Source organism: Algicola sagamiensis DSM 14643, assembly GCF_000374485.1.
In the GTDB taxonomy this organism is placed as follows: Bacteria; Pseudomonadota; Gammaproteobacteria; order Enterobacterales; family Alteromonadaceae; genus Algicola; species Algicola sagamiensis.
In genome coordinates this window covers 115,343-173,013 of sequence record NZ_KB894497.1, presented here as the reverse complement: position 1 = coordinate 173,013, position 57,671 = coordinate 115,343, and the positions used below count along the sequence as shown (strand labels likewise).

The 57,671-nt window shown below is 41.8% G+C and carries 46 protein-coding genes (2 of these 46 running past the window's edge); 24 read left to right on the top strand and 22 right to left on the bottom strand.

Annotation, left to right across the window (positions count from 1 at the left end):
* The 7 genes from rppH to C505_RS0112065 form a co-directional block, all read left to right on the top strand.
* Positions 1-424 carry the 3' portion of an RNA pyrophosphohydrolase gene (gene rppH / locus C505_RS0112095; protein ID WP_018692875.1) on the top strand. 83 nt of this gene lie to the left of the window's left edge, so 424 of the gene's 507 nt are visible here — the last part of the coding sequence; the start codon falls outside the window, past its left edge; its stop codon occupies positions 422-424.
* A gap of 9 nt (positions 425-433) precedes the next feature.
* The gene (gene ptsP, locus C505_RS0112090; protein WP_018692874.1) at positions 434-2,716 is read left to right on the top strand and encodes a phosphoenolpyruvate--protein phosphotransferase; all 2,283 of its coding nucleotides are present in this window, start codon (positions 434-436) and stop codon (positions 2,714-2,716) included.
* A gap of 129 nt (positions 2,717-2,845) precedes the next feature.
* On the top strand, positions 2,846-3,643 hold the full coding sequence (locus C505_RS0112085; RefSeq protein ID WP_018692872.1) for a sulfite exporter TauE/SafE family protein: 798 nt from the start codon (positions 2,846-2,848) through the stop codon (positions 3,641-3,643).
* 9 nt (positions 3,644-3,652) lie between these two features.
* Positions 3,653-4,459 (top strand): prolipoprotein diacylglyceryl transferase, encoded by an 807-nt coding sequence (gene lgt / locus C505_RS0112080; protein ID WP_018692871.1) that lies wholly within the window; start codon positions 3,653-3,655, stop codon positions 4,457-4,459.
* Positions 4,460-4,476: 17 nt separating this feature from the next.
* Complete coding sequence (locus C505_RS0112075; RefSeq protein ID WP_018692870.1) at positions 4,477-5,316, top strand: thymidylate synthase; 840 nt, start codon at positions 4,477-4,479, stop codon at positions 5,314-5,316.
* A gap of 117 nt (positions 5,317-5,433) precedes the next feature.
* Positions 5,434-5,721 (top strand): hypothetical protein, encoded by a 288-nt coding sequence (locus C505_RS0112070; RefSeq protein ID WP_018692869.1) that lies wholly within the window; start codon positions 5,434-5,436, stop codon positions 5,719-5,721.
* Between the two features lie 96 nt (positions 5,722-5,817).
* Positions 5,818-6,591, top strand: coding sequence for a Zn-ribbon-containing protein (locus tag C505_RS0112065; protein WP_018692868.1), 774 nt, complete (start codon positions 5,818-5,820; stop codon positions 6,589-6,591).
* Here the strand turns inward: C505_RS0112065 and syd are convergent.
* The 5 genes from syd to C505_RS0112040 all read right to left on the bottom strand — a co-directional run bounded on the left by syd (position 6,585) and on the right by C505_RS0112040 (position 12,300).
* Positions 6,585-7,139 (bottom strand): SecY-interacting protein, encoded by a 555-nt coding sequence (gene syd, locus C505_RS0112060; RefSeq protein WP_018692867.1) that lies wholly within the window; start codon positions 7,137-7,139, stop codon positions 6,585-6,587. The two genes, C505_RS0112065 and syd, sit on opposite strands and share 7 nt — an antisense overlap.
* Positions 7,140-7,287: 148 nt before the next feature.
* Positions 7,288-8,049: a hypothetical protein gene (locus C505_RS0112055; protein ID WP_018692866.1), complete on the bottom strand. Its 762-nt coding sequence runs from the start codon at positions 8,047-8,049 to the stop codon at positions 7,288-7,290.
* A gap of 443 nt (positions 8,050-8,492) precedes the next feature.
* Positions 8,493-10,136, bottom strand: coding sequence for an amidohydrolase (locus C505_RS0112050; RefSeq protein ID WP_018692865.1), 1,644 nt, complete (start codon positions 10,134-10,136; stop codon positions 8,493-8,495).
* 198 nt (positions 10,137-10,334) lie between these two features.
* Positions 10,335-11,636, bottom strand: coding sequence for a sensor histidine kinase (locus tag C505_RS0112045; protein WP_018692864.1), 1,302 nt, complete (start codon positions 11,634-11,636; stop codon positions 10,335-10,337).
* Positions 11,620-12,300, bottom strand: a complete 681-nt coding sequence (locus C505_RS0112040) for a response regulator transcription factor (protein ID WP_018692863.1) — start codon at positions 12,298-12,300, stop codon at positions 11,620-11,622. The genes C505_RS0112045 and C505_RS0112040 overlap by 17 nt, the downstream gene beginning before the upstream one ends.
* 244 nt (positions 12,301-12,544) lie before the next feature.
* Between C505_RS0112040 and queF the strand changes: the two genes are divergently transcribed.
* Positions 12,545-13,387 carry an NADPH-dependent 7-cyano-7-deazaguanine reductase QueF gene (gene queF / locus C505_RS0112035; protein ID WP_018692862.1) on the top strand — a complete coding sequence of 281 codons (843 nt, stop codon included), beginning with the start codon at positions 12,545-12,547 and terminating at the stop codon, positions 13,385-13,387.
* A gap of 96 nt (positions 13,388-13,483) precedes the next feature.
* On the opposite strand, the gene C505_RS0112030 is transcribed toward queF, so the two are convergent.
* Together C505_RS0112030 and C505_RS0112025 are read right to left on the bottom strand one after the other, a co-directional pair.
* Entirely contained in the window at positions 13,484-16,351 is a 2,868-nt protein-coding gene (locus C505_RS0112030; protein ID WP_018692861.1) for an insulinase family protein, read from the bottom strand.
* Positions 16,352-16,593: 242 nt separating this feature from the next.
* The gene (locus C505_RS0112025; RefSeq protein ID WP_018692860.1) at positions 16,594-18,480 is read right to left on the bottom strand and encodes an MFS transporter; all 1,887 of its coding nucleotides are present in this window, start codon (positions 18,478-18,480) and stop codon (positions 16,594-16,596) included.
* A gap of 247 nt (positions 18,481-18,727) precedes the next feature.
* On the opposite strand from C505_RS0112025, the gene C505_RS0112020 reads away from it, so the two are divergent.
* Entirely contained in the window at positions 18,728-20,026 is a 1,299-nt protein-coding gene (locus tag C505_RS0112020; RefSeq protein WP_018692859.1) for a carbohydrate porin, read from the top strand.
* 66 nt (positions 20,027-20,092) lie between these two features.
* Here C505_RS0112020 and C505_RS22225 read toward each other — a convergent pair whose 3' ends face one another.
* A complete protein-coding gene (locus C505_RS22225; RefSeq protein WP_169337037.1) occupies positions 20,093-20,746 on the bottom strand; it encodes a DUF4360 domain-containing protein in 654 nt (217 codons plus the stop codon).
* A 513-nt stretch (positions 20,747-21,259) separates the two neighbouring features.
* Here C505_RS22225 and C505_RS0112010 point away from each other — a divergent pair.
* The 3 genes from C505_RS0112010 (at position 21,260) to C505_RS0112000 (ending at position 22,709) form a co-directional block, all read left to right on the top strand.
* Positions 21,260-21,490, top strand: coding sequence for a DUF350 domain-containing protein (locus C505_RS0112010; protein ID WP_018692857.1), 231 nt, complete (start codon positions 21,260-21,262; stop codon positions 21,488-21,490).
* A 12-nt stretch (positions 21,491-21,502) separates the two neighbouring features.
* The gene (locus C505_RS22220; protein ID WP_157369001.1) at positions 21,503-22,285 is read left to right on the top strand and encodes a hypothetical protein; all 783 of its coding nucleotides are present in this window, start codon (positions 21,503-21,505) and stop codon (positions 22,283-22,285) included.
* Between the two features lie 103 nt (positions 22,286-22,388).
* Complete coding sequence (locus C505_RS0112000; RefSeq protein ID WP_018692855.1) at positions 22,389-22,709, top strand: hypothetical protein; 321 nt, start codon at positions 22,389-22,391, stop codon at positions 22,707-22,709.
* A gap of 39 nt (positions 22,710-22,748) precedes the next feature.
* On the opposite strand, the gene C505_RS22215 is transcribed toward C505_RS0112000, so the two are convergent.
* The 3 genes from C505_RS22215 to C505_RS0111985 all read right to left on the bottom strand — a co-directional run bounded on the left by C505_RS22215 (position 22,749) and on the right by C505_RS0111985 (position 25,772).
* Entirely contained in the window at positions 22,749-24,044 is a 1,296-nt protein-coding gene (locus tag C505_RS22215) for an endonuclease/exonuclease/phosphatase family protein (RefSeq protein ID WP_245556361.1), read from the bottom strand.
* Between the two features lie 90 nt (positions 24,045-24,134).
* The gene (locus tag C505_RS0111990; RefSeq protein ID WP_018692853.1) at positions 24,135-24,749 is read right to left on the bottom strand and encodes a LysE family translocator; all 615 of its coding nucleotides are present in this window, start codon (positions 24,747-24,749) and stop codon (positions 24,135-24,137) included.
* Positions 24,750-24,833: 84 nt separating this feature from the next.
* The gene (locus tag C505_RS0111985) at positions 24,834-25,772 is read right to left on the bottom strand and encodes a LysR family transcriptional regulator (RefSeq protein WP_018692852.1); all 939 of its coding nucleotides are present in this window, start codon (positions 25,770-25,772) and stop codon (positions 24,834-24,836) included.
* A 363-nt stretch (positions 25,773-26,135) separates the two neighbouring features.
* Here C505_RS0111985 and C505_RS23670 point away from each other — a divergent pair, with 363 nt between their 5' ends.
* The gene (locus C505_RS23670; RefSeq protein WP_018692851.1) at positions 26,136-28,292 is read left to right on the top strand and encodes an ATP-binding protein; all 2,157 of its coding nucleotides are present in this window, start codon (positions 26,136-26,138) and stop codon (positions 28,290-28,292) included.
* 42 nt (positions 28,293-28,334) lie between these two features.
* Here the strand turns inward: C505_RS23670 and C505_RS0111975 are convergent, their stop codons facing one another.
* The 3 genes from C505_RS0111975 to C505_RS0111965 form a co-directional block, all read right to left on the bottom strand.
* Positions 28,335-28,538: a hypothetical protein gene (locus tag C505_RS0111975; protein ID WP_018692850.1), complete on the bottom strand. Its 204-nt coding sequence runs from the start codon at positions 28,536-28,538 to the stop codon at positions 28,335-28,337.
* Positions 28,539-28,856: 318 nt separating this feature from the next.
* On the bottom strand, positions 28,857-31,178 hold the full coding sequence (locus C505_RS0111970; RefSeq protein WP_018692849.1) for an ATP-binding protein: 2,322 nt from the start codon (positions 31,176-31,178) through the stop codon (positions 28,857-28,859).
* Positions 31,179-31,219: 41 nt separating this feature from the next.
* Positions 31,220-32,980, bottom strand: coding sequence for a type 1 glutamine amidotransferase family protein (locus tag C505_RS0111965; protein WP_157369000.1), 1,761 nt, complete (start codon positions 32,978-32,980; stop codon positions 31,220-31,222).
* A gap of 522 nt (positions 32,981-33,502) precedes the next feature.
* On the opposite strand from C505_RS0111965, the gene folE2 reads away from it, so the two are divergent.
* The 4 genes from folE2 to aceK all read left to right on the top strand — a co-directional run bounded on the left by folE2 (position 33,503) and on the right by aceK (position 42,427).
* Entirely contained in the window at positions 33,503-34,432 is a 930-nt protein-coding gene (gene folE2 / locus C505_RS0111960) for a GTP cyclohydrolase FolE2 (protein WP_018692847.1), read from the top strand.
* A 344-nt stretch (positions 34,433-34,776) separates the two neighbouring features.
* Positions 34,777-39,237, top strand: a complete 4,461-nt coding sequence (gene gltB / locus C505_RS0111950) for a glutamate synthase large subunit (protein ID WP_018692845.1) — start codon at positions 34,777-34,779, stop codon at positions 39,235-39,237.
* A gap of 9 nt (positions 39,238-39,246) precedes the next feature.
* Positions 39,247-40,659 carry an FAD-dependent oxidoreductase gene (locus tag C505_RS24665; protein ID WP_018692844.1) on the top strand — a complete coding sequence of 471 codons (1,413 nt, stop codon included), beginning with the start codon at positions 39,247-39,249 and terminating at the stop codon, positions 40,657-40,659.
* A 4-nt stretch (positions 40,660-40,663) separates the two neighbouring features.
* A complete protein-coding gene (aceK, locus tag C505_RS0111940; RefSeq protein ID WP_018692843.1) occupies positions 40,664-42,427 on the top strand; it encodes a bifunctional isocitrate dehydrogenase kinase/phosphatase in 1,764 nt (587 codons plus the stop codon).
* On the opposite strand, the gene dtd is transcribed toward aceK, so the two are convergent.
* From dtd to C505_RS0111925, 3 genes are read right to left on the bottom strand one after another with little or no spacing between them, the layout of a single operon-like run.
* Positions 42,390-42,827, bottom strand: coding sequence for a D-aminoacyl-tRNA deacylase (dtd, locus tag C505_RS0111935; RefSeq protein ID WP_018692842.1), 438 nt, complete (start codon positions 42,825-42,827; stop codon positions 42,390-42,392). The two genes, aceK and dtd, sit on opposite strands and share 38 nt — an antisense overlap.
* Positions 42,824-43,786 carry a prolyl aminopeptidase gene (pip, locus tag C505_RS0111930; RefSeq protein ID WP_018692841.1) on the bottom strand — a complete coding sequence of 321 codons (963 nt, stop codon included), beginning with the start codon at positions 43,784-43,786 and terminating at the stop codon, positions 42,824-42,826. The genes dtd and pip overlap by 4 nt, the downstream gene beginning before the upstream one ends.
* Before the next feature lie 5 nt (positions 43,787-43,791).
* A complete protein-coding gene (locus C505_RS0111925; RefSeq protein ID WP_245556360.1) occupies positions 43,792-44,664 on the bottom strand; it encodes a virulence factor BrkB family protein in 873 nt (290 codons plus the stop codon).
* A gap of 91 nt (positions 44,665-44,755) precedes the next feature.
* Between C505_RS0111925 and C505_RS0111920 the strand changes: the two genes are divergently transcribed.
* On the top strand, positions 44,756-45,400 hold the full coding sequence (locus C505_RS0111920; protein WP_026317920.1) for a DUF2959 domain-containing protein: 645 nt from the start codon (positions 44,756-44,758) through the stop codon (positions 45,398-45,400).
* Between the two features lie 98 nt (positions 45,401-45,498).
* On the opposite strand, the gene C505_RS0111915 is transcribed toward C505_RS0111920, so the two are convergent.
* Entirely contained in the window at positions 45,499-45,765 is a 267-nt protein-coding gene (locus C505_RS0111915) for a GIY-YIG nuclease family protein (protein ID WP_018692838.1), read from the bottom strand.
* A 167-nt stretch (positions 45,766-45,932) separates the two neighbouring features.
* On the opposite strand from C505_RS0111915, the gene C505_RS0111910 reads away from it, so the two are divergent.
* The gene (locus C505_RS0111910; protein ID WP_018692837.1) at positions 45,933-46,982 is read left to right on the top strand and encodes a hypothetical protein; all 1,050 of its coding nucleotides are present in this window, start codon (positions 45,933-45,935) and stop codon (positions 46,980-46,982) included.
* Between the two features lie 22 nt (positions 46,983-47,004).
* Here the strand turns inward: C505_RS0111910 and C505_RS0111905 are convergent, their stop codons facing one another.
* From C505_RS0111905 to metE, 3 genes are all read right to left on the bottom strand, one after another.
* Complete coding sequence (locus tag C505_RS0111905) at positions 47,005-48,108, bottom strand: hypothetical protein (RefSeq protein ID WP_018692836.1); 1,104 nt, start codon at positions 48,106-48,108, stop codon at positions 47,005-47,007.
* Entirely contained in the window at positions 48,109-48,972 is an 864-nt protein-coding gene (locus C505_RS23665) for a hypothetical protein (RefSeq protein ID WP_018692835.1), read from the bottom strand.
* A 117-nt stretch (positions 48,973-49,089) separates the two neighbouring features.
* Positions 49,090-51,309: a 5-methyltetrahydropteroyltriglutamate--homocysteine S-methyltransferase gene (gene metE / locus C505_RS0111895; RefSeq protein ID WP_018692834.1), complete on the bottom strand. Its 2,220-nt coding sequence runs from the start codon at positions 51,307-51,309 to the stop codon at positions 49,090-49,092.
* 103 nt (positions 51,310-51,412) lie between these two features.
* Between metE and C505_RS24840 the strand changes: the two genes are divergently transcribed.
* The 4 genes from C505_RS24840 to C505_RS0111875 all read left to right on the top strand — a co-directional run bounded on the left by C505_RS24840 (position 51,413) and on the right by C505_RS0111875 (position 53,633).
* Complete coding sequence (locus C505_RS24840) at positions 51,413-51,688, top strand: LysR family transcriptional regulator (RefSeq protein WP_018692833.1); 276 nt, start codon at positions 51,413-51,415, stop codon at positions 51,686-51,688.
* Positions 51,689-52,230: 542 nt separating this feature from the next.
* A complete protein-coding gene (locus tag C505_RS0111885; protein ID WP_018692832.1) occupies positions 52,231-52,674 on the top strand; it encodes a hypothetical protein in 444 nt (147 codons plus the stop codon).
* Between the two features lie 12 nt (positions 52,675-52,686).
* On the top strand, positions 52,687-53,220 hold the full coding sequence (locus C505_RS0111880; protein WP_018692831.1) for a hypothetical protein: 534 nt from the start codon (positions 52,687-52,689) through the stop codon (positions 53,218-53,220).
* On the top strand, positions 53,217-53,633 hold the full coding sequence (locus tag C505_RS0111875; protein ID WP_018692830.1) for a hypothetical protein: 417 nt from the start codon (positions 53,217-53,219) through the stop codon (positions 53,631-53,633). The genes C505_RS0111880 and C505_RS0111875 overlap by 4 nt, the downstream gene beginning before the upstream one ends.
* A gap of 77 nt (positions 53,634-53,710) precedes the next feature.
* Here the strand turns inward: C505_RS0111875 and C505_RS22200 are convergent, their stop codons facing one another.
* A complete protein-coding gene (locus C505_RS22200; protein WP_018692829.1) occupies positions 53,711-56,104 on the bottom strand; it encodes a glycosyl hydrolase family 18 protein in 2,394 nt (797 codons plus the stop codon).
* Between the two features lie 564 nt (positions 56,105-56,668).
* On the opposite strand from C505_RS22200, the gene C505_RS0111865 reads away from it, so the two are divergent.
* Positions 56,669-57,671: the 5' portion of a porin gene (locus C505_RS0111865; RefSeq protein ID WP_018692828.1), read on the top strand. Its footprint extends 95 nt past the window's final position; only the first 1,003 of its 1,098 coding nucleotides appear in the window; the start codon lies at positions 56,669-56,671; the stop codon falls past the right edge of the window.

Genomic DNA, 57,671 nt, shown 5'->3' with positions numbered 1-57,671 from the left:
TGGACAACACTCATGGCAGTTTCCTCAAGGCGGGATCCATGAAGGTGAAACACCTGAAGAGGCCATGTATCGAGAATTGGACGAAGAAGTAGGTTTAAGTCGTCAAGATGTTGAAATCATTGGTATTACTAAGCAATGGTTGAAGTATCGTTTACCAAACCGGCTCATTCGCAGGGACAGCCACCCTGTCTGTATTGGCCAAAAACAAAAGTGGTTTTTGTTAAAGGTAAAATGCAAAGATGAGCAAATAGATTTGCTTCGTTCATCGCATCCTGAATTTGATGATTGGCGCTGGGTCAGCTACTGGTACCCAGTACGTCAAGTCGTTTCATTTAAAAAGGATGTATACCGTAAAGTCATGAAAGAGTTTGCCCCGATCGCTTTGCCGTTTCAACGCAGAGAGAATCGAAAGAGGAGACGATAGGCTGACAAAATGCTAACCACATTCAATCGGATCGTACAAGATGTATCACGCGAGCCGGACCTAGCTGAAGCTTTATCTCGCTTGGTCAAGCAAGTGAAAACATCTTTGAGTACCGAGTGCTGCTCCATCTATCTAGCAAATGAAGAAGAGCAACATTTTATACTCATGGCGACTGACGGCCTCTCTCAGGATGCAGTTCGAAAGACCTGCATCCCTTTTTCTGAAGGACTTGTTGGTTTAGTTGGCCAACGTGAAGAACCGATTAATATCGCGAACTCTGCAACACACCCTCGTTTCAAATATATGCCTCAAGTACGCGAAGAGCGGTTCAAAGCATTTCTTGGTGTCCCGATACTTCATGAACGTCATGTGATTGGTATTCTGACTATTCGAAGTACAAACGACGAGTTATTCCCTGAAAATGAGGAAGCATTTCTCGTCACTCTTTGTGCACAATTAGGCGCAGTCTTATCAAGAGCAAAACTCGCCAGTTACCTTTCATCAAAAAGCACACGGGGGTTTCAATCTCAACGTTTAAAACGCTTAAAGGGGATCCCAGCCGCCCCAGGTGTTGCGATAGGTAAAGGTGCTTACTTAGGTCCAGTTGCTTCATTTGATAAGGTTTTTCCCAAAAAGACATATCAAAGTGAGCGGGAAATCACTATTTTACAGCAAGCGCTGCACTCCGTTGAGGAGGACTTTCGAAAAACCTGCGAGCAAATGTCGAGTCATTTACCCAAAGAAGCGCTCGCTATTTTCGACTTTTATCTTCAGATGCTGGAGAGTCCGAATTTAACGGAAGAAATGACCAGCAAAATCAAAAAAGGTTGGAATGCAGAAAGCGCACTCAAACTCACAATCGAAAGCTACATCGCCCAATTCGATGCGATGGAAGATGACTATATCCGAGAACGAGCATCGGATATTCGGGAGCTCGGTCAACGGATTCTACAAAAGCTATTTTTCAACGATATACAAAAACCCAAACTTCTCAACGAAGCAACCATTTTGATTGCTCAAGAAGTCACGCCTTTTATGCTCACTCAAGTCCCCAAAGAGCACTTAAAGGCGATTGTCTCATTTAATGGTTCAATTAACTCTCATACCGCGATTATTGCCAGAGCATTGGGTGTACCCGCCATCGTTGCTCTAGAAAAAGTTTCTGAAGAACAGCTGACCCAAGTTAACCTGATTGTTGATGGCTATGATGGTCACCTCATCATCAGCCCACAAGAAACTGTTTTAGCTGACTATAAACAACTGGAAAGCGAAGAAAATGAGTTAAATCAGGAGGCAATCAAAGAAGTATTACAAGAATGTAGAACAAAAGATGGTGCACTATATACCATTCATTTAAATGCAGGCTTGAGTATTGAAAGCGAGCTGCTCGATCAGAATATGGTCGATGGTATTGGCCTTTATCGAACAGAAATCCCATTTATCCTGAGCGAGTCATTCCCTTCCGAAACGAAACAAGTTGCCATATATGAGAAGGTCTTAAGTGACTTCCAGAATAAGCCCGTGATTATGAGAATGCTGGATGTCGGTGGCGATAAACCCCTCCCCTACTTTAAAACCGAAGAAAGTAATCCTTTTTTAGGGTGGCGAGGGATCAGAATGACACTGGATCACCCAGAAATATTCCTGCTACAGGTTCGTGCCATGATCAAGGCTTCTCTTGGAAAAAGCAATTTACATATTTTAATCCCCATGGTCTCCGATCTTAAAGAAGTCGATGAGTCTAAACGACTCATGCAACAAGCCTACTTCGAAGTATGTGATGAGCTTGGAAACCAGAATAAACCACCCCGTCCAAAATTTGGCGTCATGTTAGAAGTTCCTTCTATGATTTGGTTTATTCCTGAACTGGCAAGCCGTGTCGATTTTATCTCTGTAGGGAGTAATGACCTAACCCAATATATTTTGGCTGTAGATCGTAACAACGCACGTGTCGCGTCACTGTATAATTCTCTTCATCCAGCAGTCATCAGAGCATTTCAGCAAATTATTCAGCTCACTCAGGCTCATCAAATTCCTATTCAGGTCTGTGGTGAACTGGCTGGAGAACCTTCGGGCACTCTGCTTTTAGCAGGTATGGGATATCAGCATTTCAGTATGAATGCCTGTCATATTGCCCGTGTGAAATGGGCACTTAGAAGAGTGAATCAATCTGATCTCAATACGATGGCTGAAGACTGCCTTCAACAAGAAAGCACAAAGCAAATCAGAAGCCTAGTGAATTCATTTATGTATCAACAAGGACTCGATGCTTTGATCCGTGCTGGCCGCTAAAGACCCTTCATCACTCACACAAGATCACAATCTCTACAAAAATAAGTGCTCCACCAATTTTCCTCTTAATTTCTATTCCACAGGCTGTTAGAATTGCCCATCTGTTTTCCAATATCATCAGGAAATATTTTGCTCATTACCTTCTTCATCTGTCTTAGCGTTGGTGCAATCGCTGGCGTATTAAGTGGGATGTTGGGGATTGGTGGCGGCGTTGTGATGGTTCCGACTCTGTATTGGCTACTTTCCCAATATACTGAAATTCCAACGACACAGTTGATGATTGTCTCTGTTGCGACATCGCTCTCCGCGATCGTCTTTGGCTCAATTTCCTCTGCAACAGCACACCATCGGCGTGGCAATATTCCATGGAATATGGTTCCGATGATGATTGCTGGATTTGGGCTTGGTGCATTAACGGCAAGTTTACTGGCATCTTTCATTCCTGAACATATTATCCGCTGGGCATTCGCTGCATTCGTGACGTTGTTATCCATTCGGATGCTCCTCTCCGCTCATAGCTCAAAAAAGAATGAGCGACAGCTCCCAGGTCGTTTGGGCCTCAGCTTTATTTCCATGGGCGTTGGGAGTTTTTCAAGCTTGCTTGGCATTGGTGGAGGCGCAATTCTCACACCATTACTGAATTTCTTTGGGTTAGAATTACGCAAAGCAATTGGAACCAGTGCGGTTTGTGGTGCATTTGTCGCCAGTTTTGCTTCAACTGGCTATATCATCTCAGGTTGGGGCAAGTTTTCTTTTGAAGCGGGATTTGTCGGGTATGTCTTTCTCCCTGCATTCATTGCATTTGCACTCGCGACAGCAACATTTGCTCCTTTTGGAGCAGCACTTTCAACAAAATTACCTGTAAATACATTGAAAAAGGTATTTGCAGTATTATTGATCCTGGCAGCAGGGCGAATGGTTCTATAAGGAACATTTATGAAAGAATTCTTAACGTTTCCGGAAATTGATCCGATTATTTTTAGTATTGGCCCTTTGAGTGTGCGCTGGTATGGGTTGATGTACGTCATTGGCTTTATTGCAGCGCTTTGGTTAGCAAACCGAGCAGCGGATCGCTCCAATGGTGAGTGGACTCGGGACCAAGTCTCTGACCTCCTGTTTTTTGGCTTTTTAGGAGTCGTACTTGGTGGCCGTATCGGCTACGTCTTTTTCTACCAGTTCAATTTATTTTTAGAAGACCCGATTTATTTGTTCAAGATTTGGACTGGCGGCATGTCTTTCCATGGTGGCTTATTAGGTGTCATCACCGCTATTATTTACTTTGCTGTAAAGAACAAAAAGTCGATTTTATCTGTAGGTGACTTTGGTGCACCGCTTGTCCCGATTGGCTTAGGTGTTGGACGGATTGGTAACTTCATCAATGGTGAGCTATGGGGCAGAACAACAGATGTACCATGGGCAATGGTTTTCCCAACGGGTGGCGCACTTCCTCGTCATCCATCTCAGCTCTATGAAGCAGCACTAGAAGGCTTGGTCTTATTCATCATCGTTTATACATTTAGTCGTCACCCTCGCCCCGCAGGTAGTGTCGGCGGCCTTTTCCTGCTCGGATACGGTACATTCCGATTTATCGTTGAATACTTCCGTGAGCCTGACGCACACTTAGGTCTTTTTGGTGACTTTATTTCTATGGGACAAATCTTGTCGACACCGATGATTATTTGCGGTGCAGGGCTGATGATTTGGGCCTATACCAGTCAATCCAGGCATGCAAAAACAGCATAAACCTCTTTGAGAACATCATGAAAACGTACTTAGATTTATTACAGGATGTCGTCGAGAACGGCACAGATAAGGGAGACAGAACGGGAACTGGTACACGTTCTGTCTTTGGTCGTCAGATCCGCTTTGATTTAGCAAAAGGTTTTCCCCTGATGACCACCAAGAAGTTGCATTTAAAGAGCATTGTTCATGAATTACTGTGGTTTATTCAGGGAGATACCAATATTCAGTATCTCAAAGACAATGGCGTTTCTATCTGGAATGAATGGGCGACCGAAGAAGGAGAATTAGGGCCAGTTTATGGGAAACAGTGGCGTTCTTGGCCAGCACCAAATGGGGATACCATTGATCAACTCAAAGAACTGATTCAGCAGATCAAAGAAAAGCCAAACTCCAGGCGCTTAATCCTCACAGCATGGAACCCGGCAGATTTACCTGACGAGAACATGTCCCCACAGGAAAATGTTCAACAAGATAGAATGGCGCTGGCACCTTGTCATTGCTTGTTCCAGTTCTATGTCGCAGAGGGAAAGCTTTCGTGTCAGTTATATCAACGTTCTGCCGATCTCTTCCTTGGTGTACCTTTCAACATTGCTTCTTATAGCTTACTCACCCATATGATTGCAGAGCAGTGTGACTTGGAAGTTGGAGAGTTTGTCCACTCATTTGGCGATTTACACCTTTACCAAAATCACCTCACTGACGACATTGTCTTTGAACAACTCAGACGTCAGCCAAAAGAGCTACCAAAGCTTATGATCAAACGAAAGCCTGAATCACTGTTTGATTATGTATTCGAGGATTTTGAATTTGTTGGCTATGATCCAGATCCTGTGATCAGAGCCCCCATTGCAGTTTAGGCCTTCTTATTGCTACTTGTCGACGAAAAGGCAAGTAGCAAAAAATTGTTGATAACATTTACCTTACCTAAACATATTTCGTATAATTCAGTAAAAGAATCAAAATAACTGAAGTCGATGCACCCAGAAATCATCAAAATCTGTAAACAGTTGCAGGCAGAAGGTAAACGGCCTACGGTTGCGCTTGTCAAAGCAAAGCTCTCACTCAAAGTTCCAATGAAAGAAATCATTCGCACAATCCAACAAGCGAAATTAGACCCATCGAAAGTGCTACAACATGATGAACCGAGCCAAGATTGCCCGCAACTGTCATTGGAAGAGACAATTTATACGCTCATTGAGCGCATTGAACATCTCGAAGATGAAGTTGCTCACTTGAAACAGCAACTCAAAACAAAAAACTAGGATCCGAAGACCTTTCACAACTATATGCTGCAACTGCTGAAAACAAGCCGTCAGTAGCAACCTTGATGAAAAATAAACAGGACTTTAAATTCTCAAATGTTTTCAGCCAATCTCATTTTTGAATGCTATGAAGACTCAACACTTGATCGCGTCATGTCAGCCATTCAGAACTATATCGAATCCCTTCGCAATAGTGGACAAGTCATTGGCAGGGAGATCCCAGTCAATCAGGAAGGCGCTATTTTTACGGCGCATGTCATGTGCCCAGAAGAAGACGCACTTTCTCCTCTCTACGACAGTCTAATTGTTCAATTTGCAAAGAAGCAATTGAACGAGAGTGGTGTCTTACAGCCAAAAGTCCAGCTCATCGGTCGAGATCTGTTGTCTGATCAAAGCGATCGTTGCCAAACATTTTCGGGGTTTATTCTCTTTACGAACTATATCAGTACATGCTCCCCAATCCGTTGTTACGATCACTTCGAGCCAGTTCCGCTATACAAATTACCCGCTATTGCCAACGGAGACCAAAAGCAAATCATCAAATGGCAAGAAGACTATGTGGCCTGCGATCAGCTTCAGATGAATGGTGCCCTCAATATACAACATGCTGCCATTCATGAACTGAGTAGTATTCAAAGCGACTTATTCCGCAGAGGAACTGATTTATGTAAGCGACTGCAGTATTTGACAAAAGTCCCTGTCTATTACTATTTATATCGGATCGGCGGCGAATCAAAGAAAGGCGAAGAAGAACGGTATTGCCCAAAATGTCAGGGAGAATGGAAACAACCCGAACCGCTGCATGGCATCTTTGATTTTATTTGTGAAACATGCCGAATTGTATCCAATCTATCTTGGGATCATCAGTAAGCCGCAACGGGTGTGATGTGCGAAAAAAAAGAAAGTAAATCTGGGGCCAGCACTTCTTGTGGCTCCTTCCCTACGCGTTCTAGCACGACTTCACCTGTTTCATTAAGAATGGAGATCATCCAGTCGTCTTCATCCGTTGTGGCAATAAACAGAGTTTCTCTTTGTTTGAGGCGGCGCTTCATCAGGACATGTGCAATGAGATTTTCTTGCAATCGTTTAAAGTCTGCTTCATTCCACGGTAACAGCAGTTGTAAGTCTCCTCTTGGGTGCTTCGCTGTTAAGGGTTCTGCATAAAAACTTGTATAAAACCATTTCAATTGTTCATTGAGTTGCATTTCCAAAGCTTCTTCAACATTTTCAAAATGATGTTCATGAGGTTGTGGCACTGGCCTCCAGAAAATTTCATCGTCATCTGATTTTCCCTGGTCACACGGTGATGGCCATTCATCATCTGAACATGTCACTGGCAAACGATTGTACTCTTTCTCGTGCTGTGTAACAAAGCGCTCAAGCCACGCTTCCCACGCCTGCATGAATGTATTTTTCATGGGGAATATTCTCATTATTCAATCATGCGCTGCATTATCTATGAAAATACCCACCCGACTCAAATAAAAAAGGGAGAGCAATGCTCTCCCAGGTGATATCGGTGTGTGATATGAACTTTATTATTAGAATTCAATCAGCAAATGCAGCTTAGAAATTGATTTGAACTTTAACTTTACGTGTTTGATGAGCTTCGATCTTTCCACCTTTACCGTATTCTTTCGAAAGTTCTCCTGTGTTAGTTCTTTTCAACACTGCTTCAAGATAGCAAGGCTTTGAACGGTCAATATCGCTCGCTTTTAGTTGCTCTGCTTTTGCTAAATCAAATGTATATGAGCCTGTATCTTTACTCAGGTCATAAACATAAGAAAACTTTGTTTGACCATCTTTTGGTGTGCATTGATATGTAGCGTCCAATTTAAAGCGCGTAGATTTTTGAGTTGGCTTATCCCAAAGTACTTGAACCATTTCATTGCTTTTGAAAACAGCACCTTGTTTTGGTGCAGAAATCGCGTACTTCTCTGGCATTTTTACTGTTGAGATGAACGGTTTTTTCCCGAGAGGATAAAAGCGAACATCAAATTCAGTCCCCGTTTCATCAATACCAATTGCGGTTTCATAATCGCTACCAAGAAAATCTTTATCGTATTTAAGCTCTTTTGAAAGACCACCAGCTCTTACTTCTATTTTCTCGCCTTTCTGTAATTTCAGGCTATTTCCTGTTGGACCACTGACCTTTAAGTCAGCTTTTACAGTGCTGCTATTTTTATCTCCATTTGAGTTCACTTGGATATCAGCCCAATAAGCAGAATCCTTTACATCAGCAGTGCTTGTTTCTTCATCACTACATCCGACAATCGCGAGTGCAACAGGGGCCATCAAAAATAATGCTTTTGTTTGTTTGGTAAACATACTTAAACTCCAGTACTACGTATGAGTAAATCTAACTTCGAAATAACTGCGGGGAATTGTAATGAGATAACACTGAACAGAAGATGAACAAAGGTTAGGTTTGCTAACTTTTTTGCAAAATTATTTTTCCTTGTTAAAAACATTTGTATCATTCACTTCGATTTAACTGGCGAGCATAATATTGAATGAAAAACAAACAGGGCATAAATAGTGTTAGTTTTACTAACTTTATAACTAAGCCTACCAATCTAAACCATTGAAATACAATACAATCCCTGTAAATAAGGAAAGTAATTTGCGACTAAATGCCAAGAGCTGGCAACAAGCAGGTTCATGAAAAGGCCCCTCTCTTACGTCGCGGCTGTAAAAGCGGGCCGATTGGCCAATCCTAGGTATGCTGGATATAAAAACAACAGCTTATTTATACGCTATCTCCTGTCTCACTATGGTTTCTCAGAAGGATTACACTCTTGAATATAAACATTCTCTCCTTGTAATATCGTCCTTATTACCCTAGCTTGACTGATAATTTGAGGCGTTTGATTCATAATTTCACGATCCAGAACAACGAAGTCCGCTGATTTCCCAACTTCTATTGATCCAGTCACCGACTCCAACCCTAATGCTCTGGCTGCATTAAAGGTATATGCATCAACCGCAGCACGAACATTTGGTAATCCTTTACCCTTTAAATTGACAGCATTCGCGATACCAACCAACGGATTCAAAGGATTGACATTCCAATCACTGCTCAAGGTCACATTTGCACCTGTATCATACACCTCTTTCAAAGGGATCAACTGCTCAGCACGCTTTTCTCCAATGTATGGAATGGCCCAATGATGATCTGCATTGCCCAGATACTCGAAGCCCACCTGAAAATCAGCATCAATATCCAACTCCCTGAAGCGCGGCAAGTCTTCTCTATTTACCATTTCTAAATGCGTCATATTGTAACGCTGTTTAGAACCAGACTTTCTTGCTACATCTATTGCATCCAAACTATCCCGAACGCCTCCGTCACCGATTGCGTGAATATGAGCACCATACCCAATCTTATCCAGTGATTTCAGCCATTTTGCCATTTGCTTTGATGGAATATAGTTCACCCCATAAGGCGATTCAGGAAAATAAGTTAATGTATAAGGCGCTAGTGTCTTTGCGGTACCATTATTGATGATCCCATCACTGTACATTTTGACCTGATCGACAATCAGTAAAGCGTCTTTATCACCGCTTTGAATACGTTTTAAGTAGCTCAGCTGTTCGGCCTGATTGATATGCGGATAGATCCAAGGACGTAAGGAAACGCGTGCAGTCAACTTTCCATTCGCTTGGGCAGCTTTCCATACATCGTACCAACCTCGTTTCCAGTACATTCGACCATCGCCAACGGTCGTGATCCCGTTTTGTGCGGTTTCATAAAGGCCATTGATGAGTCCATTATAACTTTGAGAAAACTTCTGATTTAGGCTGTTCCACGCCAGCTCCATCACCATATCACCCGCGTTATCGACTAGAATACCCAGCAGCTTGCCTGTCTCAGGGTCTTTCATAATTTTTCCACCTTGTGGGTCAGCGGTATCTTCTGTAATGTTTGCCAGCGCTAAAGCAACAGAATTGACCCACATCGAATGGGATGTTTGCTCCATGATAATGATAGGACGGTCATGAAAAATACTATCAATGACTTCAAGTGGCGTATTTTCTTCTTCACTCAAGATAAAGTCGATCGTATGTCCCCAACCAATCACCCATTCATCAGGCAATGAATTTTTCAAGCACTCTTGCAGGTATGGAACCTGTTCAGATGGTGTCACAACTGGCGACAACTCGCAGTTACCTCCAGCTTCTGAATCTGCCTCAAAAATATGATTATGATTATCAATAAATCCTGGCAGTACTTGTTGCCCCTTCATATCAACCACTTCAGTTTGGCCACTGACCCAGTCTTTCATGTCATCATAACGGCCTACGGCCACAATTTTTCCATCTTTTACAGCAATAGACTCTGCGAATGGTTGTTTGGGATTGGCTGTGTACACCTTGGCATTGGAGAATACGAAATCTGCTGAATGTCGATTCATATTACAGCCACTCAGTACGACGCATATCAATGCGATAGTACTTATCAGTTTGATATAAAGAAATTTCTTGATGTTGTTAGACGTGTATCTCATCATCGTTTTGCACTCTACTACTTGGTTGGGATTTTGGGGCGGTCTACAGTCGCCCTTGAAAGTCGCAAGTAATTTAGCAAAACCCAGGTAACACGAAGGTAACAGTCAACTCAGTTCAAGAATAATCGATACAGAAAATAACTGTTCAGTGCGATGAATATCCATTGTCCATCCCTGATGAGCACATAAGTTTTCCACGAGATATAATCCGACGCCATAACCATAATTACTCTCTTCATGACCTGGCATGACCGAACTAGGTGAGATCAAACCTTTTTCAGAAACATATACAAGCAGAGGGTTGTTGACCGTTATCTGTTGAAATTCAGCCGCTACTTGAATACGCCCTTGTTCCGTATATTGGAAAGCATTTCGAATCAGATTCGTGACAACCATTTCAAGCAACTTTCTTTCGGTTCGGAATACCAGTTCCTCCGGAATATCGACCAAAACATCAACAGATTTTCTTTGCAAAAGATATGCATTTACTGCAATGACATCCTGAACGAACGAATGAAGATATACCTCCTCTTTGGGTAGAGCTTTTTCTTTTCCTTTCCACAACCACAATAGACACTCTGTTGTTGATTGCATGTTATTGTTGGCACGTCTTATCCGATCAAGCTTTTTGCGGTCTCCTTCATCCAACTTGTCCGACTTTTTATCAAACAACTCCAACGCCGCTTTCACAATTGCCAAAGGTGTGCCTAATTCGTGGCTCAAGGTTCTTAAGAAGTTTTTCTCTCGCTGATTATGGTGCTCAATCGTGACAACAGACGTATTCAAACGCTCTGCAACTGCATGCAACTCTGTAAACTTGAGTTGCGCAGGTGTTAGTAATCCACGCTCTTTCTCATCGGGTGTGATGGATGTCGCCCATGTTTCGAGTAGTCGAACAGGCGTAATAATTGACCAAGCGATGTTTTTCACGAGTAAAGCAACAATCACGAATGTGCCAAGTGCCAAAAGAAATAACAATTCTGAAATGTCTATCCCACCACTATAGTCGTCTTCACTCCCCTGATAGGTATGTGAAACATAGAACAAACGGCCAGTGTCCGGGTTTTCATAGGGCAATAAATACACCGCCATATCCAGTGTTTCATACGATAATAACTCACCATCTTGATGTTGAGCTGTTGGAAATCGAGAGAGCAAAAAATCAGGCAAATCTGATATGTCATGAAAATAGTGGATATACGGATTTGGTTCAGGGGGCAATTTACCGGTTAACTGTATCGACTCAAGTACTTTGTCACCCTCCAAACTTAAAAAATAGTGAGTGGTATCGTAGATCCCCCAATGATAAACCTGGTTTATCTTCAATGAATATATGATGATGAGAACAACAATGATAATTGCGATTTGAATACCAATATACCGGCCGATACTAACTGTTGTTTTCATCATTTTTTCTCAGTGTAATGCCTGTCCCACGAATGGTGTGTAATAGTGGCTGTTGATGATCCCCATCAACAATCTGTCGTAAACGGTAGATTTGTGTTTTCAAGGCATCTTTTGAAGGCGGTTCATCACCCCAGATTAGTGCTTCCAGCTGTTCTCTGGATACAACTTTTGGGCTTTCCCGCATCAGATATTCAAGTATTTTCCACTCGATGGGACTGAGTGATAGTTGACGATTCTTTCGAGCCGCTTGGTGCGTGGTTGTATTTAAAGTGAGATCTGCCACTTGTAGCAAGCTCGCTGGATTAGAATGACGCCGCGAAAGCGCCCGAACCCGTGCAACCAATTCCTGCAGTTCAAATGGCTTGACCATATAGTCATCAGCACCTTGCTCAAATCCTGACAATTTATCATCGAGCGTGTCTCGAGAGGTCAACATCAGGCAAGGTGTTGAAACACCTGAATTCCTGATCCTGGCACATAAAGTCAAACCATCCATACGAGGCATCATAATATCCATGACAATCACATCGTATTGATTTTGATTAACCAGCTCCAGCCCCATCACACCATTAAATGCCAAATCACATTCTATGGATTCAGACTCCAAATATTCAAAAACGAGTTCAGCCAAATCAATATCATCTTCTACCAGCAGAACAAGCATTTCGTTATATCCATCAGCGCTATCTAAGTGATTTATGTGGTAATTCCTAATAATAGAATGGATCTGGTGGCTGAACAGTAACAAAAGTTTGTTAATACCTAACTAAAGGATTAGAAAAATCATTAATGACTGTACGAGTTATGATGAAATATCACAGCAAATCGACAAGACACTGGACGAATGATTGTCTTTGGAGCCAAATCCATTAAAATACCGATGCTTTTGGCAAAAACAGGGAAAAATTATGACTAAATATGCTGACTCACCAGCACTGGCTTCTGTCCCACTGGGGAAAACCACTGAGTATAAATCTGAATATGATCCATCTTTGTTACACGGTGTGCCACGTTCACTGAATCGCGATGATCTTGAGCTTGGCAATACTCTGCCATTTCATGGTGAAGATATTTGGACGGGCTACGAACTCAGCTGGCTCAATGCGAATGGCAAGCCGATAGTCGCGCTAGCAAAGTTTTCAATTCCATTCGATAGCGAGTGTCTCATTGAGTCCAAGAGCTTCAAGTTATATCTCAATAGCTTTAATCAGACAAAATTCGACTCCCATGAACAAGTCCAACAAACAATTGCAGCTGATTTAAGCAACATCGCCAAAGCACCAGTGCAGGTTGAAATATTTGGACCGAATGATCTTGATCCTTTTACCTTTACACCACTACCAGGTGAAAGTATTGACGAGCTTGATATCTCCATCGAAGATTACGAATTTCAACCCAATTATTTGGAAAATGCAGCTGCAGAAATAACTGTCGAAGAAACGCTCCATAGCCATTTGTTGAAATCGAACTGCCTGATCACAAGCCAACCAGACTGGGGCAGTGTCATCATTGTGTACAAAGGCCCTCAAATCAATCGAGAGGCATTACTTCGTTATTTGATTTCTTTCCGTCAGCACAATGAGTTCCATGAACAGTGCGTCGAGCGAATTTTCACAGACATTATGAAATTCTGTCACCCCACTGAGCTCAGTGTTTTTGCTCGCTATACGCGTCGTGGTGGGCTGGATATCAACCCGTACAGAACCAATACTGACAAATCAGCGCCAAATATCAGAACGAACCGTCAGTAATCAGAGCCTGCTGACCTATAGAAAATCCCCGCTGTTACGGGGCTAAAAAAGCAATCCAGCGCCACTTTAGAACTGGATTGCTTTTAAACGAAGTGTCTACTGTAATTTCATTTTCTGATGGAACAATGCTAAGTCTTCAATCACCTGTTGGCCATCAATTTCAGCAAAAGGTGCATCTTTAAACTTTTGCCCTTTTAACTGAAGATTTAAGCGCGGTGTTTCCGGGTTGAGCATCATTTGATGGTAGAAAGTACGAATATCCTGCAATGTTACTTTCTCTGTTTCGTTAATCATCTGCTCAAGTGTATCGAATGTCCATTTTTCTTGTATCCAATCAGAATAAAGCTCTCCAGCTTCTTCTGATAGGTTCTTCGGTTTTTCTCGTAAAGCAACCAGTGTACTTGCTTTGATTTTTTCGAACTCTGCAACCGTAAGCTTATCCAGCATTTGTGCATACTCTCGCTTAAATTGGTCAAATCGCGCTAACATGTCTTTTGGCGCTTTCACTGGCGTTTGGATAAATAACCCCAGTGCAGCGTGATCTTTCATTTTGGTTGCAAATGCGCCTACGGAGTAACCAAGTTGCTCTTCCGTTCTTAGCGTATCAAATGCCTTTAAACGAAGGTGCCGTGAAAGGACATTCGAGATAGCTCGCTGTTTCATGCCAGGCTCTGATGAAATATACAAGTCCAACATACCTAGATCTGCCACAGGCAGTTCTTTTTGAAAGACAAAACGATCGCCTTTCTGTGGCTTCAAATACTGGGTTTTCGTGTAAGCCGTATTCTTGCGGTGTGGAAATGCCGATTGGATCTGTTTCGCTACACGCGTCACATCAGACTGATCATAATTCCCAAACATCATGACACGAATTGTATTCTCTTGAAGCAATTGCTCCATAAACGCCGATAATTCATGTTGCTGCAAGTTTTCTGCAACGTTGATCAATGTTGTATTACGCCATGCTGAACGACTCATTACTTTACGCATCGTCGGCCCAAGTTGCTGCACCGGAAATCCGACTTCAGAACTTTTAATACTTCGAACATACGTATCAACAGCTTGCTTGAATGCCTCCGGTGAGAGACTTGGCTTTAACGCTTTCAACGCTTCAGATAAAAGCAGTGACTGCTTATCCGTAAATCCGGAGAGACTTAAAAACAAGCCATTCCCTGATGATAAGCTCATGTTCATTCCGGCAATGCCAGCTTCCATAATGAGTGCAGCCTGCTGCTTATCATAAAGATCTTGCCAAAGCTGCAGCATGACTGACTTTTTCGCATCATTTGCACCCAGTGCTGTATTCAAATAAATCCAAGTTTTCCCTTTTGGTTGATTTGGAAAAAGCTGACTCGGTTGTTGCCAAATCTGAATACCATCTTTGTCGTATTGCTTCATTGGCTTAGACTGTGCAGCCATTTTCGTTGTTTTTAGATCGAAATTCTCTGGAAGTAACCTATTCACATTCGGCAATTTTAAGACATATTTAGCCGCTTGATTTTGCCACTTTTCAATCATCGCTTTATCCATGTCTCGCACTTGATATTGACCATCATAAAAGTGCATGGATTGGTCCGTTTCTTCTTCTTTAGATATATGCCACAGTCTTAAATGTTCAGGTGTCAGCTGATCAAGGACCTTTTGTACCGCCTTTGCATCAAAGTGATCATATCGAAACCCGGCATCAATCGCATGATTGATTGGGTAATCCTGCATTGCCCCAGATAATTGACTCACATAGGAAAACTCATCTTGCTTCTCTAAAAAGCGGAATTTATTTTGTAGAGAAACTTGGATCTCTTTGAAATATTTCTCATCGATCCCTTTTGCTCGGATCAAATCGAGATAATTGAAGATCATACCGGAGATTTCATCGCGCTTTTTCATCCCCTTGTCCGTGAGCGCAATATCAATATCAAATGTTCCGTAATTCCCGTAAGCTTCTGGAGAAGTTGATGCCACTAGATTGTTGATCCAGCCCTTTTCACGCAGCACCGCCGCAGGTGTGCCCGGCATTTCTGAACCAATAAGATAGGAAAGAAAATGATTCGGTTTACTTCTAAACTGTGCTTGATTGTTTTCAATCACAAAGGATAAACGAAGACGCTTTTCATCTTTATGCGGGTGGTAACTGATCTGCTTCTGCCCAACTTCATCAAAGTTCAACTTCGCTGTGACAGTTGGCTTCTCAATATTTTTATTTTGAATCGTACTGAAATGCTTTTTCGCCATCATACGCATTTCTGAAAGTGGGCGATTACTCACCATTGCTAACTTCATCAGGTTTGCAGAATAATACTGATTAAAGAAGTTAACAGTCGCGGTGTGCAACTTGCTGTTTGGTGTGTCTTTCAAGGTTTCCAGGTTACCAATCAGAAAACGGTTCGCAGGATGATCACCCATCATCGAGCGTTCAAGTTTATAAGTGGTGAAAAAATCCATTTCTCGGCGCATCGACCACTCAGCATTCACTGCATTTCTTTCTTTATCTGTGTACTCTGGCGTCAATAGTGGGTTTTTAAAGAAGTCGGAGAAACGATCTAATGCTTCGTTATAAGCATCTGGATTGACCTTAAACATATAGTTGGTGATATCCAACCAGGTATAAGCATTGTGCATCCCACCATTTTGCGTCATAAATTCGCTATATTCATTGGAGTCAGGAAAACGCTTCGTCCCAAGGAACAACATATGTTCCAGATAATGAGCCATGCCTTGGTGCTCTTTCGGATCATGGAGCAAACCTACACCAACACTCAAAGATGCTGCGGACTTTTCTGCTGATGGATCAGAGACTAAGATCACTTCGATTCCATTTTCTAATACAACCGTATCATAGGCACGCTGATCACTCGGGCTGACAATGAGTTGATCGGTTTGATGTGTTGTTTGTGTCGATTGACAGCCACCGAGTAACGCAAGTGCGATTGCACTGAATACAAAGCCTTGATGGATTTTTTTCATAGAGGGTTATTCCTGTTCCTTTTTAAATCAACATGGAAAGTTAATTCTTTAACGCCATCCTAATTTCCACGATACGGATGTCATCTTTAAATTTGTTACAAACTATTTCAAAAATAAAAGCCCGACATTGCCGGGCTTCGTTGACTGGAATATTTACGTAGTAGGATGCATTTAAATGCATGTAGCTTCAATTGCGACATTCATATCATGCAGAAAGTCAGACTTGTGGCCATTGAAAAAGTTCAACGATAATCACCTCTCATTTCACGAATTTTTGTTTCTAATGTTTTTGCACGAACTTCATGCCCATCTATCACTGGCTCACCGATGATATTGATTTTCGACCAAAAGCGTTTTCCTGGCTTAAAAGCACCTTTCCCTTCATGGCTGAAAAAAGAACCCCATAAGTTTTGTAGTACGATTGGTACAACAGGAACCGGGGTTTCCTCTAGGATCCGATTAATCCCAGGCTTAAAGGAGTTAATTTCACCATTTCTTGTTAATTTTCCTTCAGGGAAAATCAAAACAAGTTCACCATTTTCTAATGCCTTTTTAATTGTGACAAAAGATTGCTCATAACACTCACGATCATACCGTGGACTTGTAATTGGAATTGCCCCAGCCAAGCGGAAAAACCATGTGAGGACCCAAATATCATAGATTGGTTTATCCATAATGAATCGAATAGGGCGACGGCAAGCGCCTGCCAAAATGAGCGCATCAACATAACTGACATGGTTACATACAAGTACCGCTGCACCTTCATCCGGAATATGCTCAAGCCCTTTTGCTCTGACGCGATAAAAAGTATGCGTGATCACCCAGATGATAAAACGGATCGTAAAAACAGGAATACGCGTAAATACATAAATAGAAACAGCAATATTCATGATAGCCAGCACAGCAAAGTATTCTGGAATTGCCAAATGAAAGACGGATAGAAAAACAATCCCGAGGACAGCACTACCGACCATGAATAAGGCATTGAAAATGTTATTCGCTGCAATGACCTTCGCCCGGTTTTCCTGCGAAGCATTTTGTTGAAGTAATGCATAGAGTGGTACGATAAATATCCCACCAAAGACACCAATCAGAGCCAAGTTAATGAGTACCCCCCAACCATAAATCGTCGTCAGGAACCCACCAAGTGACATGAGTTCTGTCGTCTCACTTTCAATTGGAGATACACCATACAACAGTAAGCCGAAGATCGTCAGGCCGATTGAGCCAAGTGGAACAATCCCAAGCTCAACCTTTCTGCCAGATAAGCGTTCACATAACAATGAACCGACGCCAACACCGATTGAAAATGCCATCAACATTGCCGTTACGACAGAGTCATCACCATTCAGGTTCGTTTTGGCAAAATTCGGGAATTGAGTCAGATAACTCGCGCCTAAAAACCAGAACCAGCTAATTGCCATAATCGCCAAATATAATTCACGTTGGCCATAAGCAAGGCCGATGACCTTTTTCGTTTGCCGCCAAGGTTGGTAACGAAGCGGTTTGGTTACTTCATTTTTTGAGGGTATCGAAGGGATAAAAAGCGAGCAGAAAAAGCCCAACATAGAAACGCTGATGACAGTGACCCCAACAAGACGAATGACATCTTCAAATCCCATCAGCACACCAGCGATAAGAGTTCCAAGTAAAATCGAAACAAAAGTCCCCATTTCTACAAGACCATTTGCACCCACAAGCGCGTCATTTTTCACAAGTTCAGGTAATATCGCATACTTGACAGGTCCAAAAAATGCAGACTGTGTTCCCATCAAAAAGAGTAGTAAAAATAATAATGTGTATGATTCAAGTGCCAGTGCTCCAGCAGCAGAAAGCATGATGCCAATCTCAACGGCTTTAATGATTTGGATCAACCGAGTTTTGTTCAATCGATCCGCAATTTCCCCAGCAAGTGCGGAAAATAAAAAGAAAGGAAAAATAAACAACCCTGCGGCGAGGTTCATGAGTGTATTGGTCGATAATGGCAAAGAAGCAGCCGCACTAAATGCAACCAATAGCATCAGTGCATTTTTATAAATATTGTCGTTCAGTGCACCAAATGCCTGAGTAAAGAAAAATGGTAAAAATCGCCGCGTTTTAAAGAGTTGAAACTGTCCATTTTGGGACATAACGCCTCCAAATATAATTCCAATGATGGGCTGACAGCCTATCAAGGCCGCTTCTTTTTTCATAGTCTAGAACAGGATTACAGACAAAAAACAGGAGAATTAAACCAGAAGAAATTATGAATTTTTATTTTTAAATCAACAATAAATTTATTTCCAAAGACAAGCTGATAGAATTCATCCTCCGTTTCATCGATCCAGTGAAAAATCAATAAAAACTTTGGATCTATTTCATTCAGGATGTATAACCATGCAAAGACGTATGCTCTTTATTGCGATTTCTTCCCTCTTATCCTCTCATGCGATTGCCGATGTTCAAACAAATACAGAATTCCATGGCTATTTAAGAACGGGTCTGGGTGCGAGTGAAAGCGGTCAAACCCAAGCTAATTTTCAACTGCCCGGCGCACGCGCGAAATACCGTTTGGGGAATGAATCAGATTCCTATATCGAACTGGCTGTTGAGCACCAAAATCAGCTCAATACTGCCTCTGGCAACAAAAACTACCGTGCAGTTTTTATGGTCAATGGACATAAACCACACGGTGAAGGCGATCTCAGTATCAAAGATGTGACACAAGCATATGTCGAAATGGATGATATCATCGCTGACGGGATGCATGTTTGGGTAGGACGCCGCTATTATGATCGCCGTGATATTCATATGAATGATTATTACTGGTTGAGTTCAGGGCAAGGGGCAAAAGCAGGTGCTGGACTTGGGACAGACAATTGGGATCTCGCCCTATTCCGATTTGAAGATAAGCTCAACATAGAGAATGGGTCATCACAATCTTCTGAAGTGCTTCTCAACTCATCATCTCTCGACTTTCGTTATCGTCAGCAACTGAATCAACAACATCAACTCACCTACTGGCTAGGATATACAAAACGTCATCAAACTCCAGATGATCAAATCACCACGCCTATCAACGGCTCTCCAGTTCCCGTTCTCATTGATGGCTTTTCGAGCGAAGACGGGTTTGCATTAGGAACTTGGTTAGACTCAAAAGTATTCGGTGGAAATAATACCGTCGCTTTCCTTTATCGAAATGGTGCTACCGTCGATCAAGGTAATGGAAAACCTGTCAACGAAATGCAAGGATACGATCTCAGCGAAGCTTCTATGTGGGAGATCAACAATAACTTTGTCTACAATGATGATCGTTGGTCAGCACAATGGGCACTCATTGCCCGTCAAGATGACAAAGGTAAAGCAGGAAAAGCTGGCTCAAAAATCAGCTGGTATAGCACAGGTATTCGCCCTGTTTATTACTTCAATGAGCATGTCAGTTTCGCAACAGAACTTGGCTATGACCATGTCAAAGATGAAATTGAAGATCGTTCAGGTGGATTAACAAAGCTCACCTTTGCAGTCCAAGTTGCCAAAGGAAAAGGTTACTATACACGCCCTGTTCTTCGTGCATTTGTCACAACAGCTTCATGGAGTGATGAATTCAAAGGGATGATAGGTACAAATGTTGATGCGCCTTATGGTGATGATACGTCTGGTACAACCCTTGGTATTCAAGTCGAGTCCTGGTGGTAACTTTCAGGCACGATCAAAAAGAGCCAGCATGCTGGCTCTTTTTTGCTCACGAAAGTCAGGGCTTTCTTATTCTGTACACTCAGCCCATTGCAGCTGGTATACCATACCAGAGCTGATATCGATCGTATCCACCTGGATGAATGTATCTCCATCGCCGCTACGAGGCTTATTTGCGCGGATACTTGTATTAGCACGAAGAATTGCATCTGTGCCACACGGCGACCAAACAATCGCGCCAACGTTAAATGAATCATCTTCTACAAAGTCTTGTACCACTGGCTCATTTGCAGAACCCCACTCACGATGATAGTTTCTGCCAACTGTTTGACCAGCAAAGAAGTAGCTCGCATCTAAAGACGCATATCCGCCTGGAGGTACATCAACGAATCCACGGTAGTCCATTTCAATCAATGCAACAGAAAGGCCGTGTGGCACTTTCACGGAAAGACCGATGTTACATGTTTTACGGTCACGACCACGGCTGCTTGCAGATGAGTCCGCTAAGTACTCGTCAAAGAAAACACTGATTGTCTGGTGATCAGCAGCCATCACTGCACTCACTGAATCCGCTGGGCAACCAGTGCCACCATGCGCCATACCATAGATGTAAATATCGCGGTCAGATACGTCTGGGTTTGAGTTAAAATCAATTACGCCAGCAGAAGAGCCGAAAGTCATCAAGCCGCCGATAACAGCAAGAGCTAATTTAGTCGTTTTCAAAATTCTATCTCCAATGAATTTGAGGTACATATGGCAATATGCCTATGTTTTTATTCTTTTTAATCGAGCACCTTTGTTGTGCTCGGTCCATATAATTTCAGGAAAATGTCTAGATTACCTCGGAATTTTTTCCCTTTTTTGGTTACATTTTTATGTCGTTCAATGATTTCGCGGGATATAGGCCTAAATTTTTTATTCACAAGCGAGTGTTTAACAAAAAATCAACATAAATAATCCAATAAAACTATTCTTAAGTAGTATTTAAAATCAAAAATAATTCTTTTTAATGAATCAAAAAGCAAAACCAAAGAGTGACTAATAAAGAAACTAACTAAAAAAGAACAGAATAAAAGTAAGTACTTCTACTCATAAATGAATCGATTTTGATTTAAACCAATTATTTATACCTAATAAAGGTACCTAGTATTGCATTTGATTTTATATAAATTTCATTCTAAAAAATTCATTAAATAATAAGTTTTTATAACAATGACAAGCGAGGGAGCTCTTATTATGGAAGCTGAATTTTTCATAGCATCAATTTTGAACTTACTTATTAACCTGATCTACACCATTGTTTCCCTTTTTGTTGGTGTCTATGCGCTGTTGTGGGTTGATAAACGCCTTCTTAAAAGTGTGGATATCGAAGGAGAAATGAAAAAAGGTAATCTGGCAGTCTCCATTTTTGCATCCACAATACTCATTTTTGTCGCACTTATCGTTGCTTTTGGGTTTCGTTCCTAAATGATGCGTATTATGTGCTTCATATTCTTTTTATTGTTGATACCAACATTGTCTTTCGGAGATGAACAAGAATCTCTGCAGGAAAAAGCAAATGCGGCGAAAGAAAAACTGGAGCGAGAAGGCACGTGGCTCTTAGAGCCACACGCAACATTAACGTTACTGGAAGAAAATCGCGTATTGGATAACAAAGCAATCAAAGCGCTCACTCAACGAAATCATCAACAGCGTGGATTTTTAGCTTATTTAGACAAAAAGAAACAAGCCTATACCATCAGTGCACAAAGTATCACAGGAAAACGCTATCTTACCCACGTGTATCTTGAGGGATATGCACCATTTAAAACAAAAAACCCACTCATTCCACTTTATATGATTTCAAGCCGTAAAACATATCAGAAAGATAGAAAACAATATTTCGGACGAAACGATGTCTGGCAATCCAGTCGTCAGGCGTATCTCAATCCAACAGGCGATTGTGAAGATCATGCAGTTCTTCTTGCTGATTGGTTGATTGAAATGAAATATGATGCCAGAGTGGTGATTGGTGATGTGCGAGGCAATGGTCATGCTTGGGTTATTTGGCTACACAAAGGAAAAACCTATTTACTTGAAGCAACCAAAAAGTTTAAGAAATCGGCACCAAAACGATACCCTCTTGCTTCTCTTCTTCCAGGTTATCACCCTCAATATATGTTTAATCGCTCCGATTTTTGGACGAATACAGGGTCGAAGTTCACCGCAAACTACACATCACAGCGTTGGGTCAAAAAAAGCCGCTATAAGAAAAAGTGGTAATGACATAAAAGTTCTTGCTAGTTGATAATTTACTCGCTAGTTTAAGACAGCCAAAGTCTCTAAATTAGAAACTTTTAAATCATAAATCATGAAAGGTAACCTCATGAAAAAACTGCTTACGCTATCTCTTTTACTTGGAACTTCCTACTCACTCTCTGCTGCTGAGCTTGAACAACTCCACGGCGTACAATTTACAGAAAACAATATGACGATTTTTGTCACCAGTACGGGTTGTACAGAAAAAGAAGACTTTGTGACTGCATTAGATAAAAGTACAACCCCCGCAGGTCTCATGATCCTTCGGACGAAACCAGATATATGTCGAGGCGCTTCCAGAGTTTACCCGATTAAGTATTCTTACAATGAAATTGGTGGAAAAAATGTGAAGGTACTGAACCACTTTGTACCTGCACCTAATTTATAATTGGATGCTCTTAGGCCTTTCTAGAAGAAAGGCCATGATTTATCTGCGAAAACGAACAAGCACGGACAGAAGTAAGGCCCACAAACCGTCCAATGAACCACTGTTATCCTTTGGTGACTCCATATCCACATCAACCCACACTAACTTATGATCAGAAGAAGAACCACGCTCCTGCGTTAGTCGTGATAATTTATGTGTTGACTCTGGCCAGAATACGCCTGAATGCTTCATCGCAAATCCAGTTTTAGAAGGAAGCACATAATCGACCCTTAAACCCCAACTCGCGGTATGACTTTTCGCATTTGGATTATCTTTCTTATTTTCAACACCACCGCGTGACATGGGGGGATTTTTTGATTGAACTAACGTGTGTTCACTGAGCTGGTTAATCGCACCTGAAATTGAATCCCCTTCATTCGGTGAGGCGTTTTGGTCACCTAAAATCATAAAAGGCGTATTCGGTGCAAGCCCTCCCTTATTTCCGACATCATCATAGATGTAACCCGCTTTTTGTGGAGAAATATAATCTGCCCAAAAGCGTATTTCATCGTGATTTCGAGTGCCATTCTTGTCTTCTTCACCATCAAAAACAGGTGGCGTTGGATGTGATGCAAGAATATGGAGTGTCTTTCCGGCGACATCAATTGGGACATCCCAATGTGATTTTGAGGATAAACGAAAAATATTCAAAAATTCTTCGTTATACCAAAGTTTATCCGTTTGCGGATCAATCGGTAACTTTGCATTTGGCATATCTTTCCAAAGGAAATTTCGGAAAGTTCTTACCTTGTCATGTAATATGGGATACTTGGACAACAACACCATCCCATATTGTCCTTCATATAGACCGAAACCATGATTCTTCTCAAAATTTCCTGGCCCTGAATACTGTGTTGCAACACCTGTATTCACAGGAGCAACATAAAAGTAAGGATAATGAATCGACTCTACATCCTGATGTTGAGCAATATTCAGATATCGATGAATAAAGGCCTGGACACCCTTTTGCTGGTCAGCAATATAGTCAAATTCATTCATCAAGATAATATCCGGTCGAACCCGTTGAATGATCTCAGCAATATTTTTTATTTGTGGGTGATTTCCTTGCTCTAATGCTTGCACCAACAACTCAGTGCTGACTGGAGCGTCTTCCGCTGGCTTATAGTTATTTCCCTCCATACTCACATTAAATGTTGCGACACGAAGAGAGCCAACTTTAGTCAACTGTTGATCAATGCTTGGGAGCGTTTTAGCATGGGAAAAAAACGAGCAAGGCAACAAGGTAAACATCGCAAGGTAAGACTTCATAGATTGAAATGGCTTGTGTATTCTCATTCGTAAACCTTCGTTTTATTTTAATTTGGGCTGAGGATAACAAAAAACCATTGATTTTCTTAGTCTTCAGGTAACGTTAAACACTATATATTAAGTCGTCACGATGACTCTAAGTGCCAAAAGAATTAAGACGCCACCAGATAATCGGTCTATCAGAACTGCTCTGGAACGAATGTATTCCAAAACACGGCCACGAGAAAGCACGAAAGAAATAAAAGAAAACCACAAACCATCGACAATCAGAGGAGTACTGACTAGCACGAACTTATCAGTCATTTGATGGCTGATTGCAACAAATTGGCTAAATAATGCAGTAAAAAACAATGCGGTTTTTGGATTTAAAATCGAAATCAAAAACCCCTCACGCGCCGCTTGAGACAACGATGTTTTTTCAGCTTTTTCGATTTTTGTGGCAATCCCACCTTTCGCCCTGAACGCATTCAAGCCCAGATAAGCTAAAAAAGCCGCACCCGCATAACTAATTACTTTAAATAAGACAGGACTTTCCTGAAAAATAACAGCAAGACCTAATAGTGACAGGCACGCATAAACCCCGATACCAATCGCATGCGACCATGCAGCAACGAGCCCATGAATACGCCCACCTGCCAGCGCGTGTTTTGCAATGATGGCAAGGCTAGGGCCAGGTGTCATCGCACCCAATAAAACTAAAGCAAACAATGAAAACCAAATCGTCAGTGTCATTTCAAACTCCTCTTTGGCGCTAAACTACCAAAAAGTATGACATGATTTGAAATCATCATTTTTCATATTTGTTATGATTTCAAATCATGAATCTATTTGTTCTATTGTTTTCATTGAATAATCTGAATCTTGTATCACAGAATAGATCTCATCGCGCATCCACTGATGTGCAACATCATTATCATATTTAGGGTGCCAAATAAGCCAATACTGATTTATGGGTAAGTCGAAGGGCAATTCTTGATAGGTGATTGTCCAATGTCTTGCGAGGCTCTTTGCAACATGAGTTGGCACGACCATCAAGTCCTCGCTTAAGACAAGACGATTCATAGCAGCAGAGAAGAATGGTACTTTCAAAGAAAAGCGTCGATTAAGGCTCATTTTTTTTAAAACTTTGTCTGTTGCTGAGTCTTTATCAGCACCACCCGTCACTTTAATATGGGGGTAAGCAAGAAAGTCATCAATCGTGATTTTTTCTGCGTTTGATAATGGATGTGACGCTTCCATCAAACACACTGATGTGTCCTCGCCTAATTTCAAACTCGAGACGCCTTCCGGTTTTTTGACCAGCATGGATGTCGCCAAGTCAATTTTCATTTCATGGAGCCTTTCTATGTACTCGGGCTGCCAAAGGTAATAATTAATCCCAAGCTTAGGTGCCAATGGATGAAGGTGCGCTGCAATTTCTGGTAACACGTACTGAGCCACATAGTCACTTGACGCTAAAATGAGTTCGTACTCCCAATCTTTTGGCTGAAATGATTTTTCATCAATAATCAATCTCTCAAAGTCATTCAGTAATACTTCAACCTTTTGTTTGAGAAATAGTGCTCTAGGCGTTGCAACAAGTTGATTACCTTCTCGAACGAGCAATGGGTCATCACATAATTCACGCAACTGCGCTAACTGTCGGCTCACGGCCGACTGGGTAATGTGTAATCTCGCAGCGGCCTTACTCACATGACACTCTTCCAATAAAATATGTAATGTCCGAAGTAGATTTAGATTCATATGATTGTGCATACGTTCACCAATCGGTTGTTTTGAACTGAAGCGCTTGATGATACTATATTCATGCAGAAAGCAGAAAATTCATATATAAAACAGACAGATTCATATAGAAAATAGACTGAAGCACGGTGATTAGCACTTCTATTTCATGTCAAAACTCCGCTCGATACGGGTCGCTACTTGATTTTTGATAACTACAAAATTTTTGATAACCACAAATTAAATTGATTGATAACCGGATGATTATCATTCAATTTTCTGTCTTTTTTAGCTGTAAATTTTCGAGACCCGCTATAATGGATATATCTACCAAACGGTTCTATCTCATGCTGTAGCGAAAAAGCACCGTATAAGAATTGAGCTTGAACATCCAATATGTCGATTAAAACACGAATCCTGATTTCAGTTCTTCTTTTAGAGCTACTTGGGTATGGTGTCATCGTTCTGATCCAAAGTCATCGCTCAGAAGAAGCGGTACAGGAACTCCGTGAGCTACAGGTTGAACAGGTCGTGCGGGCAAACCTTACCCTGCTTGAATCAATGGCAATGCAAATGGAACGGAATGTTCAAGATCTCAGTCTTGCAGGTGGCTTACTTTATAAGCTGGTTAAAGATGGGTATAGCAAAGAAAAAATATCGGAAAAATCAAAAACAATTCTCGTCGAAAACTTTGAATCTTTTCCAGAAAGTATTGGTGGCGGACTCTGGTACGAACCCTATACGCTGTTTAAAGAAGAAATCTTTTATGGGCCTTATGCATATTGGCATGATGGGGATGTGAAGTTTAGTTGGGACTTAAATACACCCACCTATAACTATCACCAGCAATCCTGGTATCAACTTGCGCTTCCACCGGATTGGGATCGAACAAAACCAAGACCCCAAACTGTCTACTGGACCCCACCTTATTATGATGAAGCGGGATCTTTCGCATTGATGATGACAGTTAACGCCATTATTTATGGACCAGAAAATCAAATCGTCGGCTTGGCCACTGTTGACTGGGCATTGGACCGAATGACATCGATGGTTGAAATGAATCAGGTAACCCCCAATGCACAGAGCTTTATCATTGATACGAGAAGCAAAAAATTCGTCAGTTATACCCTTGACCCCGGCAGGGTCATGAGTCCAGTTGCTAATAACTCCTGGGAAAACCATGTATTGAAAGAAGCTTTCACGCAGCGAATGCATCACTTGGATGTCGAAGTCAATCGTACCCAACAGCACATTTATTTTCAGCGCTCTAGAAATGGGTTGATTTATGGTGTGATGGTTCCTGAATCAGATATGTTTGGTGAGGTCTGGGAGTCAACACGAACAGTTCTGGGGCTTGGGATCCTGATTAGCTTAGGCTTTATTGGGATCATGATGCTGTTGCTACGGCTACTATTTAAACCATTTACTCAGATCTTAAAGCGTATTCAACAATCCATCGAAATTGACGAAGCCAGTCACCATATTGAAGTTCGTCCCATCCCTTACACTGACCACGATGAGTTCGAACCTTTGATTGATGCGCTCAACAATGTGTATAGCCGCGTGAATACGCATACTCACGAGATAGAAGCATCAAATGAAGAGCTGCTGGAAAAACAACATGAATTCGAAGAGAAAAATCACACTCTCGAAGAATGTGTGAAAGAACGTACTCAGGCACTCCAAGAAAAAACACAACAATGTAATGAGTCGAATGCAACACTGACACGTGTCCAAAAAGAAATGATGAATATGGAGAAACATGCAGCACTTGGTCAGTTGGTTGCTGGCGTCGCCCACGAAATCAATACACCACTCGGGGTCGGCGTCACAGCAACCAGTTATTTAAAATTGGAATACGATAAAGTCAGAAAACTCTTTGATGAAAAAAGCCTTTCCACGAGTAAGTTCAAAGTTTTCCTTGATCAGGCGCACGACAGCATCAATATTATCGAAACCAATCTAGAACGCGCAACGGAACTCATCTCTCAGTTTAAGCAAGTTGCTGTCGACCAATCCAGTGAAAGCATGCGCTGCTTCGAAATGAAAACCTATGTGCAGTCTGTCATCAACTCCTTAATGCCAGAGTGGAAGCATCGGCCTGTCAATATCCAGATAACAGGCGATGATGATGATATTATTGTGACAACTTGCCCTGGTGCAATTGGACAAGTCCTTTCTAACTTTGTGATGAATTCACTGAAACATGGGTATAGCAAAGATGAAGATGGCCAGATTCAGATTGACCTGAGACAACAAGATGGCACCGTGACTATGACATACTCAGATAATGGGCACGGGATGTCGCAAGATACAATCAAACGACTCTTTGAGCCTTTCTTTACAACGGCTAGAGATAAGGGAGGAAGTGGATTAGGCATGCATATCGTCTACAACCAAATTGCACAAAAATTACAGGGAACAATCAACGTAGAAAGTGAATTAGAACAGGGAGTGACTTTTCAGGTTATATTCCCAGCTCATTTACAGGAAGAAGCACCACAGTTGAATAAATCCATCGAAGATCAAAGAGAATCAGGAAAAGATATATAACAAACTGCCGTGCAGGACGGCAGCAGACTCGGCATCAACAACTTATACCAGTTGCAATGCGACAAATACGATCAACCCAGCAACCGCAAAAAAGTAATACTCAACTTTCTCGACCATTGCTTTTTCTTGATTTTGTTCATTGACCGTAATGCCCATAAAAAAGCATGAAACGGCAATAATCAATGCATAAATTACAAGGTTTGACCAAACAGCATCAGATAAAAACTGAAACACATGCCCACTCATGTTATTTTCCTTTATCACACCTAATTGAGGCCTGCGATTAGCCTAGATTAGGAAAATTTTCTAACTTCAATGGCGGCGTATACTATCACTATTCAATATTGAACAAAATACCTATCTCGCCTATCCACTTGAAAACACGAACGCGACTTCAAAACAAGAAGTCCTCCTTATATTAAAGCGCAAAATCTGCAACTTTTCGTTGATCTCAAACTTTCCATGCAGCTTTTTTCTAAACATAAGCTGTTATTGAAAAAGAGCGGAGAAGGATCATATTTTTTCACAATACGCATGGATGACACGATTACACCAAAAAATAACTTAAATATTGCCAACGTACTCTTTTAGTTTACTAAGGTCTTGATCAATTTTTCCCTGAAACTCAACCACCATTTTCTCTAAAATTTCCCATTGGGGCTCTTCTGTCATCTCGAATTCCTTTGCTTGTTTCTGGACCCCTTGCAAACCTACAGAACCTGCAGCACCTTTTAATTTATGCGCAGATGATTGGAAATCTTCCAAGTTTTTATAAGCGATGGCTTCGAATAGTTTATTTAAGTAGTTCGGGATCAACTGTTCAAACAAGGCAATACTCTTTTGGAAAGCATCCAGCCCCAATGCATCAACATATTCATTAATGGTTTCTTCATCTAGTTGAGATAATTTTTTAGATGGCGAAGGTAATGGTGCTGTTGCTACATTATTTCTTGCTTGTCGGATATCATCTCCAAACAAGCTATATAGCGCTTTATCCAACTTCCGCGTACTAATTGGCTTTGCTAGGGCACCGTCAATATGAATACCTTCTAAGTCTTCTTCTGCCTTTCTCACGTTTGCAGTCAATGCTACGACTGGGATCATCGCCAAGCGTTCATCCCCGCGAATGTGGACGGCAATATCTCGGCCATGCATATCAGGTAGCTGCATATCTAATAACACTAATTCAATATCATCTTCTGTTTCTAGAAGAGCAATTGCATCTTCACCAGTCTCAGCCCAAACAACATCATGCCCTCTTTGTTCAAGCAAGCTAATCGCAATTTGCGCATTTAGCGGAACATCTTCAACAAGAAGAATATTCAACTTCTTACTATCATAGCTTTGCTTATCAGGCGCTTGAGAACGAGTTACTGGGATCTGAACAATAAAGGTACTGCCTTCGCCTACTTTACTATCCAGCTCAATATTCCCACCCATCGCTTCGGCAAGCGACTTCGATACAGCAAGACCGATACCCGATCCCAGTGCTGTGATTTTTCTGCCTTGAGATGCCTTGTAATACATACCGAAAACTTTGCTTTTATCTGTTTCAGATATACCGATCCCTGTATCAGAAACTTTGAAGGTGATTTGGTATTGGTCATCGTTATCTGTCGGAACTTCGCATTCAGCCACTAATGTTATCCGTCCCTTTGAGGTAAATTTCACGGCATTGTTGATCAAGTTCCACAGGATTTGACGGACGCGTGTCGGATCAATAAAGAAGTATTCGTCAAAGTCACCCTTGCGGCGCAGCACAAATTGTAGCTCTTTTTGCTGGGAAAGCAGTGCACCAAAGTTATAGACATCATTCACGAATTCATCGAGATGAACAGACTCTTGTGATATCTCAAGTTCATTTCGATCAACCTTATCCAAATCAATGATATCATTGAAAATATTACCAAGTGTTTCTGCGCTGGAGAATATGGTATGTGCCCAACTTCGTTGTTGCTCTGATAGCTCAGAATCCAGAACCATCCGGGTGAGACCGACGATACCATTCAATGGTGTTCTTAACTCATGACTGAGCGTTGCAATAAATTTACCTTTATCCTGATACGCTTTTTCCAGCGCCTGCTCAGCCAATTTACGCGCAGTGATATCCCGACCAAAACCAAGCAATCCAATATTCTTGCCATGCTTGTCATAAAAAGGAACTTTCAGCATTTCATACCAGTGAACCTCACCAGACGGTGTCATATACTCAACATCCAAAGTGAGTTCAGATTGGCTCGTAACCACCTCTTGGTCGGTCAGCATAGACGTTGGTACAGCATCTCCCTGAAAAACCTCAGACGGTGTTTTTCCGATCAGTTCTTCAGACTTTTTCCCCATCAGAATTTCAAACATTTTATTACACCCAGCAAATAGGCCATTTTCATCGCGGTAGTAAAATAAGTCTGGGGAACTATCAACAATCGAACGAAGTAAGACACTTTGCTCTTCAAATTCTTTCTGTGTTTTTCGTCTCTCTGCGATTTCTCGCCGTAGTTCATCGATCGCACGGCGCTTGGCTTCAAATGCTTTTTTTCGTTCTTCGATTTCGTAATTGAGGCGTCGAATATTATCTTGCAAACTTTGGTTGAGTAGTTTTTCTTGATGCGATGAGTCCATCAGATGACTTACAGAGGCATCCAGTTCTGCAATAAAGTAGACCACCAAATAAATCAGCGTTGGGGCACCAATCGCGGTTAAGAACAGCATCCCTGTCACATCAAACCATCGAACGGCCCCATGGACGATAAAGGAATAGATAATTGAGAACAGAAGCGTAATTGAAAGGGTAAATAAATAGGTAAGAACGCTGGAGCGAACAATCCCCCAGCGTGCTATAAAGTGGGCAAATGTTTTTGCCCAAGGACTTAATTTGTATTTCGCCATTGATCTGGTTTCGTTACCACTTCCCGAAAATGGCCTCTATTCTAGAACCCTAAGAAGTTTATGGACAGATCAATTGCGAAATCTCGATAAGAACAAGCGGCTAATGGACGTCCGCCTACAGAAACCTTACCAGAACGAGATATACTCTTACGCTCTTTTTTCAATTTAATTACAACCTGCTCGTCAAGTGCCGTCGACTTCGCTGTTGCTACACGTGCAGCGGTTGTACAAAGCATGTTCGCAAGTCTCTGATAGTTTGCCTGTTCAAACACACGTCCACTCTTAAGGATCGGACTTTGGCGACTGTTCACACTAAATTTGGTTGAAGCAAAACGTGTCACCAATTTTTTATCTCGAAGCATTCCCACATCGTTGTGTGTGAGGTAATGCGTCATCATGTTTTGAACTTGTAACGCTTCTTCCAGTGTCTCATCCGCCTGTGTTTTCGTGTTATCAATGATATAGACTCCCCCCTCTCCCATGACTTTAAAAGAGACCGGAACACGCGGGTCATTATTGTCCTTTACTAGAAGCGCGGTTCGTTCATCAATACCAAAACTATAGGTCTGTTGTGTTTCGATACTCAGACGAATCATACGCCCTTGACGGCTATTTTGAGAGACTTTTGTATCAACCGCTCCCCATCTGAATAGTCCAAGTCCACCTTCGGATAAATAAGTTAAGTCAGTCGGATAAGCAACACATTCCTCACCTGAACTGATACATACGCGGTCACCATAATTCAGCAATTGGCCGCCATTCATCAACGCATTATGACTTAAACCGCTCTGAATCATCGGGACATCATTAAATAAGCCTGCGCCACCACCAAGTACAATCGCACCAGCATCATCACCAGCAACAACAAGCTTACCTTCTGAAGTTAATTTACGAACTTCATTCGCAAACTGCCCACCCATACTGGTATGAACGGCAAAGGTTTGTGTAGTTAATGTTAGATCCTCACCTGCGATAAATATTGCGTCTGCACCTTGCAAGGTACTCATCAAACGTCCCTGCGCTTTACAGAATGCAACTTGCTGTTTTGCAAGGTCTGGGAAAACCTCTTCTCTTCTAAATCGGCTGGTGACCTGACGACGAAATTCATGGATGTTATCACATGCGGCACCACCGCCTTGCTTCCAAGCAAGTTGCACAGCTGCATCTAATGGCAACCACTCAGCCGACACATCCAATTGATTCAGGACCTCTAACCAAGCTCTTACATTCGCAAAAGTATCTGTGTAGCCTGCTGAGACAAAGAGTACTTTTGCCTTACCTCCTGCCACTTTACGTGCTAATTTTGCAAAACGTTTCAAGATCACAATGCTGCCTCTGTGGCGACTTTTATCGAGAGCCACTTCGACTTTTCTGTCTTTTGCAGCTGGGACAAGCTCAATTGCATCAAGGATCAGGTTTCGTTCAGAGACTGACAGCTTGTTGTAGATTTCTCGACCGGAATACCATACACCATCAACTTCGATTTCCGAGCGTTTCCACATTCGAGCAAGTTCTCGGGCCGTCATGGATTCTTGTGCAGCACGTGCAGCGAGGTACTCAAGAACTTTATGCACTTGAACTCGAGCGTTTTCTCTGCCTTGCCAAAGAGAAGGGTTGGTCGCCATTGCTATGGAGTCTTGCGATAAGCGAAATGCACGACCCTTATAAACATTGTTTTTAAAAAGGCTCTTACGGGCACTGCGAATACAGTAGTAGGAAGCATCGCTTCGACAAAAATCGAGACCACCACCAGAGAGCATTACGTTGTAATGCTCATCATTATTCTCGGCTTTCGCTACCATGGATCCACAGATAACCGAAATACCTAAAATTATCCATTTACAAGCATGTTTCATGTTTATCTCAAGCCTACAAGCATGTACAAATAGCCATCAGACTATATTGTTATTTGACGTACCTGATACACATAATACCATTGCACGACCGTTAAACACACTTTAACTCGTACAGAGTTAAAGACCGCAAAAAAACTCTAAGTTATTCAATCTCTACAGTTTCCTTTCGCCATCATAACACGGAAAAACCCATTCTGTTACATAAACCTTACAATGGCCCACTGAAGACATTCAATGGTCTAACAAAAAATAGTAAAAAACGATTGAAATGCTTTGAAAGGCAACAATTCGGTTGGATAAATTCCCCTCATCCAAAAGAATGTTTCTTTCACTCGTCTTTTTTCTTTTTGTATTACCTGAATAAAAGGTTAGACATTAGATCGAGTTTTACAAAACAAATTGTGTTAAAATGTGGCTCGTTTGTTTTGCTCAAAATCACATAGACTAAGTTTGCAAGGTGGGATCTTAATGCCAACAACTATGCCGGACATCGCTAATTTTGCGACAGCGAATACAGAAGGTACGCTAGATTGGGTCGGAATGAGCCATATCGAATTACCAATTAATGTTACTTTTGATGATTCGCGTTCGAGGGCTGTCCACGCCAATGTCGAAGCGTTTGTTAATCTGAAAGAGCCAATGGCCAAAGGCATTCATATGTCTCGGCTGTATCTATTACTCGACAAGCTCTCTGTAGAACAACAACTTTCCTATAGCAGCATATCTGAGCTTCTAGACAACTTCATTACAAGTCATCAGGACTTAAGTGATGCAGCCTATGTGAAGTTTCAGTTTGATAGTCATTTGCGAAGAAAATCATTACTCAGCGATAATGAGGGTTGGAAAGCATACCCGACCACGTTAACAGCAATGATTAAGGGTGGTGAAAAAACGCTAGAACTCAGCGTATCTATCCCATATTCATCGACTTGCCCATGTTCTGCGGCACTTGCAAGGCAACTCATTCAGAATCAATTTGAAGCAACATTCCTGGAGTCCGAGCAGCTCAATTTTGATGCTGTCCATCAATGGTTAGGCTCCACCAAAGGGATTGTCGCGACACCACATAGCCAGCGCTCAGTTGCTGAGTTAAAGTTGAAACTCAGCTCGAAGGCAACAACATTTCCAATCATCGCACTCATCGACCATATTGAAGAAACACTACAAACGCCTGTGCAAACAGCAGTAAAGCGGATTGATGAACAGGAATTTGCTCGTCTCAATGGGCAAAACCTGATGTTCTGTGAAGATGCAGCACGTAAATTAAAATATGCACTGAACCAATTCCCAGAAGCAGCTGACTTTTGGGTCAGAATCAATCATTACGAATCTCTTCATCCACATGATGCTGTAAGTGTTGTCACCAAAGGCATCGAAGGCGGATATACGGCTTACTAGCCTCTATCATTTTCAAATAAGTTGTAGGCCATATGTGGCCTACAAAACTTTTTAATATCCCCGCTTCTCACTGAACGCTCTTGCATAGCCTCATCTCGAACATCTTGCATAAATACAGCTCGCATAAATACCCATGTTCTATTCAACTTTTCAATCATCACAATTTCTGACTACCTGAGACCTGATATAGCTATTTCATGACTTTTTTGTGTTAACTCACGTAATATTTCAAGATCAACTACACTTAAACTAGCGTTTGACCTGTCTATAAATCTTAGTTATCTTCTGACTTTTCATTCATCACAAAAGAATAAAAATTCAAACACTGCGTGGAGGAAGAATTGATGGCGCTTTATCATTCTCGGGACAGTAAAGACAATTGTGGGTTTGGGCTAATTGCCCATATGCAGGGTGATGCAAGCCATAAAGTGATCCGAACCGCAGTCCACGCCCTCAACAGGCTACAACACCGTGGCGGCATTGCAGCTGACGGTAAAACAGGCGATGGTTGCGGCTTGCTATTACAAAAGCCTGACTCTTTTTTTCGAACAATTGCAGAAGAAAAAGGCTGGAACCTGGGGCGTAAATATGCAGTTGGGATGTTTTTCTTCAACCCAGATAAAGAAAAGCAAGAACATGCCCGGCAAATTATCGAAGAAGAACTCCAAAAAGAAACACTCACTATCATCGGCTGGCGTTTAGTTCCAATAAATTCAGATATATTGGGAGAAATTGCAAAATCCTCGCTCCCTGTCATTGAACAATTATTTGTGAATGCACAACCAGGCTGGCGTAAGAAAGACCTAGAACGAAGACTTTATATTGCCAGACGCCGAATTGAAAAACGGATCACCAATGACCCTGTTTTTTACATCCCATCGCTGTCTTGCTTGGTCACTGTGTACAAAGCACTGACATTGGCGGAAGACTTCGCCAATTTTTACAAGGACTTGTCAGATATCCGTATGGAAAGTGCGATTGCACTATTCCATCAGCGGTTTTCAACAAATACATTGCCCCAATGGTCCCTCGCTCAACCTTTTCGCTATCTAGCCCACAATGGAGAAATTAATACAATCACAGGTAACCGCGCTTGGGCAAGAGCGAGAACTTACAAATTTGCATCTCCATTGCTGCCAGATCTTGCAGATGCTGCTCCGTACGTGAACGAAGATGGCTCAGACTCTTCAGCATTGGATAATATGTTGGAGCTATTCCTGGCAGGAGGGATGGACTTATTCCGTGCCATGCGTCTATTAGTCCCACCAGCATGGGAAAACAACCATATCATGGATGCAGAGGTCAGAGCATTCTACGAATTTAACTCAATGCATATGGAGCCATGGGATGGTCCAGCAGGAATCGTCATGACCAATGGACGTCACGCTTCCTGTAATTTGGATAGAAATGGCTTACGTCCTGCACGCTATGTGATCACAAAAGACAATCTGATCACAATTGCCTCAGAAGTCGGAATTTGGGACTACTCCCCTGATGAAGTTGAATCAAAGGGACGTATTGCTCCGGGTGAAATGCTCGCTGTTGATACCTACACGGGCAAATTGTGGTCATCGAGAGATATTGATGATGACTTAAAATCCCGTTTGCCCTACCGTGATTGGCTCAATGAAAATACGCGTCGACTGATCCCATTTCATAAAATGAAAACGCCAGCAATTGGTCAACCTTTGTTTTCAGATGAGTTGATGCTGGTATTTCATAAACTATTTCAATATTCAACCGAAGAAATCGTTCAGTCCATTGTTGTACTTGGTGAAAATGGACAGGAAGCAGTCGGCTCAATGGGAGATGATACGCCGATGGCTGCTTTTTCCCTAAAACCGCGCGCTATCTATGACTACTTCCGCCAACTATTTGCTCAAGTTACGAATCCAGCAATTGATCCTTTACGAGAAAAACACGTGATGTCATTAGGGATCTGTATTGGACGTGAACAAAACGTATTTAATGAAACATCTGGCTATGCCGATCGTGTTTTACTCGACTCTCCAGTCCTCACTTATTCTGATTTGAAACAGCTCAAAGAGTTTGATGAAAAGCATTATGCTGCGGTGACTTTTAGTTTGAATTACAACGAAGATATTTCTCTACAACAAGCAATAGAAAACCTGACTCAAAGTGTTGTTCGCTCGGTTCAGCAGTTTCATACCGTCATCATTATTTTATCTGATCGAGATATCCACCCAAATAAGCGCCCTATACCTGCACCATTTGCTGTCGGGGCTGTTCAAAAAGCCTTGAGTGAGCATAATCTTCGTTGTGACACGAACATTGTGATTGAAACCGCATCCTGCCGAAATCCACACCATTGTGCTGTCTTGCTAGGCCTTGGTGCCACAGCAGTTTATCCTTATCTCGCCTACGAAACTCTAGAGCAACTCGTCAGAGAGAAAAAACTGTCGCATAGCGCCAAAGCATGCATTACCAATTTCAGAAATGGTCTGAACAAAGGCATTCTCAAAATCATGTCCAAAATGGGCATTTCTACAATTGCTAGCTACCGTTGTTCCCAATTATTTGAGGTCGTAGGGATCCATCAGCACATTGTCGAATTATGTTTTCCTGGACTGAAGTCACGTATTCAGGGGCACGATTTTACAGACTTTCAACAGCAATTGGATCGTGCAAGTCGTTTCGCTTGGAATCCTCGAAAAGCGATTTCACATGGAGGTTTATTAAAGTATGTCCATGGCGGTGAAGAACATGCTTACCACCCAGGTATCGTGCAAAGCCTACAAAAATTTGTCCACAGCAACGACATCAAAGACTATCTATCATTCTCGACAATGGTTCATGATCGCCCGATTTCTCATATTCGTGATTGTTTTCATCTCAAATCAAACATTTCTGAAATTCCTATTGATGAAGTAGAACCTGAGAATTCATTCTATCCTCGATTTGATACAGCTGCGATGTCAATCGGTGCGCTCAGCCCAGAAGCACATGAGGCGCTAGCCATTGCGATGAACACACTTGGTGGGCAATCCAACTCAGGGGAAGGTGGAGAAGACCCAGCTCGGTTTAACTCACTCAAAAACTCGAAAATCAAGCAAGTCGCCTCTGGACGATTTGGTGTAACCGCATACTACTTGATGCATGCTGAGGTCATCCAAATTAAAGTAGCACAAGGGGCTAAACCTGGAGAAGGCGGTCAACTTCCAGGTGATAAAGCAACCCCGGAAATCGCAAGATTACGTTTCTCAGTCCCAGGGGTTACATTGATTTCACCACCGCCCCATCATGATATTTATTCGATTGAAGACTTGGCACAACTGATTTTCGATCTCAAGCAGCTGAATCCCAACGCATTGATTTCTGTCAAACTCGTCTCTGAACCTGGTATTGGAACAATTGCAGCTGGTGTTGCGAAAGCACATGCCGATCTCATCACCGTCTCAGGTTATGATGGTGGTACAGGGGCGAGCCCTTTAACCTCTGTAAAGTATGCAGGTTCTCCATGGGAGTTAGGCCTTGCTGAGGTGCATCATGCACTGGTCGATAATGGGCTACGTCATAAAGTGAAAGTCCAAGTTGACGGTGGCTTGAAAACAGGGCTGGATGTTGTCAAAGCAGCTATCCTGGGTGCTGAAAGTTTTGGGTTTGGTACAGGACCAATGGTTGCCCTTGGATGTAAGTACTTACGTATTTGCCACCTCAATAATTGTGCGACAGGTGTTGCAACACAAGATAAAACACTGCGGGATAAACACTTTCATGGCTTACCTGAAATGGTGATCCGCTACTTCCAAGCACTTGCCCATGAAGTTCGAGAAATCATGGCTTCGCTTGGTATCGCGAAACTCACTGATTTAATTGGGCGAGTTGACTTGCTTGAGCCCGATCAAGCTTTAAGCCATCATTTAAAGAATTTTAACTTCGAGCCAATGCTACTATCTTCAAGTGTTCAGAGTTCAAATGCACTATTCCACTGTGCACCAAATGTACCACGTGACCTAGGTGCATTAAACCAGAAGATGCTCCAAGACTGTTTACCTGCACTCCAGTCACAGTCCGGTGGTATATTCCGCTACACCATCCGAAATACGGATAGAAGTATTGGTGCCACACTTTCAGGGGCAATCGCCAAACAATTCGGGCAATCAGGACTTAACCAACATCCCGTTCATATCCATTTTACGGGGACCGCAGGCCAATGCTTCGGTGTTTGGAATGTTCCGGGGCTTAACCTCCATTTAACCGGAGATTGTAATGATTATGTCGGAAAAGGGATGAGTGGTGGAAAACTCTCAATTCATCCTCCAAAAGGCGTTTCATTTCAAACGAATGCTTCTGCAATCATCGGCAATACCTGTTTATATGGAGCAACAGGTGGAAGCCTTTTTGCCGCAGGTTGTGCCGGAGAACGTTTTGCAGTCAGGAATTCAGGGGCAACCGCAGTTGTTGAAGGCGTCGGAGATAATGCTTGTGAATATATGACCGGTGGTACAGTCGTTATTTTAGGTGAAGTTGGAAACAACTTTGGCGCAGGAATGACAGGCGGGATGGTTTTTATTTTTGACCCGCTTGATCAGCTTGGGGACAAATTAAACACAGAACTTGTCGACATGCACGTTCTCAACCAAGGCGCACTTGCTGAGCACTTACAACAACTTATTCAGCAGCATATCACTGAAACAGAAAGTGACTATGCAAGTCACTTATTAACGAACTTCTTAAAAAACCTGTCTCATTTCCGTCTTGTCAAACCCAAAGGGGTTGAAATGAGCGCTTTGCTCCAGCACCCAGATGCTGCGCATGACAAAATTCAGGTTCGACTGGTGTAGGGGGAACGGATGACAGAACATGTATTTCAATTTTTAGAAGTTGGGCGCAATGACCCGAAAAAAAAATCACTGCGCAGTCGTAAAATTGACTTCGTTGAAATTTACCAACCTTACGGTAGTAAACAAGCTGCAACCCAAGCAAAACGATGTCTTGACTGCGGTAACCCTTATTGTGAGTGGAAATGTCCTGTCCATAATTTTATTCCGCAGTGGCTTAAGCTAGCGGAAGAAGGACGGATCATTGAAGCCGCTGAGCTTTCTCATAAAACCAATAGCTTACCTGAAGTTTGTGGTCGCGTTTGTCCACAAGATAGGCTATGCGAAGGTGCATGCACACTCAATGATGACTTTGGCGCAGTCACAATAGGAAGTATCGAAAAATTCATCACAGATAAAGCTTTCGAAATGGGCTGGCGTCCAGATCTTTCTCATGTTGTGAAAACAGATAAAAAAGTCGCTGTCATTGGTGCAGGCCCTGCCGGTCTTGCATGTGCGGATGTACTCATCCGCAATGGTGTGCAACCAATTGTTTATGATCGTCACCCAGAAATTGGTGGATTGCTCACTTTCGGTATCCCTTCATTTAAATTGGAAAAGCAGGTGATCCAAAAACGCAGAGAAATTTTTGAAGAAATGGGAATCGAATTTCGTCTCTCGACAGAAGTAGGAAAAGACATCCCGTTCCAGGCATTGCTTGATCAACATGATGCCGCTTTCCTTGGCTTAGGCACCTATCAATACGTGAAAGGCAATTTTGATAAAGCAGATATCAAAGGCATTTATGATGCGTTGCCTTATCTCATCCAAAACACAAAATCCCTGATGGGTATTCCCTGCCACTCCCCAAAAATTGATCTCAAAGGAAAGCGCGTAGTTGTTTTAGGTGGCGGTGACACTGCGATGGATTGTGTCCGGACTGCGGTGCGACAAGGTGCAACATCAATTCAATGTGCATATCGACGTGATGAATCCAATATGCCAGGCTCAAAACGAGAAGTTCAAAATGCAAAAGAAGAAGGGGTTGAGTTTATTTGGAATGTTCAACCCATTGAATTTATCTCGGATCAGAAGGAACAAATTCTCGGCGTAAAATGCATGAAAACTGAACTCGGTCCCCCGGATAATTCTGGCCGTAGACGCCCACAACAAATTGAAGGCTCAGAACATGTTCTCAAAGCGGATGCTGTCATTCTCGCATTTGGTTTTGTTGGCGAAGCATTTCCTTGGTTAGAAGAAGCTGGTGTCCAGTTCAACCACTGGCAACTCATCGAAGCAAATGAACAAAGTTCGCTCCCTCTACAAACCTCAAACCCTAAAGTGTTTGCTGGGGGGGATATGGTTCGCGGTGCAGACTTGGTCGTTACTGCAATTGCTCAGGGCAGGCTCGCTGCACAAGGCATCTTAGATTATCTGGAAGTGTAATCCCATGACAAAAATAAGCGCTGAAGCCATTTCGGTTATCATCCAACATGGCTTCCAAAAACATATTCAAATTATTCATGAAATCACGGAAGGTGCGAAGAAGCGTTTCGAACAAGCAGACTGGGCAGGTGTGCAAGATGCCAATGCCAAACGGATTTCATTCTATGATGAACGTGTGAAAGAAACCATTTTGCAATTGAAAGACAGACTAAACACACAACATCATGACACTTTACCCCTTGATCCATTGCGTTGGATGTCCGTCAAAAAGAACTATATTTGCTACCTTGAACATCATCCACAGGCAGAACTGGCAGAAACTTTCTTTAACTCAGTCTTTTGCCACCTCTTTCATCGTCAGTATTTCAATAATGATTTTATTTTTGTTCGAACAACGTTGGAATACCACCTTCCTGTACCAGAAAACAGAATTTTTACCCGTACAGAACTTGCAAATATAGGTTTAAAAAACGCTATTTGTGATCTTTTAAATCGATTTGAGTTTACAGTCCCATTTGAAGATTTAGATAGAGATATTCGCCGAGTAATTGGTGCATTTCAGCAGCATACACCCGTATCACAGCATGATCTCACAGCACTCCATATCGATACCTTAAACATGGCATTTTACCGTAATAAAGCTGCTTATATTGTTGGTCGCGTGGTCACACCAACTGGAAAACAGCCCTTTATTCTTCCCATCCTCAACAATGAACAAACGGGCCTCTATGTTGATGCTTTGATTTTGGATCGTAACGAAATGACCTGTATCTTTGGTTATTCTCGGTCTTATTTTTTCGCAAAAACTGAGACACCATCAGCGGTGGTTCGATTTTTACAGGAGCTGCTCCCCCATAAAACACTCGCAGAACTTTATTCTACGATTGGGTTTCATAAACAGGGAAAAACTGAGTTTTATCGTGAATTCTTACAACAGCTGGCACAGTCGAATGACCGCTTTATTCGCGCACCCGGGATCAAAGGGATGGTAATGGAAGTCTTCACCCTTCCCTCTTTTCCTTATGTATTTAAAGTCATTAAGGACAAGTTTTCACCAACAAAAGACTTCTCCCGTAAAACCGTTAAAGATCGTTACTTTCTAGTCAAAAAACACGACCGAGTTGGTCGAATGGCTGATACTTTAGAGTATTCAGAAGCAGCATTCCCAAAAGACCGATTTGCACCAGAACTATTAGAAGCGCTTCAGGAGACCATACCAAAATCTATCGAAATAACAGACTCATTAGTTGTCATCAAACACCTTTACATTGAAAGGCGGATGATTCCACTCAACATCTATCTAGAATACGCAACAGATCAAGAAGTCGAAGATGCAATCAACGACTATGGCCTTGCACTAAAAGAAATGATCGCAGCAAATATCTTTCCTGGAGATATGTTACTCAAAAACTTCGGCGTAACACGCCATAAACGGGTTGTGTTTTATGATTATGATGAAGTGCAGTATTTACTTGATGTCAATTTTAGAAAAATCCCAGAACCTCGCTATCCAGAGGATGAACTGGCCGACGAGCCTTGGTACTCCATTGCTCCCGGCGATGTATTTCCAGAACAAATCACAACATTTGTCACAACAGTACCCAAAATTCGTCAGCTCTTGCTCCAATATCACCCTGAGCTAATGGATGCATGCTTTTGGCAACAAAAACAGCAGAATATTCGGGAACATATCTTTGAAGATATCTTTCCTTATCCGCAAAATAGGCGATTTAGATCTGAAGATGAAAAGTCACGGGACCGTCGTTAATCAGATGTACTTTCATATCTGCACCATAACGTCCCGTTTGGATCACTATATCTTTTGACTTGGCGAGTTCTACAAAATGATCATACAGTGCTTTTCCATGCTCTGGAGAAGCTCCCCTGGAAAATCCAGGGCGGTTTCCTTTGCTGGTATCTGCAACCAACGTAAATTGAGAAACAATCAATAGCTGACCACCAGCCTGTTGAATGTTCAGGTTCATCTTCCCTTGATCATCTGGGAAAATACGATAATTCAAAACCTTTTCCAGCATGCGCTTTGCTTTTACTTCATCATCATCTCGTTCAACCCCAAGCAAAAGCAAGATGCCCGCATCAATCGCACCAACTGTTTCTTCACTGACAACAACTTTTGCCTGCTGCACACGCTGAATTAAACCAATCACAACTTATCCTCTTTTAAAAAGTCCGCCATCAGATCTGATGCTCGACATAAGGCATCTGCGATAGCGGGTTCGATAGAAGCATGCCCTGCTGCGGGCACAATCTGCAACTTACCATTGTCCCAGGCATTCGACAACTGATAAGCATTTTCCAACTTACAAACAACGTCATATCGGCCATGAATGATAAAACCAGGGATCTGTTGGATCGCGTTAATATGATCGAGGATATAATTTTCTTCTAAAAAGCATTGGTGCTTAAAGTAATGACACTCAATTCTGGAAAGGCTCAAAGCGAGATGCGGGTCACCAAAATATTCTTCAACATTTGGTTTTAAGTGTAATGTTGAAATTCGTCCTTCCCATATTGCCCAACGCTTCGCGGCAGATAGTCGTTTCACTTCATCTGCATTCGTGAGTGTATCGTAGTATGACTCGATGATGTCATCCGTTGGTTGAAGCTTTTTTATAAAATCTTGATAATATTCAGGGAAAATTTGTGCTGCACCACCATCTGGATAATACAACCAGCGGATATCTTCCTTTCTTCCTAAAAAGATCCCTCGCAAGATCAAGCCCAAGACTTTTCCAGGATGAGAAATCGCGTAACACAGTGCTAACGTTGTTCCCCAAGAACCTCCAGCTACTACCCATTGCTCCACACCGAGATACTGACGTACCTTTTCAATATCTTTCACAAGCGTCCACGTTGTATTTTCTTCTAGACTGGCATGTGGTGTCGACCGACCCGCCCCCCTCTGATCAAATAAAATCATCCGATAGCGCTCAGGATCATAAAAACATCGGTGACCTGCATTGGAACCACCTCCAGGACCGCCATGGAGAAAAAGAAGGGGGATACCATCAGGATTACCAGACTCCTCGATATATAAGGTATGAATTGAGTCAACAGAGAGCTCATAAGTTTGATTCGGTTGTATGAGTGGGTACAATCCCCGCATTCGCTTTATCCTCGCTTCTTGTGGTGTTTTGAACTTTCTTGAAGCATGGCAGTTAGTTCAGCACCTAAGAGTACGACTAACCAAGACAAATAAACCCAGACAAAGAGTATGGGTATCGTTGCCAAAGCACCGTAAATCGCTTCATACGATGGAAAGTGTTTGATATAAAATGCAAATCCTTGTTTTGCTAACTCAAATAAAAATGCGCTGAGTACCGCCCCCCAAAACGCGTGTCTGCCACGGATCGGCTGGTTGGGTACAATCATAAAGACCATCCAAAAAGCCAAAACAGATACGATATAGGGCAGAACATTGAGTATGGTCGCCTTCAAGCCAGAAATATATGCATCAGCGAATGCAGTCGCAGATACTAAATATGAAGTCATTGCTAGACTGGCTCCAATTAAAACAGGGCCAAGTGTTAATGCCATCCAGTACACAGAAAATGAAATCACAACTCGGCGTTTCGCCTGAGTTCGCCATATGCGATTTAATGTCTTATCAATATTGTAGATCAGAAGCAACGCAAACAGCATGAGGAAGACGATCCCCACAGAAGTCATTTTGGTGGCATTTTCCACAAATTCTGAAATATGTGTTTGGACAACATCCCCTGAAGCAGGTAAAAAGTTGTTATAAATATAATTCTCTATCTCTGCCTTCTTTGAACGAAAGGCTGGAAAAGCAGAGAAGATTGAAAACATAACCAGTATAAGGGGGACTATGGATAGCAGGGTGATGTAGGACAAATACCCAGCTGTCATTGTCAAATTATCAGACTCACAGCGCTTAATATAATAGATGAACCAATACCTGGCTAAGCGCCACTTTTGTTTTAGTTTCCTTTGAATGCGATTCATATCCATCTGTTGTAACAAGCGAAACTCCTTCATGTGGAAAATTGTATCAACTGAATGTTCCAAACGGTATAATCCGTCCATGCATCCATTTTTATCACACCAAAACAAAATGACTTACTATAAATATACGTTAATTCTATTTTTATCTTTCATTCTTTTTGGTTGCCAGCAAGTTTACTACAACACATTAGAAAAAGTCGGCATCCATAAGCGGGACATTTTGGTTGATCGGATTGAGCAAGTGCAGGAAGCTCAAAAAGAATCCCAAGAAGAATTCCAATCAGCACTTGAGCAACTGTCCGGGTTAATTGCCTTTGAAGGTGGAGAGTTAGAAGCATTCTATGAAAAACTCAAAGGTGAATATGACGATGCAAAACAAGCCGCAGGCGTCGTAACAAAACGGATTAATTCAGTTGAACAAGTTGCTGAAGATCTGTTCGAAGAATGGGAAGAAGAGCTTGGACAGTATCGTAATGCAACCTTAAGAAGCAAAAGCCAGCAAAAGCTCAATACGACAAAACGTCGTTTCAAAAAATTATTAAAAGGCATGCGAAAGTCTGAAAAATCAATGCAGCCTGTATTAACAGCTTTGAACGATCAAACACTATATTTAAAACATAATTTGAATGCGCAGGCCATTGGTGCGATTAAGGGCGAATTTAAAAAGCTCAAAACGGACATTAATACATTGATTCGCTCGATGAATCACTCAATACAGGAAGCGAGTACCTTTATCTCGGAAATCGAGAAATAAGGTACTTGGATAGTGAGTCCATTCAAATTTCCGGAAGAAGAGTAACATGGCCACTTCACTTATTCAGTCAAGGGGAGAAGACTTCCCCTTGAGCTTGATTAATCAATCGCTTTTAGACCTTCAATGATTAACTGTTCTTTCTGAGATTTTCTGAGTTTTTTAATCTTCGCTTCCAATTGACTCGCTTCACTTCGCGTCCCTACAGCCTCAAAAAAAACCAAATCTAGCGGCATCTTTCCACGAAGTGACTTTGCTCCTTTTCCTTGTTGATGCTGCAAAAATCGTTTTTGAACATCATTAGAGATCCCACAATAGAGACAATGATGTTTATCTCGAATCAAATAAACAGACCATACGGATGACATGAATAACTTCCATAAATTAAATTTAGTTCTTTATTATCATTGACTTCCCATCCACTTCCGAAGAACCTGAGAGAGCGAAAGTCATGATTCTAAATAAATTTCGCATATAGATTGGTAGCGTGTCGTCTTCCTGCCCTTTCGAAAAACAGACTGCCTGAGGATTATCAATGAAACATATTTTAGTATGCTTGTCATTGTTACTTAGTTTGAATACCACTGCTTTTGCGATGGATGTTCAAGACATTAAACCCCACACACCTTCTAAAGCACCTTGGAGTGAACAATGGTTTTACTATTTAAGTGATCCAGAAGTCGGCTACTACAAGATCAGCTTTCAAACCTATATTCAAGGTAACTCCCCCAACATGAAAGAAGCGGCTTACATTCATGTTGCATTTGCACCAATAGATGGTCCCCCAAAATTCTACGACTACTTTTTTGATGAAGTACAGCTCGTCACCAATGAAGATCCCGACTCTGAGTCATTTCAATTCGTTGTACCGGATGTAATGTATGCCGATGAGCATCAAGTCTCCATTAATTTACCAGAGTTTGAGTTTTCTATGCAGTGGACGGGGGCACATAAGCGGTATTGGCAGCGATTATTTAATCCAGGAGAAGGACCATTTGGCTCAATTTCATCCCTCCCTTTCATGGATAATCGCTGGTTCATCTACAGTATGGGCACACCTACCGAGTATCAATTCTCAAACGGGCAAGTGTCTCATCAAGGAAAAGGCGTCGTTTCCATTGATAAGGGCTGGTATACCACAGTCAACGCACAAAGCTTCATTTATCTCTTTGCAGCAGATGAAAACATGCAATTAATGTTTACAGGTGCACAACCACAAGGAATACCAATAGAGTTATGGGCAGGCCGGTATATTTCTGAAAATCTAGATCTCACTTTCTACCCCGCGATAAAAGGACTCAGTATCTCCCATGAAGCGAACGCATGTGAAGGCACATTCCACCTCGAAATACGCAAGCTGTTTTATCGTATCGAAATTGATGCAAAAGCCCCGATGGACTCCTTCTATATTTCAACGATGCCAACCGTAGACTTACTTGGCGCAACTGATCCCGTCATGAAATCAATGACCGCGACGATGAAACTCAAAGTTTACAAATTTGGTCAGCTGATTGAAGAAAAGGAAATTCCTCAGTCCTTCTTAGAATTTGGGGATAAAGAATATTGCACAAGTCTACCTCATTAATTAGCTTCAAACAGCGTAGTGATCACTGCGCTGTTTGATTTTCTTCATGAAATGCTGCCAAGGTTAATCGCTCTGCAACCTGATAGAGAATGATTGGCTGTTTTGGTGAAAATACAGCCTGCTGCGTATTCTCGGGAAGACCATTGACAGGCATACATCTCTCCTTCCCAAGTCGAAAAATCTGGGTTTTTTCTGTTTGTCGATGTTGGGTTTGCAAGATCACATAATTGCCATCGTAGGAGAAACTTGGCTTCGCTTTTAATTCTCCTTTCAACGGACAATTCGCAGTTCTATCTGCTAGCTCTCCCCCTTTGAGGGACCATACGTTCAACATATTTTTCGTGATCGTGTATAGTAGACGACCTTTCGTAAAATACGCTTCATCAAGTTGCATAATACTTGCATCTAATTCAGCGAGCGTTTCTGTCTCATCTTCAGGAAAGTTCCAGCGAATGAGCGTTTTGCCTTGAGCCACTAAAGCAATACCTTGATGTTCCAGTAACCATAATGCACCATGAATTTCATCTGATGTAAAAAATCCTCCTTCCTTTCTTTTTGCCATGAGCCGATGATCCCGTTGTCGCCAAACATGTACCCAGGTATCTTTTCCAAACATACTTGAGACTTCCCCTGTCGTCAGCGCATATAAGCTACCATAGGATAGCGTATACTGCCTGGAATAAATCAATGATGATGGATCAACATTGAGTTGATTGAATTTTGTTGCATCAAGCACTTTCATCCCAACACCAAAGGTTTCAACACCACTTTTGACAGCAAGTGGCGGATAGGTCATTGGTTTTAATCGTTCTTGGGAAATATGTTGTTTTGAAAAAGAAACTTGCGTCAATAAGTTCGTTAAATCTAACGCATAAGCGAAATGATTAGTGACTTCAATCTGTTTCGTCGAAGCCTTTCCTAGTGGGACAGACCAAATTGGCTTTCCTTTTTGGTGAATGTATAGTTGATTCGTTAAAGTTTCTATCGCGACATGCGTTTGACCATCGGGTGAAAATTGAATATGTTCCAGAGGATGCTGAAACTGTTGCTGTGCAATTGTCTTTAACTCAAGCGCATTCAAGTGGCCACCCAAGAATCCAATAAGCAAAAATATGATCTTCTTCATTTATAATGCTGCCACATAACCAAAATAGAACTTCAATAACTCACCCAAAGTTAATACTTTACGGCGATTTGCCAAATGGAGTGGTAAACGTCCCTGCTCCAGGCCCCAAGTCGCAACATGAAGGCTGACAGGCTCATCCATCATCTCTTCAAGCTCTGACACCTGATAATTCGTGATCAGTTTGTTTTTCACAAGAATGTGGCTTGTAAGCACCACCCAGTGATTCGGGAACAATTTGGCTTTCTTAGGCAAATGGATCACTTTCGAAGAAATGAATAAATTGACATAGTGATTTCCCTGGAAGAGACGCTGTGCCTGCTGAAGGTTCTCTAAAGAACCATTCAAAACGATATTTGTCTGATTTCTTACACCAGAAAATCCAGTCTTATAAAACCATGCAGCAAGATCAACCGGCATAGTGATCCCAGCCGTACCATCTCTTGGCCCGTTAAAGTCAAAAAAGTTATTTGTTGCATCTCTTAGGCTTGCCAAGGCAATCCAATCCGCTGCTCTCGTGTCATCTGAAGATACGCGTGCAGTCAAACAAGCTTTTGAAGGTTTGACGGCTAAGTTACCTAACTCCGCCTCGCCATGCGTCCAAAGATCTAAAACATACTTCACATACTCATCTGGTTTTTTTGATACCAAACAAAAGAAATATGCATTTGGCCCACACAAGTAGGCTTCTCTTTGATCAATAATCCAAGGGAATACCACACGCTTTCGAAGCTGCTCTGCAAAATCACGATGAGAGATATTCAACCCTGTAAACTGACAGGCTGGTTTTTTTTGTAAAAACTGATTAATTTGGAGCTGGTAAGGTTGAATGAAAGTTGACAGAGGGGCTACGGCTAAAACGCTCACGGTTTGATTCCTTTTCGATAACAATTCGCATCCATGCTACAGACACTTGATTTAATGTCAATTTTTCAAGAATTTTTCTTGTTTTAGAGCCATCCTTGGCCGACTAAAGTATGATTTTTAACAGTGACGAGCTGCTTTAGCAGCATCAACCATCACTTGGAGTGCCGCTCTACACTGCTCCCAATTTCGAGTTTTTAAACCACAATCTGGATTCACCCATAGCCTTTCATCTGGAAATGTTTCTCTCAACCGATTGAGTCGTGCAATTAACGGCGCTATCTCAGGAATATTTGGTGAATGGATATCATAGATCCCTGGGCCAATTTCATTGAGTGCTTGTAAGCCTTCAGTCTTCTTAAACCACTTCGCATCACCACGCGCAGACTCAATTGTGATCACATCAGCATCCAAAGCAAGGATGGCGGAAATAATGTCATCAAACTGGGAATAACACATATGCGTATGGATCTGAGTCTCATCCTTGGCGCCTCCTGTCGCAATGTGAAATGCATGAACAGCCCAAGCTAAATATGCTTTCCATTGAGAATGCTTTAAAGGAAGCCCCTCTCGAAATGCAGGCTCATCCACCTGAATGATCTGAGCACCAGCTTTTTCCAAGTCTTGGATTTCTTTTCTCAATACCTTCGCAATCTGAAAAGCGATCTGTTCTTTTGGAATATCTTCTCGATAAAAAGACCAGCTCAGGATCGTGACTGGCCCTGTGAGCATTCCTTTCACAGGTTTTTGGGTTAGTGATTGTGCATAAGCATACCAGTCCGTTGTCATGGACGAGTTGGATATAATCTCATCATAGATAATCGGTGGTTTTACACATCGTGTACCATAACTTTGTACCCATCCTCCTTCGCTAAAGGTGATCCCTTCCATCTTCTGTGCAAAAAACTCAACCATATCGTTTCGTTCTGCTTCTCCATGTACCAACACATCCAATCCAAGTTGTTCTTGTTCTTGGATGCAATTTGCCACTTCTGATTTCAGTTTTGCTTGATAGGTCTCATCAGAGATCTCTTCTCTGCGCCACTGACGGCGAATTTCTCGAATTGTTTTTGTTTGTGGAAAGGAGCCAATGGTTGTGGTAGGAAATAAAGGCAAATCCAACTTCGCTTTTTGTTGGATGGTCCGGATACGATAAGGCGAACGAAGAAAAGCATCTTCTCTCAAACTTAACGCTTCTTGTGCATATGGTAAATCAATCGATGGCGATGCAGTGATCCGAGACGCTGAGTTTAATTTCGCTTTTATCTCCTTTAATTCCTGACATTTTTGTGTCGCAAAAGCTAGATTTGCTCGAATGTCTGGCGCCAACTGCGTTTCTCCATCAATATCAATCGGCACATGAAGTAAAGAGCAAGATGGTGCAAGCCAAAATTTATCAGATCGCTCTTTTGAAATATTTGAAAGCCCAGCAACTCTTTTATCTTGATCTGTTCGCCAGATATTTCGTCCATTCACGACACCACAAGAGAGCACCCAAGATTTTGGAATGGCTTCATGATATTGCGCAATATCGACTGACTCAGAAACGAGGTCAATATGAAGACCTTCAATTGCAAATGATTGGATCAGTGATAGATGGTGAGAAATATCTCCAAAATATGTCGCCAGTAAGATATTCAGATTTGAATCGGCGAAGGATTGATAGACCAACTTGAGACTATCACACCATTCTTTTTCCAATTCGAGCGCAAGAATTGGTTCATCCAGTTGCACCCAAGTGACACCTGAATCAGCAATTGCATTCAGTAATAACTGGTAAGACTCTATCAGTGCTGGCAATACAGAGAGTTTTTCTTCTGTGCGCCCAGCATAATCAGCAAGCCATAAATAAGTCACAGGTCCAAGAAGTACAGGCTTGACTTGATGTCCTTGTTCCACTGCTTCTTTGATCTCCCCCAGAAGCTTTTGGGGATTGAGTTCAAAGACCTGATCTTCTTGGATCTCAGGAACAATATAGTGATAGTTGGTATTCCACCACTTAGTCATTCGACAAGCTTTTGTCGTTTTCCCAGAGGGACTGGTGCCTCTGGCCATTAAAAACTGTAAATCAAAACGCTCTGCTATCAATGGCTGAAAGCGAGATGGGATCACACCAAGCAGTATCGATGTGTCCAATACATGATCATAAAAAGAAAAGTCTCCAACAGGAAGTAGTTCAATCCCTTGCTCTGCTTGAATTCGCCAGCTTTCTGCACGAATGGACTTGCCCTCTTTGAGTAGTGCTTCTTGTGTGATTTCTCCGCGCCAATATTTTTCAGTCGCGAATTTTAGTGCTCGTTTCTTTCCAATACGTGGAAAACCCAATGTATGAATTGTCATAAGAACCCTCTTTTGGACGTCTAGATGTTTACACATCCAAATTTAACATCTATGCTGGAAACTGCTTTGAGCTTTTTTCAAAAGAGGTTGAAATAATTTCATCATGTTGGAAGTCAAACACTTAAAAAGCATTGTCGCTATCTATCGGGCGGGAAGCCTTACAAGAGCTTCTGAACAACTCCATGTCACACCATCAGCACTTTCCCATCAAATAAAGTCTCTAGAAGATCGATTAAATCAACGCCTTTTTTATCGAAATCCTCCAATTCGACTAACTGAAGAAGGTTTAATTTTGCTGAAATGCGCCGAAAAAGTCCTGCCAGAACTCCAATCAACTGAGGATAAGCTTAAAGATGTATTTTCTCAGCAAAAGAAATGAGCGATATTAGGTGTGAGAAATATCTTACACTCACGTGCGCTTTTCCTTTATTTTTATTCGGAAATTTGGAAAAAGTCCTGATAAACCTATTGTTTTAATTGATCTTTATTCGGATTTAAGAATTTCATTCTCATTTTTTTTCCAAAAGCTATCTATAATTCAACAAGAAAGCTCTCTAGAATTCATCATGTAGGGACAAGGAAAGGACGCGCTTCGGGATTGAAGCACACGCAGGACGCGGTAGGACAAAAGGAGTAAGACAAGGATAGCATAGGACTTACTCAAACATCGAGGACCGTTTGAGAGCAGGACGCGGTGATGGCACAAGGATCACAAGGATGCGGGAAAAGGAATTTCTCATTACTGATTGCGCGGCAACCCCAGCCGCGCTTTTTCTGTTCGAACCCCTACCACATTGTTCACCATACACAAACTTTGCATACATTCGTTCTTTTTGAGTAAAATTAATCCTTTTTACTTAATTTATAACGCTTGAATTGATATAATTTTGGCGTTTTTTTGAAGCAAGTTGAGCTAACACTATGAAAAATCTAATTTTATCAATTATTCCTCTATTAACTATTTTATCGGGATGCAAATCAACTGCTGATCATAGAGCTGATATCCGTGATGACTCTGGTGATCGCATTTCGGTTGGTAAAGTACAACGTGAAATTCGCGAAGGTATGACGACAGCAGATGTCATCCAAATCCTTGGTTCCCCAAATATCGTCTCAACAGATGAAGAAAGACGTGAAGTTTGGGTTTATGATAAAGTTTCTACTGATTCAGCTTATTCCACAAGCTCTGGTGGTATTTCTGCTTTGATTCTTGGTTTTGGCCCAAAAGCAGCAGGTGGTCTCGGTGGCGGTTATAACGCAAGCACAGGTGCAGCATCAACGAGCCAACGTACACTCACAATTATCATTAAGTTTGACAAAGATTCTCGTGTCCGTGATTTTGCCTACCATCAATCAAAATTCTAGGTTGCAAATACAATGAATTATTTACGCTACTGTGTCGTCATTAGCCTTCTTCTAGTGGTTTCTGGCTGTCAAACAGTACCTAAGGATGCATTTAAGCTCTCTGCAACATCTTTACAGGATAGGCAGCTTCAAAGTCGGATGTATGATACAGCCGACGAGATTGCACTATTGTCTGCGGGCATCCATGTTCTTCAAGACCTTGGCTATACCGTAGATGAAACTGAGAAAAATTTGGGACTTGTGACAGCATCAAAGCATGCTGACGCTGTAAATAGTGGGCAAATTGCAGGGGCTGTTTTTCTGGCATTACTGACCGGAAATGTGCAAACAGCTTACGATAAAGAGCAAAAAATCAAAGTTAGTTTTGTGACTTTACCATCGAAAAAAGAGAAGGGTAAGTATATCGCTCGTATTACTTTTCAACGAACAGTTTGGAACACGCAAGGGCAAATCACAACATCTGAGACCGTCAAAGATAAGGAAATTTATAACGGGTTCTTTGATAAGTTATCTAAGTCCGTATTCCTGGAAGCACATCAAATATGAATATTTTAAAAATTATTTTCGTGAGCATGCTTGCGCTAACGATGACAGCTTGTGTCAGTACTCGCCATAAGATTATTGAAGGCGGAAACCAAGTGAAGCTAAGAAGCATGCAGACACGAGCTTTCGACACAACAGATAAAAACAATGTTGTCCGAAATGTCATTGCAACACTACAAGATCTGAATTTCGTCATTGATAAAGCTGATGCTGATCTTGGTACAGTAACAGCAACAAAGTTATCTGGTTACCAAATCAAAATGACTGTGTCTGTACGTCCAAAAGGGAAAACACAGACCTCTGTTCGTGCAAATGCACAATATAATCTCGAGCCAATTCAAGACCCAGTTGTTTATCAACAGTTTTTTAGTGCACTACAAAAGTCTTTATTTTTAACAGCCCATTCTATTGAATAAATACGGCTTTTAATTCGATCGTTGAATATGGTGAAAAAGTGTAAGCCTAAACGGCTTACACTTTTTAGATAAAGTCTCTAGATACAATTTTGCCAAACAAGGCTCTTTCCTGGTTTCTCTCCCCGAGTCCACCATTTCGCTTGCCAACTCGAATTTCCATAAACAACCCGATCACCTTTAACATAGACTTGATTAGCATCCCAAGCTTCAGCACGAGAGCATTGATCATTGTCAGTTGAAAGGATTTGGACTTGATGCTGTAAACCAACATCATGCGTCCCATCCGAAACCACCACTGAAATAATAAAAGATTGGTCAGAATCTAGATTAGGTGCCTGATAGGTTACTGCTGAAGAGCCTTGTCCCTCATAAACCCAACCAGAAGGAAGTTGCCATTGATATGAGAGTGGTTTCTGCTCTGGGTCAGATGCTTGTAACTGAACTTGTCCTGATTGCCCTGCTTGAACAATATGATCTCCTTCAATTGTCACAACAGGTGGTTGATCGCCAGACGCAGGTAAAATGGTTACCTGTATACGGTCCTGATGGGTTAGTATGCCATCACTGACCTGAAGAGATAGCACAATTGTTGTTTGATTTTCGACATCAGGAGCAACAAAGGAAGTGTCAGATCGATCTGCTTTCGCAATATTGATTTGAGGACCACTAACTTGTTGCCATTGATAACTCAGTAAATCACCATCCGGGTCAGTCGAAGCTGCACCACTCAATTGGACCACATTGCCAGCTCGAACACTCTGGTCTCGTCCAGCATTTGCAATTGGCGCTCGATTTTGATCATTGCCAGAGCGATGACCTAACCCACGATGCATTGCATTCAAAATTTCACCATTATCTGAATTCAACTCCCAGGCAAAAATCCCGCCCAATTGGTGTTGTTGAATATAGTGGCCTTTGGCCAAAACTGAGCGTGGGTTATCATAACTGATTAGTGTTTTCTTCTGTGGGTGCCAAGCATAAGCCGCTTCTGCTGTTTCATCATAAGAGACTTCAAACCCATTGACTCCTTGTCCATTTTCTCCGAGATATTTTTGAATCAAGTGCTTATAGCCATCAATACCTTTTTCATACGTTCCATTAACAGGCCCGCCACCTTGGCCAGAGAAAGGAAACCCATTCTGAACCCCGCTGACTTTTCCCCACCCGCGGCCATACATCGCTGCACCTAAAGTGATTTTTTCTGAAGGGATCTGCTCAGAGAGCATATATTGTACGGCTTCATCTGCACTAAATCCTTCAATCGGCGCCCAATCTGTCGGATAGATTCCGGTAAAATGACCAAGGGTATTATCCCAGCCGCCATAGTAGTCATAGGTCATCAGATTGATATAATCCATATAGGGCGCAGCTTGCTTCCATGGGATCCTGCTAAGCTTCTCAACCCCACCACTCATCGCTGCAGTAAGCTCATAAGTTTTCCCTGTTGATTGTGCCAAACTATCCAGTGCGGCTCGTAGTTCTTTCATTAATAGAACAAATGTTTCGCCATCTTCTGGTGATCCTAATTCTGAATTCAAACCACCACCACCTGGAAATTCCCAGTCGATATCAATCCCTTCAAAAAAGTCCCACTCTTGAATAAAGCGAACCATCGACTCGACAAACTTTTTACGGTTTTGTTCATTTTTCGTCATGAAGTAGAAAGGATCAGAAAGAGACCATCCACCAACACTGGGCAAGATTCGAACATTCGGATGTGTTTTCTTCAGACGGTAAAGCTGGCCAAAAATTCCTTTCAAAGGAAAATCATAAGTGTCTTGCGGATCAAAAGGTTTATCCAACGTTGCCCAGCGATCAATAAAAACAACATCAAAGTCTTCCTTCCCCTGACATTCTTGTTGAAGTGCACGCCACCCAGATGGATTAAAATCTTTATAAGATTCATTCGGGCCACAAATCGCGATAAAGCCATAGTAGAGATGGGTCAGATTTTTTGCAGGAATATCTTCAACAAGAAATTTTCGATCATAGATACTCCATTCGGTGTAATAAGCCCCCACCTGTTTCCCGGAGGTATTTTGATAAGCTTTATTCTTAGCTTTTAGGGGATGTGGCCACAGTGATGTATCCAAATCTTCCCATGGATCTATATCTCCAGGGGCACTCGGCTTCACTTTGACGACTTTTTCAGCGCTTGTCGCGCAATCAGATCCTGCACAGATCTTGACCTTATATTCATAATTTCCCATTCGTTTGACCGTCACAGGAACTTCTCCTGACTGACCAGCTTGAAGATTTGCCAAATTTTCTTCATGAATGAGTATGTCATTTTGATAGAGCTGCCAGATATCACCTTTATCCCCTCCCCAGGTCTTCCAGGAAATTGGGAATGTTACTTCACCATTTTGCATCGTCTGATCTGCTACCCAGTCGATACTTGGCGTTGCAGGTGCCGCATTTAGATAAGAAACACCTAGCGTCGTACAAATGATCAACGTTCGGATATTCATGACTCCCTCCTTAATAGAGTACTTTTTGACGAGTTGGAGCAACAAACATCATTCAAACAAATCATGAAATTAACCCCAACTTAACTTTTGTGTAAATTTCGTAAATACTAGACGCGTTTTGACAACGCTGTCAAATTGATTTAAAAATCAGAAAAAATGAAATAGGTATCAAGAAGGAAGTCTAAGAAATGAACTTGCGAGTGCGAAACAGACGAGATAAAACGAGGTATTTTTGCGATAAAGAGCTCAAAAACCACTCCGACCAGAGAATCATAAATTTACGCAAAAAGCGCATAAAAAGTCACCAAGGTAGGTAAAAAATCACTCAACCCCTTTTAATCAACTGAATATCAAAGAATTAATATCCAATGAAGTGAATGTAAAATGGATGAATTCAAGTAGAGTAATCACACTATTTCTAACATTTCCAGTAAAACACAAAAATAGTGATGGATTTTCTGTTTTTTCCAATGAATAATAGACGTTTCTTTTTTTTGAAACCACGAAGTTAACCCACCTTTTTGTAGTTAACGGACTGATAATTAAACCTTTTGGAAGAATAAAATGTCAAAAGCAGTAAAATTAAGCTCTCTAGCGATCGCAATCGCTGCTGCATCTTTATCTGCACAAGCAGCTAGCCAGTCTTCATTGGAAGAACGTATTGCAAAACTTGAAAAACAACTTGCAGAAAAAAAATACGCTGACGAAAAGTCAGAGTTCAAAATCTATGGTGCATTCCGCCCAACGCTTGCGTACATTGATACAAAAGATGCAAATAGCCAAACAGATATTAAAGACGGGGCTTCCCACCTTGGCTTTACTGGCAGCTACGAAATCGCGCCAGAACTCAAAGCAATCTACAAAGCTGAATGGTGGCTAAGACTTGACGACGACGCAACGATTGGTAACGCTCGCTTCGTCTATGGTGGCCTTGAAGGTAAGCTTGGTACAATTAAAATTGGTAAAATGAGACAGCCACATAGCTTGTTGATTGCAAGCCCGGTTGATATCTACCACAACATCGAAAGCCCATTCGGTTACGATAAAGAAACGCCATACTTCATGGACAACCTTGTCAGCTACCAGTATGACCTGAACAACTTCACGCTCATGGCTGCTGCACAGTTTAACGGTAAAGACGAAATTGAAAACCACACTGACACACTCAACCTTGGTGGTCGTTACAAAAATGATCGCTTCTCTGTTGCATTGTCTTGGGCATCTAGCGAGCGCTTGAAGCGCAACGATGGCTCGGACAGCGATAAAAAAGTCGCAGCTGAAGAAGATATCATTGCAATCGCAGGTTCTGTAAACATCCTGAGCAACCTATATGCAGGTCTTGCTTATCAGGACAAATCAACAACATTCCATGCGACAAACCTTGACGCAAGCGGTTACTCTCTTGATGCAGTATTATCATACGACATCAATAAGAGCCACACGATCAAAGGTGGTTACTTCGCGAATGAAGAAGAGTTCGATAAGTCTGACGAAAAAATCATGGACTACTCTGGCTTCAATGTTACTTATCTTTACAAACTTGCTGACAACGTAAGTGTTCACCTTG

Bases quoted from the DNA above. Each gene is read 5' to 3' on its own strand.
- C505_RS0111885 (WP_018692832.1), top strand. From the start codon at position 52,231: ATGAAAAATCTAATTTTATCAATTATTCCTCTATTAACTATTTTATCG.
- C505_RS0111910 (WP_018692837.1), top strand. From the start codon at position 45,933: ATGAAACATATTTTAGTATGCTTGTCATTGTTACTTAGTTTGAATACC.
- gltB (WP_018692845.1), top strand. From the start codon at position 34,777: ATGGCGCTTTATCATTCTCGGGACAGTAAAGACAATTGTGGGTTTGGG.
- C505_RS0112045 (WP_018692864.1), bottom strand. From the start codon at position 11,636: ATGAAAACAACAGTTAGTATCGGCCGGTATATTGGTATTCAAATCGCA.
- C505_RS22215 (WP_245556361.1), bottom strand. From the start codon at position 24,044: ATGAGAATACACAAGCCATTTCAATCTATGAAGTCTTACCTTGCGATG.
- C505_RS0111975 (WP_018692850.1), bottom strand. From the start codon at position 28,538: ATGAGTGGGCATGTGTTTCAGTTTTTATCTGATGCTGTTTGGTCAAAC.
- syd (WP_018692867.1), bottom strand. From the start codon at position 7,139: ATGAAAAATACATTCATGCAGGCGTGGGAAGCGTGGCTTGAGCGCTTT.
- pip (WP_018692841.1), bottom strand. From the start codon at position 43,786: ATGCGGGGATTGTACCCACTCATACAACCGAATCAAACTTATGAGCTC.
- C505_RS0112050 (WP_018692865.1), bottom strand. From the start codon at position 10,136: ATGAATCGACATTCAGCAGATTTCGTATTCTCCAATGCCAAGGTGTAC.
- C505_RS0112040 (WP_018692863.1), bottom strand. From the start codon at position 12,300: ATGCTTGTTCTGCTGGTAGAAGATGATATTGATTTGGCTGAACTCGTT.
- C505_RS0111905 (WP_018692836.1), bottom strand. From the start codon at position 48,108: ATGAAGAAGATCATATTTTTGCTTATTGGATTCTTGGGTGGCCACTTG.
- C505_RS0112075 (WP_018692870.1), top strand. From the start codon at position 4,477: ATGAAAACGTACTTAGATTTATTACAGGATGTCGTCGAGAACGGCACA.
- C505_RS0111985 (WP_018692852.1), bottom strand. From the start codon at position 25,772: ATGCACAATCATATGAATCTAAATCTACTTCGGACATTACATATTTTA.
- metE (WP_018692834.1), bottom strand. From the start codon at position 51,309: ATGACAATTCATACATTGGGTTTTCCACGTATTGGAAAGAAACGAGCA.
- C505_RS0112000 (WP_018692855.1), top strand. From the start codon at position 22,389: ATGAAAAAACTGCTTACGCTATCTCTTTTACTTGGAACTTCCTACTCA.
- aceK (WP_018692843.1), top strand. From the start codon at position 40,664: ATGACAAAAATAAGCGCTGAAGCCATTTCGGTTATCATCCAACATGGC.
- folE2 (WP_018692847.1), top strand. From the start codon at position 33,503: ATGCCAACAACTATGCCGGACATCGCTAATTTTGCGACAGCGAATACA.
- queF (WP_018692862.1), top strand. From the start codon at position 12,545: ATGACTAAATATGCTGACTCACCAGCACTGGCTTCTGTCCCACTGGGG.
- C505_RS0111875 (WP_018692830.1), top strand. From the start codon at position 53,217: ATGAATATTTTAAAAATTATTTTCGTGAGCATGCTTGCGCTAACGATG.
- C505_RS0112030 (WP_018692861.1), bottom strand. From the start codon at position 16,351: ATGAAAAAAATCCATCAAGGCTTTGTATTCAGTGCAATCGCACTTGCG.
- C505_RS0111965 (WP_157369000.1), bottom strand. From the start codon at position 32,980: ATGGTAGCGAAAGCCGAGAATAATGATGAGCATTACAACGTAATGCTC.
- C505_RS0112010 (WP_018692857.1), top strand. From the start codon at position 21,260: ATGGAAGCTGAATTTTTCATAGCATCAATTTTGAACTTACTTATTAAC.
- C505_RS0112025 (WP_018692860.1), bottom strand. From the start codon at position 18,480: ATGTCCCAAAATGGACAGTTTCAACTCTTTAAAACGCGGCGATTTTTA.
- C505_RS24840 (WP_018692833.1), top strand. From the start codon at position 51,413: ATGTTGGAAGTCAAACACTTAAAAAGCATTGTCGCTATCTATCGGGCG.
- C505_RS22220 (WP_157369001.1), top strand. From the start codon at position 21,503: ATGTGCTTCATATTCTTTTTATTGTTGATACCAACATTGTCTTTCGGA.
- lgt (WP_018692871.1), top strand. From the start codon at position 3,653: ATGAAAGAATTCTTAACGTTTCCGGAAATTGATCCGATTATTTTTAGT.
- C505_RS0111970 (WP_018692849.1), bottom strand. From the start codon at position 31,178: ATGGCGAAATACAAATTAAGTCCTTGGGCAAAAACATTTGCCCACTTT.
- C505_RS0112065 (WP_018692868.1), top strand. From the start codon at position 5,818: ATGTTTTCAGCCAATCTCATTTTTGAATGCTATGAAGACTCAACACTT.
- C505_RS0112070 (WP_018692869.1), top strand. From the start codon at position 5,434: ATGCACCCAGAAATCATCAAAATCTGTAAACAGTTGCAGGCAGAAGGT.
- C505_RS0111915 (WP_018692838.1), bottom strand. From the start codon at position 45,765: ATGTCATCCGTATGGTCTGTTTATTTGATTCGAGATAAACATCATTGT.
- C505_RS23670 (WP_018692851.1), top strand. From the start codon at position 26,136: ATGTCGATTAAAACACGAATCCTGATTTCAGTTCTTCTTTTAGAGCTA.
- C505_RS24665 (WP_018692844.1), top strand. From the start codon at position 39,247: ATGACAGAACATGTATTTCAATTTTTAGAAGTTGGGCGCAATGACCCG.
- C505_RS0111990 (WP_018692853.1), bottom strand. From the start codon at position 24,749: ATGACACTGACGATTTGGTTTTCATTGTTTGCTTTAGTTTTATTGGGT.
- C505_RS0112055 (WP_018692866.1), bottom strand. From the start codon at position 8,049: ATGTTTACCAAACAAACAAAAGCATTATTTTTGATGGCCCCTGTTGCA.
- C505_RS0111880 (WP_018692831.1), top strand. From the start codon at position 52,687: ATGAATTATTTACGCTACTGTGTCGTCATTAGCCTTCTTCTAGTGGTT.
- ptsP (WP_018692874.1), top strand. From the start codon at position 434: ATGCTAACCACATTCAATCGGATCGTACAAGATGTATCACGCGAGCCG.
- C505_RS0112020 (WP_018692859.1), top strand. From the start codon at position 18,728: ATGCAAAGACGTATGCTCTTTATTGCGATTTCTTCCCTCTTATCCTCT.
- C505_RS0111920 (WP_026317920.1), top strand. From the start codon at position 44,756: ATGACTTACTATAAATATACGTTAATTCTATTTTTATCTTTCATTCTT.
- C505_RS22200 (WP_018692829.1), bottom strand. From the start codon at position 56,104: ATGAATATCCGAACGTTGATCATTTGTACGACGCTAGGTGTTTCTTAT.